Annotated in this window: 44 protein-coding genes and 3 tRNA genes (2 of these 47 only partly in view); 23 read left to right on the plus strand and 24 right to left on the minus strand. The window is 42.3% G+C overall.

The window, feature by feature from the left end:
• The 5 genes from HRI96_RS08180 to HRI96_RS08200 all read right to left on the minus strand — a co-directional run.
• Positions 1 to 83, minus strand: the 5' end (the start) of a protein-coding gene (locus tag HRI96_RS08180) for an MBL fold metallo-hydrolase (RefSeq protein ID WP_210116892.1). 760 nt of this gene lie to the left of the window's left edge; only the first 83 of its 843 coding nucleotides appear in the window; its start codon is at positions 81 to 83; its stop codon lies beyond the left edge, outside the window.
• 34 nt (positions 84 to 117) lie between these two features.
• Positions 118 to 1,068 (minus strand): ABC transporter permease, encoded by a 951-nt coding sequence (locus tag HRI96_RS08185; protein ID WP_210116893.1) that lies wholly within the window; start codon positions 1,066 to 1,068, stop codon positions 118 to 120.
• 2 nt (positions 1,069 to 1,070) lie between these two features.
• Positions 1,071 to 2,021, minus strand: coding sequence for an ABC transporter permease (locus HRI96_RS08190; RefSeq protein WP_210116894.1), 951 nt, complete (start codon positions 2,019 to 2,021; stop codon positions 1,071 to 1,073).
• Positions 2,018 to 3,535, minus strand: a complete 1,518-nt coding sequence (locus HRI96_RS08195) for a sugar ABC transporter ATP-binding protein (protein ID WP_210116895.1) — start codon at positions 3,533 to 3,535, stop codon at positions 2,018 to 2,020. The genes HRI96_RS08190 and HRI96_RS08195 overlap by 4 nt, the downstream gene beginning before the upstream one ends.
• Positions 3,536 to 3,621: 86 nt before the next feature.
• Positions 3,622 to 4,650 carry a substrate-binding domain-containing protein gene (locus HRI96_RS08200; RefSeq protein WP_210116896.1) on the minus strand — a complete coding sequence of 343 codons (1,029 nt, stop codon included), beginning with the start codon at positions 4,648 to 4,650 and terminating at the stop codon, positions 3,622 to 3,624.
• Positions 4,651 to 4,940: 290 nt separating this feature from the next.
• On the opposite strand from HRI96_RS08200, the gene HRI96_RS08205 reads away from it, so the two are divergent.
• The 6 genes from HRI96_RS08205 (at position 4,941) to HRI96_RS08230 (ending at position 9,917) form a co-directional block, all read left to right on the plus strand.
• Positions 4,941 to 5,168: a hypothetical protein gene (locus HRI96_RS08205; protein WP_210116897.1), complete on the plus strand. Its 228-nt coding sequence runs from the start codon at positions 4,941 to 4,943 to the stop codon at positions 5,166 to 5,168.
• Entirely contained in the window at positions 5,158 to 5,544 is a 387-nt protein-coding gene (locus HRI96_RS08210; protein ID WP_210116898.1) for a PIN domain-containing protein, read from the plus strand. Before HRI96_RS08205 ends, HRI96_RS08210 begins: the two co-directional genes overlap by 11 nt.
• 263 nt (positions 5,545 to 5,807) lie before the next feature.
• Positions 5,808 to 6,815, plus strand: a complete 1,008-nt coding sequence (locus HRI96_RS08215) for a TRAP transporter substrate-binding protein (RefSeq protein WP_210116899.1) — start codon at positions 5,808 to 5,810, stop codon at positions 6,813 to 6,815.
• 14 nt (positions 6,816 to 6,829) lie between these two features.
• A complete protein-coding gene (locus tag HRI96_RS08220; protein ID WP_210116900.1) occupies positions 6,830 to 7,405 on the plus strand; it encodes a TRAP transporter small permease in 576 nt (191 codons plus the stop codon).
• On the plus strand, positions 7,402 to 8,694 hold the full coding sequence (locus tag HRI96_RS08225; protein ID WP_210116901.1) for a TRAP transporter large permease: 1,293 nt from the start codon (positions 7,402 to 7,404) through the stop codon (positions 8,692 to 8,694). The genes HRI96_RS08220 and HRI96_RS08225 overlap by 4 nt, the downstream gene beginning before the upstream one ends.
• A gap of 29 nt (positions 8,695 to 8,723) precedes the next feature.
• Positions 8,724 to 9,917: a mandelate racemase/muconate lactonizing enzyme family protein gene (locus HRI96_RS08230; RefSeq protein WP_210116902.1), complete on the plus strand. Its 1,194-nt coding sequence runs from the start codon at positions 8,724 to 8,726 to the stop codon at positions 9,915 to 9,917.
• Positions 9,918 to 9,936: 19 nt separating this feature from the next.
• On the opposite strand, the gene aroA is transcribed toward HRI96_RS08230, so the two are convergent.
• The gene (aroA, locus tag HRI96_RS08235) at positions 9,937 to 11,232 is read right to left on the minus strand and encodes a 3-phosphoshikimate 1-carboxyvinyltransferase (protein WP_210116903.1); all 1,296 of its coding nucleotides are present in this window, start codon (positions 11,230 to 11,232) and stop codon (positions 9,937 to 9,939) included.
• 84 nt (positions 11,233 to 11,316) lie between these two features.
• Positions 11,317 to 11,934, minus strand: a complete 618-nt coding sequence (locus HRI96_RS08240; RefSeq protein WP_210116904.1) for a flavodoxin family protein — start codon at positions 11,932 to 11,934, stop codon at positions 11,317 to 11,319.
• Between the two features lie 403 nt (positions 11,935 to 12,337).
• Here HRI96_RS08240 and HRI96_RS08245 point away from each other — a divergent pair, with 403 nt between their 5' ends.
• The 5 genes from HRI96_RS08245 (at position 12,338) to HRI96_RS08265 (ending at position 18,352) form a co-directional block, all read left to right on the plus strand.
• Positions 12,338 to 13,984 carry a potassium/proton antiporter gene (locus HRI96_RS08245; protein ID WP_210116905.1) on the plus strand — a complete coding sequence of 549 codons (1,647 nt, stop codon included), beginning with the start codon at positions 12,338 to 12,340 and terminating at the stop codon, positions 13,982 to 13,984.
• 432 nt (positions 13,985 to 14,416) lie between these two features.
• Complete coding sequence (locus HRI96_RS08250; protein WP_210116906.1) at positions 14,417 to 14,932, plus strand: TIGR03546 family protein; 516 nt, start codon at positions 14,417 to 14,419, stop codon at positions 14,930 to 14,932.
• A 1-nt stretch (position 14,933) separates the two neighbouring features.
• Positions 14,934 to 17,120: a TIGR03545 family protein gene (locus tag HRI96_RS08255; protein ID WP_210116907.1), complete on the plus strand. Its 2,187-nt coding sequence runs from the start codon at positions 14,934 to 14,936 to the stop codon at positions 17,118 to 17,120.
• Between the two features lie 72 nt (positions 17,121 to 17,192).
• On the plus strand, positions 17,193 to 18,098 hold the full coding sequence (locus tag HRI96_RS08260; protein WP_210116908.1) for a PfkB family carbohydrate kinase: 906 nt from the start codon (positions 17,193 to 17,195) through the stop codon (positions 18,096 to 18,098).
• 167 nt (positions 18,099 to 18,265) lie between these two features.
• Positions 18,266 to 18,352, plus strand: a tRNA-Leu gene (locus tag HRI96_RS08265).
• A gap of 85 nt (positions 18,353 to 18,437) precedes the next feature.
• Here the strand turns inward: HRI96_RS08265 and HRI96_RS08270 are convergent.
• From HRI96_RS08270 to HRI96_RS08320, 11 genes are all read right to left on the minus strand, one after another.
• A complete protein-coding gene (locus tag HRI96_RS08270; protein WP_210116909.1) occupies positions 18,438 to 19,475 on the minus strand; it encodes a sugar kinase in 1,038 nt (345 codons plus the stop codon).
• 78 nt (positions 19,476 to 19,553) lie between these two features.
• Entirely contained in the window at positions 19,554 to 20,654 is a 1,101-nt protein-coding gene (gene leuB / locus HRI96_RS08275; RefSeq protein WP_210116910.1) for a 3-isopropylmalate dehydrogenase, read from the minus strand.
• Positions 20,655 to 20,750: 96 nt separating this feature from the next.
• A complete protein-coding gene (gene cimA / locus HRI96_RS08280; protein ID WP_430741159.1) occupies positions 20,751 to 22,409 on the minus strand; it encodes a citramalate synthase in 1,659 nt (552 codons plus the stop codon).
• 169 nt (positions 22,410 to 22,578) lie between these two features.
• A complete protein-coding gene (locus tag HRI96_RS08285) occupies positions 22,579 to 23,397 on the minus strand; it encodes an LPO_1073/Vpar_1526 family protein (RefSeq protein WP_210116912.1) in 819 nt (272 codons plus the stop codon).
• Positions 23,394 to 23,633 carry a hypothetical protein gene (locus HRI96_RS08290; protein WP_210116913.1) on the minus strand — a complete coding sequence of 80 codons (240 nt, stop codon included), beginning with the start codon at positions 23,631 to 23,633 and terminating at the stop codon, positions 23,394 to 23,396. The genes HRI96_RS08285 and HRI96_RS08290 overlap by 4 nt, the downstream gene beginning before the upstream one ends.
• A gap of 89 nt (positions 23,634 to 23,722) precedes the next feature.
• The gene (locus tag HRI96_RS08295; protein ID WP_210116914.1) at positions 23,723 to 26,944 is read right to left on the minus strand and encodes a restriction endonuclease; all 3,222 of its coding nucleotides are present in this window, start codon (positions 26,942 to 26,944) and stop codon (positions 23,723 to 23,725) included.
• Between the two features lie 9 nt (positions 26,945 to 26,953).
• Entirely contained in the window at positions 26,954 to 28,834 is a 1,881-nt protein-coding gene (locus tag HRI96_RS08300) for a site-specific DNA-methyltransferase (RefSeq protein WP_210116915.1), read from the minus strand.
• The gene (locus tag HRI96_RS08305) at positions 28,835 to 31,051 is read right to left on the minus strand and encodes an AAA family ATPase (protein ID WP_210116916.1); all 2,217 of its coding nucleotides are present in this window, start codon (positions 31,049 to 31,051) and stop codon (positions 28,835 to 28,837) included.
• The gene (locus HRI96_RS08310; RefSeq protein ID WP_210116917.1) at positions 31,051 to 31,659 is read right to left on the minus strand and encodes a DUF4391 domain-containing protein; all 609 of its coding nucleotides are present in this window, start codon (positions 31,657 to 31,659) and stop codon (positions 31,051 to 31,053) included. The genes HRI96_RS08305 and HRI96_RS08310 overlap by 1 nt, the downstream gene beginning before the upstream one ends.
• Positions 31,660 to 31,667: 8 nt before the next feature.
• Complete coding sequence (locus HRI96_RS08315) at positions 31,668 to 34,913, minus strand: helicase-related protein (RefSeq protein WP_210116918.1); 3,246 nt, start codon at positions 34,911 to 34,913, stop codon at positions 31,668 to 31,670.
• Positions 34,914 to 35,089: 176 nt separating this feature from the next.
• Positions 35,090 to 36,403, minus strand: a complete 1,314-nt coding sequence (locus HRI96_RS08320) for an ATP-binding protein (protein WP_210116919.1) — start codon at positions 36,401 to 36,403, stop codon at positions 35,090 to 35,092.
• Between the two features lie 227 nt (positions 36,404 to 36,630).
• Between HRI96_RS08320 and HRI96_RS08325 the strand changes: the two genes are divergently transcribed.
• A tRNA-Asp gene (locus tag HRI96_RS08325) sits at positions 36,631 to 36,704 on the plus strand.
• A gap of 34 nt (positions 36,705 to 36,738) precedes the next feature.
• Positions 36,739 to 36,811: transfer RNA gene (locus HRI96_RS08330), tRNA-Pro, on the plus strand.
• 212 nt (positions 36,812 to 37,023) lie between these two features.
• Here the strand turns inward: HRI96_RS08330 and HRI96_RS08335 are convergent.
• The gene (locus tag HRI96_RS08335) at positions 37,024 to 37,374 is read right to left on the minus strand and encodes a helix-turn-helix domain-containing protein (RefSeq protein WP_210116920.1); all 351 of its coding nucleotides are present in this window, start codon (positions 37,372 to 37,374) and stop codon (positions 37,024 to 37,026) included.
• Between the two features lie 493 nt (positions 37,375 to 37,867).
• Here HRI96_RS08335 and HRI96_RS08340 point away from each other — a divergent pair, with 493 nt between their 5' ends.
• The 4 genes from HRI96_RS08340 (at position 37,868) to HRI96_RS08355 (ending at position 42,934) form a co-directional block, all read left to right on the plus strand.
• Entirely contained in the window at positions 37,868 to 38,554 is a 687-nt protein-coding gene (locus tag HRI96_RS08340) for a DUF2249 domain-containing protein (RefSeq protein ID WP_210116921.1), read from the plus strand.
• A gap of 213 nt (positions 38,555 to 38,767) precedes the next feature.
• A complete protein-coding gene (locus HRI96_RS08345) occupies positions 38,768 to 39,253 on the plus strand; it encodes an HD domain-containing protein (protein ID WP_256729194.1) in 486 nt (161 codons plus the stop codon).
• Positions 39,254 to 39,470: 217 nt separating this feature from the next.
• The gene (locus HRI96_RS08350) at positions 39,471 to 40,790 is read left to right on the plus strand and encodes an extracellular solute-binding protein (RefSeq protein WP_210116923.1); all 1,320 of its coding nucleotides are present in this window, start codon (positions 39,471 to 39,473) and stop codon (positions 40,788 to 40,790) included.
• Between the two features lie 8 nt (positions 40,791 to 40,798).
• Positions 40,799 to 42,934, plus strand: a complete 2,136-nt coding sequence (locus tag HRI96_RS08355) for a methyl-accepting chemotaxis protein (RefSeq protein WP_210116924.1) — start codon at positions 40,799 to 40,801, stop codon at positions 42,932 to 42,934.
• Between the two features lie 159 nt (positions 42,935 to 43,093).
• Here the strand turns inward: HRI96_RS08355 and HRI96_RS08360 are convergent, their stop codons facing one another.
• From HRI96_RS08360 to ftsH, 4 genes are all read right to left on the minus strand, one after another.
• Positions 43,094 to 44,773 (minus strand): FAD-dependent oxidoreductase, encoded by a 1,680-nt coding sequence (locus tag HRI96_RS08360; protein WP_210116925.1) that lies wholly within the window; start codon positions 44,771 to 44,773, stop codon positions 43,094 to 43,096.
• The gene (gene ahpC, locus HRI96_RS08365; protein WP_210116926.1) at positions 44,773 to 45,336 is read right to left on the minus strand and encodes an alkyl hydroperoxide reductase subunit C; all 564 of its coding nucleotides are present in this window, start codon (positions 45,334 to 45,336) and stop codon (positions 44,773 to 44,775) included. The genes HRI96_RS08360 and ahpC overlap by 1 nt, the downstream gene beginning before the upstream one ends.
• A 449-nt stretch (positions 45,337 to 45,785) precedes the next feature.
• A complete protein-coding gene (leuA, locus tag HRI96_RS08370; RefSeq protein WP_210116927.1) occupies positions 45,786 to 47,456 on the minus strand; it encodes a 2-isopropylmalate synthase in 1,671 nt (556 codons plus the stop codon).
• A 300-nt stretch (positions 47,457 to 47,756) separates the two neighbouring features.
• Positions 47,757 to 49,919 (minus strand): ATP-dependent zinc metalloprotease FtsH, encoded by a 2,163-nt coding sequence (ftsH, locus tag HRI96_RS08375; RefSeq protein ID WP_210118669.1) that lies wholly within the window; start codon positions 49,917 to 49,919, stop codon positions 47,757 to 47,759.
• A 274-nt stretch (positions 49,920 to 50,193) separates the two neighbouring features.
• On the opposite strand from ftsH, the gene fliS reads away from it, so the two are divergent.
• Both fliS and flgN read left to right on the plus strand, forming a co-directional pair.
• Positions 50,194 to 50,634 (plus strand): flagellar export chaperone FliS, encoded by a 441-nt coding sequence (gene fliS / locus HRI96_RS08380; RefSeq protein WP_210116928.1) that lies wholly within the window; start codon positions 50,194 to 50,196, stop codon positions 50,632 to 50,634.
• Positions 50,635 to 50,637: 3 nt separating this feature from the next.
• Positions 50,638 to 51,117 (plus strand): flagellar export chaperone FlgN, encoded by a 480-nt coding sequence (gene flgN, locus HRI96_RS08385; protein ID WP_210116929.1) that lies wholly within the window; start codon positions 50,638 to 50,640, stop codon positions 51,115 to 51,117.
• Positions 51,118 to 51,226: 109 nt separating this feature from the next.
• Here the strand turns inward: flgN and HRI96_RS08390 are convergent, their stop codons facing one another.
• Positions 51,227 to 52,024, minus strand: coding sequence for an HAD-IIA family hydrolase (locus HRI96_RS08390; protein ID WP_210116930.1), 798 nt, complete (start codon positions 52,022 to 52,024; stop codon positions 51,227 to 51,229).
• Between the two features lie 320 nt (positions 52,025 to 52,344).
• On the opposite strand from HRI96_RS08390, the gene polA reads away from it, so the two are divergent.
• The 4 genes from polA to HRI96_RS08410 form a co-directional block, all read left to right on the plus strand.
• On the plus strand, positions 52,345 to 55,221 hold the full coding sequence (polA, locus tag HRI96_RS08395; protein ID WP_210116931.1) for a DNA polymerase I: 2,877 nt from the start codon (positions 52,345 to 52,347) through the stop codon (positions 55,219 to 55,221).
• A complete protein-coding gene (gene coaE, locus HRI96_RS08400) occupies positions 55,218 to 55,940 on the plus strand; it encodes a dephospho-CoA kinase (RefSeq protein WP_210116932.1) in 723 nt (240 codons plus the stop codon). The genes polA and coaE overlap by 4 nt, the downstream gene beginning before the upstream one ends.
• A 189-nt stretch (positions 55,941 to 56,129) precedes the next feature.
• Positions 56,130 to 57,002: an SPOR domain-containing protein gene (locus HRI96_RS08405; RefSeq protein ID WP_210116933.1), complete on the plus strand. Its 873-nt coding sequence runs from the start codon at positions 56,130 to 56,132 to the stop codon at positions 57,000 to 57,002.
• Positions 57,003 to 57,172: 170 nt separating this feature from the next.
• On the plus strand, positions 57,173 to 57,671 hold the start of the coding sequence (locus HRI96_RS08410; RefSeq protein ID WP_210116934.1) for a hypothetical protein. Its footprint extends 1,007 nt past the window's final position; the window shows 499 of its 1,506 coding nt (coding positions 1-499); the start codon lies at positions 57,173 to 57,175; its stop codon lies beyond the right edge, outside the window.

The raw sequence follows: 57,671 nt of genomic DNA on the forward strand, positions 1-57,671 counted from the left end.
TTATGTCTGCCGTAAACCATGGCAGACACTGCGCTGTCCGCCATAGCGTACTCCAAAAACCAGATTTTATATGATTCTCTCATAAACAACTCCTTGCGAGACGCCCGGCGTTTACAGCTAGCGCTGTCTCTTTTCTCGTCCGTACAATAGTATCATCAGCAGAATCAACAGTCCCTGCGCCAATTCGCGGCCGGCCTGAGGCATCTGTATGACTTGCAAAATATCCTTAATTATGATGAATAAAAAAGTACCCGCTATAACGCCGGCGAAGTTACCCTTACCGCCGGTTATGGCTATACCTCCCATTACCGTAGCCGCAACGGTAAACATCATATAAGGAGCCCCGATCGTAAGATAGGTGCTGCCGATGTAACCCGTCAGCAGAATGCCCGAAATACCGCCGCAAAGCGACGAAATGACGTAAATAAGGAATTTCATCGGGAATATTCTCACGCCTGAAAGCCAAGCGGCTCTCTCGTTGGTTCCCATAGCATATATCCGTCTGCCCCATTTTGCGCTTAGCATAAAAGTTACGGCAACGCACATAAACACGGCGTATATTAAAAGGACGTTCGGAATGCCCGGAATAAATTGCCCCTTTGCCAAAAACGTGACCAAAGGCGGAACCCCGAAAGGCGGCGTCCCGTCCGTAGCCAAAAGCAAGCTGCCGTCAATAATGGTCATCGTGGCCAGCGTCATAATCATAGGCGGAATACGCAGGAATGTGACACCCGCGCCGTTAAACACGCCCACAACGATCGCTAAAAGCAGCGCCGCTCCGATGGCAAATCCGGCGCTGTGGCCGCCCTGTGTCATAGCGCTGGTAACAACCGAAGCCATAGTGACTACATTGGCTATGGACAAATCAAAACCGCCTGAAATTACAACGATGGCCTGACCTACGGCCATAAAGCCCAGATACACCGCCGCCTGTGCAAAAGTTATATTATGCGACCAGGTATTAAAGCCGCTGATCGACAAACTGGAGCCTATCCACAGCGCGACCGTCAACACGGACACAAGGAAAACGGGCTCTGACACGACTTTTTTTAGCGTAGCTTTAGACATAATCATTCCTCATCCCCCTTGCGATAATACTCGATAGCCTTAACGCCGATTACAGCTATAAGTATAAATCCCTGTACTACCTTTTGAAAATAAGGCGACGCACCGGCAAAAAACAGAATATTTAGAAGACTTGTATTTATGAAAGCGCCGATAAGAGCCCCTCTCATCATGCCCACACCGCCGGTAAAGGCGACGCCTCCCAGTACCGCAGCTGCGATGGAATTCATCTGAAAAGGAGGGCCTATGGTAGGATCTCCGCATCCGATCTGTCCAACCAAAAGCAGAGCGCTTACGGCTACAAACATACCGGACAAAGCGTAGGCGGCTAAACGCGAACGATTTACATTTATACCGTTGGCATAGGCGACCTTAGGATTGTCGCCCACAGCGTAAATGGCGACTCCGAGCCGGGAATTCTTTATAAATTTCCATACAACTACGGCAACGATCAATACCAGCGCAGCTCCGGGGATCATTGCCCTGCCTGAAAAAAAGCGGGTAAAAACCTTAGGAATGTAACCGCCCGGTCGCGGCAAAATGAATAAGGTAACTCCTTTCCATACATAAGAAAATGCCAACGTAACTATGATGGCCGGAATGCGGGCAAAAGTAACTACGCTTCCCATGATAAGCCCGACCGCCGCTCCTGAAAGCAGCGTTACGACCACTCCGAAAGCGATGCCAAGGGGGCCGTCCCCCATTGTAGTTGCTAAAATCGTCGTCATCATCGAAACGGTCATGCCGATCGACAGATCTATACCGCCGGTAAGAAGAATACAAGCCTGTGCCATCGCGCAAGCCATAAGCGGTGCGAATTGCAGAAAAAAGGCGCAAGTCGATCGCCAGTTGCGAAGCACAGACGGATCGAGTATCAAGTTCACTACCACAAACACGGCTCCCACCGCGTACATGGGCAACATTTTCCGGGTTTGTTCGGAGAATTTGTATTTCATGCTTTTTCCTCCCGGCTGAATACCGACGCTGCAACGAGGCTTTCTTCACTCAGATCTTGCCCGTCAATTTCGGAATTAAGTTTGTTTTCGTAAAAAACCACTACGCGGTCGCTTAAACCCACAAGTTCAAGCGTATCTGACGAGAGAATCAGTATAGTCACTCCGTTCCGTGACAGATCGTGAAGCAATTCATAAATCTGCTTTTTGGTACCCACGTCGATACCTCTGGTAGGATCGTTGAGCAAAAGAAATTCAGGAGAACGCAGAAGCCATTTACCCACGACAACCTTCTGCTGATTGCCGCCGGAAAGTTCTTCTACCAATTGATCCATTCCCCTCATTCTTACCTGCATATCCTTTTGAATTTTCCCGTTTTCTTCCATTTCCTTAGCTCTGCGAATCAATCCGAGCGAGTTGGAAATTTCATCGAGACGGGCAAAAGACATATTGAAACCTATGGAATGCCAGAGAAAAAGTCCCTCGGTTTTGCGCTCGGCGGGAAGATAAGCTATGCCCAGACGCATGGCCGACTGCGGTCCTGAAAGGAGTACAGGTTGTCCCTTGATCGTGATGCGGCCTTCGCTGACACGCTCTATTCCAAAAAGGCATTCAAGCACGTGCTGCTGACCTTGACCTGCCAAGCCGCCTATGCCTAAAATTTCGCCCTTTCGAACGCTAAAACTCACGTCGCGTAAGTGACGCGTGGATACATGCTCCAATCGAATCACTTCTTCGGCGCCTTTAAGGCGCTCGGGGCGTTTGGCAGGATACAAGTCGCTTGCTTCCCGGCCGGTCATCAACGATACCAAACGGTTCTCATCGAAAGCGGCGATTTTTTCGGTAACAATTTGCTGGCCGTCTTTAAGTACGGTCATTATGTCGCAAATTTGATACAATTCATTGAGACGGTGAGAGATAAAAATTACCGCCAGTCCCGTACTCTTAAGAGCCCTCAGTTTGCCGAACATCAATTCCACCTGCTCGTTGTTAAGGGCGCTCGTAACTTCGTCCAAAATGAGAAGGCGGGGCTTTTTTCTTAAAGCCTTGGCAAACTCCAGAAGCTGTTGCTCGGGCAGACTCAAACCCGACACATAGGCGTCAGGATCAATAAAACCAAGATCCATATCGGCTAAAAGGACACGGGCTGCCTCCCGCATCTTTTTTTTATCGCGCAAAAAACCGCCGTAGAGAAGTTCGTCGCCGAGAAAGATATTTTCGGTAACTGTAAGATGATGATGTAAACTCAATTCCTGACGCACGGCTTGAATGTCAAGAAGTTGCGCTTCTCGCGGGGAGAGTTTTTTATAAGATTGACCGGCGATGATCAAATTGCCGCCGTCCGGCTCGTATACACCTGAAACCAGATTTATAAGCGTAGATTTACCGGCGCCGTTTTCACCGATCAGAGCATGAAACTCTCCCGGTTTAATCTCCAGAGAAAAAGGCTGAAGAACGACGTTGCCGGAAAAGGACTTACTCACCTTATCAATAACAAGAAATGACTGTGTCTCCATGTGAACCCCATAGAAAGGAAACTGGCTGAAGCTTTTGGACAGAATCCATAGAAAAAGCCGCCCCTTGCGGTGCGGCTTTTCCGCTGTTACTTTAACAGTTCGTTGATCTGCTCGTCGGTTATCGTAAATAAATAACCGTCATCGGCAAGACCGGACAGATCGAGTTTTTCGATCATTGCGTCGTCAATGACCGTAGAAGAAATGGGAAGAATTACTTCCTTTTTAATCTTCTGTCCCTTGAGAGCCCGCACGGCCTGCTCTACGCCGAGCGCACCGAGCCAGTTGGGTTGACCTACGCACATCGACGAAAAACCCTGCTTGCGAAGTTTTTGCCAGTTTTTAAGATAGGCGCCGTAGTTCTCGGATCCGATCGGAACAAGTTTACGCCCCATAGCCTGAAGAGTCTTGAGAGCTGCAGAGCCCTGAGAGCCGCCGAGTGTTATTATACCGTCGATATTGGGGTTTGCATCCAGAACCGGGCGAATCGCATCTATCGCCGGACCTTCATTGTAGTCGGAATAGGTTTCGGCTACGATCTTGATTCCGGGATATTTGGCCAATACGTTAAGCGCGCCTTTTCGTCTGTCTTCCGAAACGGAAACTCCCTGAGGCCCGTTACAAACGATGACGTTTCCCTTGCCGCCTATCTGATTTACAACCCACTGGGCTACGGTCGCTCCGAAGTCCAGCCCGTCGGTGCCGATTTTACTGGTTACGTCCTTGCTTGTAACCAAAGAGTCGATATTTATTATACGAACGCCCTGTTCTTCAGCTTCTTCAATGACATCGTTTAAAGCCTCGGCGTCGTTAGCGATCAGAATAATAGCGTCATAGCCCTGTTTGACAAGATTACGAATGTCGTTGATCTGCTGATTTGTGTCGCCCGCAGCATCAACTACGCGATACTCGCCGGCAACGGTACCGTCGGTTTTATGCTTGGCAAACTGTTTCTCCGCCCACTGCAGAGTAAGCTTTTGCCACGTGGGAGTAAGAAAACAAGTAGATTCAGCGATTTTAAAACCGCTGGTCTTCTTTACCTTTTCTTCGCCGCCCTTAGCAAAGGCCGTGCCAATTGCCAGTGTAAGCGCCAATACCGCAAACAGAGTTTTCTTCATAACAACTTCCTCCAAAAAAAGCAAAATTCAGGCTGCAAAAGCGTGACCTGTAAAAATACGAATAATATATTATATACGTACAATCGCCGCCTGTAAAGTTAAAAATTGAAAGCTGAATACTGCGCTGGCCTGGGGATAAAAAAGCGGCAAAAGTGCGAACGAAAGTGTAAAAGAGAGAAAGAGCCGCTGCCGGAAAAGCAGAAAACAACTTTTTTAACGGTAAGTAAACCACGAAACGTTGTCAAGCGGTTTTCATTCGTGGTAAAATAACGATAGAGGAGGAATTTACTATGTCCGACACAACCTTTAATACGTTGCTTACCGAAGTTGATAATTTTTCTTACGAACAATGTGCAACGCTTTATGCACGGTTATCCGAAATTTTTACCGAAAAAAAACTTATACAACAAGCCCCCTCTCCTATAGATCTTTTTTTAGGCGTCATAGATGAAAACGACAGCAATAAAATGCTGACAGCGGTGCAAGAATGCCGAAAGACGGAACCGAATGAATGGTAATATCCTTGATACGAATATAATAATCCATATCCTCAAAGGTGATTCAATCGTTGCTGGCGAAGCTAAAAAAGCGGGGCTAATATACATTCCCGTAATTGTATTGGGTGAATTGATGTTCGGCGCTGAAAAATCAAATTTGAAGCAGAGCAATAAAGAAAAGTATTTGCGTTTTTGCCTTTCATACCCATTGTTGGACGTTACAAGAGATGTTGCACAGAAATACGGGAAATTGAAAAACATATTACAAACAAACGGAGATATTTTACCGGAAAACGACATATGGATCTCCGCTATAGCAATAACAAATGAAATGACAATCATAACAAAAGACAAACATTTTGAAAGAATTCCGGATTTAAGAATAATAAAGCTATAATTATCTACATAATACCCTCTCCTTGTGCACTGTATTTGCGATCTTTTCTAGTTAAGTAAAACATACGCATTGACAGCTAAAATCGAAAAGCCGAAAAAAGCGGCAAAAGTGCGAACGAAAGTGTAAAAGATAGAAGCTGCCGCTGCCGGCGAGATTCTTCGGAACGGTAAGACAGAAAGCCGAAAAAAAAAGATTGACAACCCGGAAAAATGGTATATCATGAAATTAGGTCTAAAAATTAGATCTAATTTAGGAGGATCGAAATGTTAAAGAAAATTGCCGTATTTGCTCTTGCTCTCACCGCAGCAGGATCTTTTGCCTTTGCCGGCGGAGCTCAAGAAACGGGAGCCGGTCAGGCCGATAAGAAATTCGACATTGACCTTGCCACATCTTATGCGGCAGAAGGGCCGGCGGGCAAGGCTCTGGTAAAATTCGTCGCCGACGTAAAAGAAAAATCCGGCGGTTCCGTCAATATCAATCTGTTTACGGACGGAACACTGGGTAATCCTAAAGACAACTATACGTCCGTAGCCAGCGGCGACTTGGATATGGCCGTAACGGGCCTTGAAGGTCTTGACTTATACGCGCCGGAATACACATTCCTTGACTGCCCGTTTTTAATAAAAGACTGGAACCATTCCATGGCCTTATTAAACAGCGGAATAGGCGACAAACTTAAAGCGAGATACGAAGAAAACGGAATCACAACTCTTGCCTGGCACAAAAGAGATATCCGCGTACTGGCTTCCAACAGGCAAGTTAAAACTCCGTCCGACGTTACCGGTATGAAGCTGAGACTTCCCGGTATGAAAGTGTACGTTGACGCATGGGGAAATTTAAAAGTTACCACTACGACAGTAGCTATGAGCGAACTGTACACCGCGTTGCAGACAAACGTAGCCGAAGCATGCGAAGGCGGTTATGAGCAGATGAAAACGCTTAAACTTTATGAAGTTCAAAAATACATTGCGGATACGGATCACGTATTTGAATTTGTAGGTCTTTTTATAAACCGCGACCTGTTTAAGTCTATGAGCGACGCTCAGAAAAAAGTTCTGAAGGATTGCGCCGCCGAATCCATGAAGTATGCGGACAGTCTCGCCGAAAAAAACCGTGAAAATTACAAAAACGAATGTATAAAAGGCGGCATGAAATCTGTGCAAGTGGACAAAGACGCGTTCCGCAACGCTATGACGGCCTATTACAAAGATAAATTTGCAAAAGTTTGGACCGTCACTACCTATGACGAAGTGATGAGCTACGCAAAGTAATTAAAGGGAAAGTTATGAATTTAATGAATAAGATTTATTCCCTTTATCTAAGGATTTTGGAATGGATCTGCATAGCTTTGCTGGTAATCATACTTGCATGCATGCTCTTCCAGATAATTTGCAGAATCTTTGTCATAAGCCAAAGCTTTACGGAAGAACTGGCGCGTATTTGTTTTTGCGTAATGGCGTTTATGGGTTCTCCCCTTGCCCTCGCCGAAGGGATTCACATTGCAGTAGACATGGTAGTGCGCCGTTTTTCGAACACGGGAAAAAGAATTTTCGGAGTTCTTGACGCTGTTCTCATTGACGTTTTTTCCGTATTCGGGATCATCGGTCTACAAACAATGATGAAGGCGAACACAAAAACGACCGCCGTATCTATTTCATGGATAATGATGAACTGGATCTACGGTCTTGTCTATCTGTCGCTCTTTTTTTTATTCTTCGTCTCTACCGTGCAGCTGATACTGATTTTAAAAGGAAAGTCTGAAATAACTTTGATAAACATGAAAGAAATGGAGCTTGAAAGAAATTCGGAACAGAGCTCGCTCGCACAAGCTATAGAATCCGAACTGGGAGAAAAAAAATGAATCTTGTTATCACCCTAATTCTTGTGAGCATGCTGCTCTTATTTCTTTGCAAGGTTCCAATATACATAAGCATGACCTTAGCCGGCTGCGTTCTTATGGCGGTTACGAAAGGAATGAAATGGGGAATTCTCGCCCAGTACTTGTACACGGGAGTGGATTCTTTTACATTGCTTGCGATTCCTCTGTTTTTGCTTGCCGCAAAGATAATGAACACGGGCGGAATCACAAAAAAACTTTTTGCCTTCTGCATGAAAATGGTAGGCTGGCTTCCCGGCGGATTGGGACACGTAAACGTACTGACAAGCCTTGTATTTGCCGGCATGTCCGGCACGGCCGTTTCGGACGCTTCCGGACTCGGGACAATCGAAATTCAGGCCATGAACGATAACGGCTTTGACAATGAATTCAGCTGCTGCGTTACCGCCGCTTCTTCAACACTGGGTCCCATAATTCCTCCAAGCATTCCTATGGTTATCTACGCTACGGTTTCGGGAGCATCTGTCGGAGCCTTGTTTATGGCAGGAATTTTCCCCGGAATAATAATGGCACTCATAATGATGGGAGTTGTCGCAGTATATTCGATAAAGCGAAAATATCCCCGTACAAAATTCCCCTCCGTAAAAGAATTCTTCGTTGCATTTAAAGAAGGGCTTCCTCCGATGATGGCGCCGGTGATTCTGCTCGTAGGTATTTACGGCGGAGTTTTTACCCCCACGGAAAGCGCGGCCGTAGTCGTAGCGTACAGCATCGCTCTTGACCTTTTGCTTTACCATGAACTCACATGGAAGCATTTTTTAAATATCCTCAGGGATACCGTCCGAGACTCGGTTACTATCGCAATGATAATCGCAGGGGCAACCTTTTTCGGCTATGTAGCTACAAGGGCGAAAATTCCGCAAATGATATTAACGGCAATGACGGGAACGATAAACAACAAATACGTTTTGCTCTTAGTCATAAACATTTTCCTTCTTATTATGGGATGCTTTTTGGAAACCGCTTCGGCCATAACCATAGTAGTGCCGCTGCTCTTGCCGCTTTTAAATCAATACGGAATAAGCCTAACTCAATTCGGCGTTATCATAGTTCTTAATCTTATGATAGGACTTTTAACGCCGCCTTTCGGACTCGTGCTGTTTGTGGTAAGCAAGATAGGACGAATATCAATAGGGCAGTTCAGCAAGGCTCTGCTTCCGTGGCTGACAGCCTTGCTTGCGGCGTTGCTGCTCGTTACGTTTATTCCTCAGATAAGCCTTTGGTTCCCTTCTTTCCTTGGGATGAGCGTTTAAATAGGACATAGGAATCAGAGGAGACTTTTATGAAAATTTCAGCCGTTGAAGCGATACCGCTCGCGCACGAATGCAAAATTCCGATCGCGGACGCCGTAGGAGTAAACAGGCTTCGTAAGGCTCTGCTCATTAAAATAAATACCGACAACGGCCTTTGGGGAATAGGCGAAGCGTTTTTGTACGGCTGCTCGCTGCAAGGGGCAAAAAAAATACTGGAAGATCAGTTTGTTTCTCTCCTTATAGGGAAAAATCCCTGCAGTGCAAAAGAAAACTACGAACTTCTTTGCTGGAATTCCATGGCCTTCGGCCGCTCTGGAATTGTAAAAGCCTTGATCAGCGGTATCGACGTTGCCCTATGGGACATTACGGCAAAGGCTGAAGGTTTGCCTGTAGGAAAACTGCTCTGCAAGGAAACCTCATGCTTACATTTGGATAAAATTCCTTCATACGCAAGCGGAGGCTTCTACGCCGAAGGTAAAGACAAAGCTGCTCTCGAAAAAGAAGCCGAAGCATATTTAAAAAAGGGATATTCCGCCGTAAAAATAAAAATAGGACGAAATCCTTCAAGGAGCGACAGTCCTCTTAAATATCTTCCGTCTTCCTGCTGGGGCGAGAGCGTCGAAAAAGATATAGAGCGGATTGCGGCCGTCCGGTCCGTATTGGGAAATGAGAGAATCTTAATGGTGGATTCAAACGCTTCTTTTTCCGCCCAAGGCGCAATGCAGATTCTTCCTTCATTAATAGAACAAGGCGTAGCGTGGTTTGAAGAGCCCATCCGCTTTGAAGACGAAGACGGCCTTAAGGAATTGCGTGCCGCCATGAAAGGAAGAATGCAAATCGCGGGATTTGAAACCGCACAGGGAGATGCGGTTTTTAAAAACCTCATAGACGGCGGCGGCGTAGACATCGTCCAAGCCGACATCGGCTGGGCTGGAGGTTTTACGGGCTGTCTTAAGATCGCGGAACTTGCAAAAAAAGCCGGAAAAAAGTTCTCACTGCATTCATTCGGTTCGGCTGTACATTTTGCTTCAAGTCTGCACCTGGCGTCCTGTTTATCCAACACGGATATGATAGAATCGGAAGAAAATACAAACGCGCTGCGTTCGGCCATAGTTAAATCTCCGTTTCAGACAGACTCAAAAATGGCGTTTTACGTTCCTGAAAAAGAAGGGCTCGGCATAGAAATGGACTGGGACGCCGTACATTCAATGCGCGTCTTGTAGTCCGGGAAAGCCGCTGCTCTTATTCCGTAAGCTCGATGCCGGCGCCTGCCTTGTTCATCGATTCAAAAAAGCCGGGAAACGAAACACAAGCGCACTCCGCGTCTTTTACTTTCATTTTGCCGCAGGAAAAAAGTCCTGCGACCATGAGCGACATGGCGATGCGATGGTCGCCGTAACTTTCAACTTCCGCGCCTGTAAGCGCTCTGCCGCCGTAAACCGTCATAGTGTCCGCAGTTGTTTCTATCTTGGCGCCCAGCTTTGTCAGCTCTTTTTCCATGACCGCTACCCTATCCGTCTCTTTTATGCGCACGTGCGAAAGCCCAGTAAAAGTCACAGGATTTTCCGCATAACACGCCGCAACGGAAAACGCCGGAAACGAATCGGGAATATCATTTAAATTTATCGTAAGCCCGCCTTTGAGCGGCTTTCCGCCTTTTATTATAAGGCGCCCTCCGTCCGTATCTTTATTTATGTCGGCTCCCATAGCTATAAGATGATCGGCAATTATCTTATCGCCTTGCGCGTCGTAAAAATCCACGCCGGAAACAGTCAATTGCGAAGGCGTGCATACCGCAGCGACAAGAGGAAACGCCACTCCCGACCAATCGCCTGGAATGACCGAATCGCATGCGATATAAGACTGATTTCCTTCGACGGAAAGTCGCTTATAATCTTTGGAATTTAAAGAAAGCTCCACCCCGTACCGGCGCATCCAATCTATAGTCATCTGTAAATACGGTTTTTCAAGAGGATTTTTAATTTCAATATCTACCCTGCCCTCTCCCAGTGCGGAAGCCATAAGAATTGCCGAAACCGCTTGAGAATTGAACCCTGAAAAATGCGCCGTTCCGCCTTTTATTTTGCCTTTCACGATTACAGGCGGAGCTTCCTGCCCCGGACGCGTTAAAAACGCATTTGCGCCTATTTCGTTTAAAGCGGACACTAGGTGCGATACCGGCCGGCGGCGTATCTGATCGTCTCCTGTTATCACCGTATACCCCTCGCAAAGCGCCGCCATTCCCATTGCAAAAAGCATCGTAGTGCCGGAATTCCCTGAGTCGATCACGTCGTCGGGAACTTTAAGATTACCGCCTGTGCCGTAAACCGTCCATGCGCCGTCATCTTCTTCAACCTTAGCCCCGAAAGCCCGCGCAGCAGAAAGCGCGCTTTTGCCGTCGCTTCCCGTCAAAGGATTTGTGATTCGGGAGTGGCCCTCCGCCATTGCAGCCAAAAGGACAGCCCGTATGGTGTGACTCTTCGATCCGGGAACGGTGATTTCTCCGCAAAGCGAACTTTTACGGCTGATAGCAAACATAACTTTCTCCTAAAAACGCCTTGCACTCGGCGCGAATGCCCGTATGCGCGCACAAAGACAAAATGTATTTCCCCCTATATCGTCTTAACGTATAAAATTCGTCCTTTTCCATTTTTCTTTTACAGGTAAACCGAATTTTTCTTTTCCCAGCGCAATGCTTTTTATAAGGAAGGACATATTTCTGGCAAGAACGCGCACCGTCTGCAATCCTTCTTCGTCCTGAGAAGCTTCTCCGGGCATCCTTCCGAAAACATTGTTCCAGTACTGGCTTGAAGCTACCGGCATTCCCGATATGGTAAAATATTTGTTAAGCTCGTCAAAAGCCGAAGACGTTCCCGCCCTTCGCGCTACCACTACGCTCGCTCCTACCTTCATTGTTTTGTCAAAGCGGGTGCTGTAAAACAGCCGGTCAAGAAACGCCGCCAGCGTAGCGTTTGGAGCCGCATAGTAGACGGGACTCGCCACAACAAGGCCGTCGGCCTTTTCAAAATATAAAGCGGTTTCGTTTACATCATCTTCAAAAACGCATTTGCCCGTCTTGCTGCAAGAATAGCAGGCCACACATCCGCGTATGTCCTTATTTCCTATCTGCAGAGTTTTTGTTTCAATGCCTTGCTCTAAAAAGATTTTTTCCATCTCACGTACGGCGACCGAAGTGTTCCCGTCACGGTGCGGACTTCCGTTTAACAACAATACATTCATAAATGCGCTCCTTAAGGTTCAAGTTTAGATTGAACGCGCTTATTTCAGACGCTCAATTTAACCGTTCCTGTATTTTACCTGTTCCCCGTTCAGTCTGTTTTGTCCCGCTCAGTATACGGCAAAGCAAAAAAAAAATCATTGTTTTTTGCGAAAACACCGATCTTTACGCGAAAGGCGCGGCGTCGAAGATAATATTTTGCAACGTTGAATACAATATTTTGACAACCTTTTGCAACACAGAGTTACTCACGTAAGAATCCAACCAAAATGCGCAACATTGAAAAAAAAAATTATCTTCTGTATACTCTTTCAAATTGTGGAAGCCGCAAGTGCAAAATTTTTAAATGCAAGGACGGCGACACAACGCCTAAGCGCCTAAAAAAACGTTGATCCAGGAGCCGTTATGCCGCTTTTTCTTCTGATAACCGCCGCAGTAATTTTTTTGTGCGTTCTGCTTAATAAAATTTCTTCAAAACTCGGCGTCCCCATGCTTTTAGCGTTTATTATTTTGGGAATGGTGTTCGGTTCCGACGGAATTTTTAAAATCCCGTTCAGCGATTTCGCCGTTTCCGAAAAATTATGCACCGTAGCTCTTATTTTTATCATGTTTTACGGAGGATTCGGAACAAAATGGAGCGCAGCAAAGCCTGTCGCCGTTCAGTCGTTTTTACTGGCTACAGTGGGCGTAGTTTTAACCGCCGTTTTTACAGCTTTTTTTTGCTACTTCGTACTCCGTTTTTCTTTTAACGAGAGTTTTCTCTTGGGAGCGGTTATAAGCTCGACGGACGCGGCTTCCGTGTTTTACATTCTTCGCTCAAAAAAACTGAACTTAAGGTACAATACCGCTTCATTGCTCGAAGCGGAAAGCGGAAGCAACGACCCGCTTTCATACATGCTGACGATAATAGCTTTATCGTTTTTAGGAGCTTCCGGCGGAGGCAAGGGGATGAGCGTTCCTTCCCTTGCGTATTTAATCGTATCCCAGCTTGTATACGGTGCCGCATTCGGACTTATAGCCGGAAAATTGGCAGCCGTCACATTAAGAAAATTTAAATTTGCCGACGCCGGTTTTGACGCGGCGTTTGTCATAGCTCTGGCAGTCTTGTCGTATTCGCTTCCCTCGCTCATAGGAGGTAACGGCTATCTTTCAGCCTATATAGCGGGCTTATTTTTGGGTAACAGCAACATCCCGAACAAAAAATCTCTGGTTCATTTTTTTGACGGAATAACCGGGCTCATGCAGATGCTTGTTTTCTTTTTGTTAGGTCTTCTTGCTTTCCCGTCCAGGATTGCCGGAGTAGTGACTGTCGCGATGGCGGTCGCTCTTTTTTTAACCTTTGTTTCGCGCCCGCTCGCAGTCTTTTTTCTTTTGACGCCTTCAAGATATCCGCTTCGCCAGCAGCTTCTTATCTCATTGGCAGGGCTTCGCGGAGCGGCATCAATCGTATTTGCCGTGATGGCGTTAAATTCAATAAATGCAAATTCCCCCGGCATACTGCAGCATGATCTTTTTCACATCGTGTTTTTTATAGTTTTATTTTCAATTACGGTACAGGGGAGCCTTTTGCCGCTCGCATCGAAAAAACTCAAGATGATCGATAACAACACAAACGTTCTTTACACGTTCAACGACTATCCCGATGAAATCCCCGTGCGCTTTATTCAAGTAACTCAGCCGGAAGATCATCCGTGGAACGGAAAAGAGATAAGATCGCTTATTTTGCCTCCCGAAACTCTTTTGGTTCTAATATTAAGAGAAAAGGAACGTCTCATTCCGCGCGGCGCAACGGTCATAAAAAGCGGCGACACATTGGTTTTAGCGGCAAAGGTGTTCAACAAAAACGTCCATAATACCGAAAACGACGAAGGCCTCATGGAAATTCCCGTAGGAAAGGATCACGAATGGGTTGAAAAGACATTAGCCGAAATCGCTTCGGAGAAAGCTTTTATAGTGCTGATAAAACGAGGCGGCAGGCTTATAATTCCTAAAGGAAGCACCAAAATTGCCGTTGGGGATATCCTCGTCGCGGAACAAGGCCTGGATAGATAAACAGGGATAAAATTTTTCCGCAGAGCCGTATCAGAACGGCGCTGTGAGTGCTCTGCAGCGAACGCCGGCGGCGGATCCTCTCTAGCTGCGGCCCTGCGCGGTTCGCCAACCGAGGTTTCCTAACACACGGTTTCCGAGAAGTATTTAATCTTTTAAAATAATAGATTATAATCAGTCGGACAATTAAAAAGGGCATCCAGAAAACTCGCCTTTAGCGATTTTTCGCCGCCGCACTCGCTATTGGATTGGCAAAGCTGAAATATCGCTTTTACATATTTTGCCGCCGTCCATAGCTGTACTTAAACTTCGAGTTTGCCCTTAGGCAAACGCCGCTTATTGAACTGTGCGCAAAAAGCGCACTAATTCAACAGTCTCCAAAATTGATATTTTGTTCGACTGTTGAATTTTAAGGAACATCAGGGGAGGATCACAGTGATTCGCTATATAATAAAACTTTTTAAAGCCTTAAATGCAAATACAAATCCTAATGAGATAGCTCATGCGTTCGGAATAGGATTTATGCTAGGACTTATGCCCAAAACCAACCTTTTGTGGTATCTGCTTTTTATCTTTTTTTTACTGCTGCGCATAAACAAAGGCGCATATTTTCTTATACTGCTGCTGTTTTCATTTGCAGCTCCGGTCTTTGATCCTTTGCTGAATTCTCTAGGCTATGCGGTTTTAAAATTTGCGCCGCTCGAGGGCCTGTTCGCAACGCTGCTCGACATTCCCTTCGTAGGCTTTACGCGTTTTAACAATACGATCGTAATGGGCTCTTTGGTTTTGGGAATAATCGCATACGTCCCGATGTTTATACTCGGGCGGCTCTTTATCGTATTCTGGCGCAAGGTAATCACCCCGAAGATAAAACAAAATCCTATTATGAAAGCATTTTACAAAATTCCCCTTGTAGGAAAGATCAAATCGCTTGTTACGGAGATCAACTGATATGGCTGAAAAAAAAGATCCCAAAAAGAATATAACTGAAAAAGATGGCAAAAAAAAGGCGGCTGGTAAGGCTCCTGTGCAAAAAAAAACGGCAAAGGCCTTGAGCGCAAAAAAACTTCCGGCGCTGTTAAAAAAGGCGTATACGCAAAAAAAGATCGAAAAAAAACTGTTCGATAAGGTCTACATTGACGACGACAAAAAATTTCTTGCTTCCTTTTTTAAAGATCAAAAAGGAAGCGTCCGAATTCCGCCTGAAACGCTCATTCCCGCCGCCGATTTTAAGCGATTAAAGCTTATTGCAAAAGAAGTCAAAAAACAAAAGAGCGGTATAAATCCCGTTCCGTTTGCAGCGATAGTGATCATGTGCGCCGCAATATGCCTTACCGTAACGATATTCAAAAACATAATAGTCAAACGCGCAATTACGGCCGGTATGCAGCAAGTCTTCGGCGCGAAAACCGACATACAGAACGTCGACGTAAGGATTTTTCAGTCTTCGCTCACCGTAACGGGACTTGCCCAAGCGAATAAGAACGAGCCGATGAAGAACATATTCGAAGTCGGCAGCATAAAGGTTGATTTTAATCTTACGCAGCTTCTTCGCGGAAAATTCGACGCGGAAGACATTTCCGCTATGGATATCTTATTCGGAACGGATCGAAAAACGTCAGGTGAGCTTCCTTTAAAAACCGCAACAGCCAAAGAAAAAAAAGTTTCAAAACAGTCGGGAGAAAAATCCGCCGCTAAGATGGAAGCCGTAAAAGAGAGCATAAAATCGATCTTTGCCGACTATAATCCTAAGGCCATTATTGCAGGGCTTGAAAACAACCTTAAGTCCCCTGCCCTCGCCGAAAGCATAAAAACCGAAACCGAAGCTCTGACAGTAAAATGGAAGGACAAACCCGAGCAGATACGCTCCGACGTTGAAAAACTAAAAGCGGATGTACAAACCATAACCGGCACGGACTGGAGCAAAATCTCAAACGCTGCGGAATTGGCCGCAGCCCTTAAAAACACACAATCTGCAATTGAAAACGCCAAAAGGCTCAAACAGACGACGCAAGAAGCTGCGGCAGACATAAAGGCGGATTCGAACACCGTAAGGCGGCTTGCGTCTTCCCTTCAAGACGCAATAAAAAACGACAGAGCTCTCATACAAAAGGAAGTCGATAAAATAACTTCTTTTTCTTTGGACAAAGCCAAGTCGCTGATGTCGGACTCCATGACGGCCATAGCTTACGATATTTTCGGCAAGTATTATACCTATGTCCAAAAAGGAATCGACGTTGCGCTCCGTTTAAAAAGTCAGTCAAAGGCGAGCGCTGCAGGAAAAGCGAAAAAGGCGGTAAAAACTAAAAAAAGAATGCCGGGAACGGACATATATTATAAAAAAGACACCGTTCCGAAGTTTTTGATAGAAAAGGCGGCCGCCTCCGGAAAAAACTTTAAAGCGCAAGTAAAGGAAATTTCAAGCGATCCCGACTTACGGGGAACGCCCGCAGTATTTGACGGAACGCTTTCTCTTGCCAAACAGACGCACAAACTTTCAGGCGCGGTAGACGGTCGCACACAGACAAAAGAGCCGCTCATTAAGGCCGATTATTCGGGATCCGGTTATCCTGTGGCCGTAAACACGGACGTGATCTCTTTTTCAGGAACATCACAGATAAACATAAAAACTACGGCTGACGACGACGGAAGCGTCTTTGCCGAAGGAGTAATAGATCTTGCAAATCTTTCGCTCGGCTCGCAGCCTTTCGAACCTGAATCCGCCTACAATATCTATAAAAAAGCGCTCGCTTCAATAAAGACATTAAAAATAAATTTGAAAGCCGAATACTTCGCAGACGGGGACGTAAACATAAATTTGGCGACCGACGCGGACAAAAAACTTTTAAACGCTATGCAAGAGCTTTTTTCATCGGAACTTTCTTCGATAAAGTCTCAGGTACAAAAAGAAATGACAAATTTACTTGCGGAAAAGACCGGCGGAGCGACGGGCGCTCTTAACAAATATTTTGAAATTGAAAGCCTTATGAACGGCCAGGAAAGCGCAATGAACGCGATAAATCAGCAGCTTTCAAAAAAGCAGGATGAAATATCCGCTCAGATCAAAAAACAAGCCGGCGACGCCACAAAAGAAAAGGCTAAAGAAGCGGCGGGAAACGTTCTTAAAAAGTTATTTTAAAAAAAAGCGGCCGGCCGGAAATTTCAGCTTTCGGTCGGTTTCCTCGATTTATATGCGATAAGGTTTTATAATATGAAAGTAACTGCGGTCTGCTTGAGTTCTACGATACAAAAGACGATCACATTCGAAAACTTGGAGCTGAAAAAAGTCAATCGTTCACAGCGGTATGTCGTCCATGCGTCAGGCAAAGCCGTAAATTCCGCGCGCGTATTAGACCAGCTTGAAAGCGGCTTTTGCGAAGCGATATGCCCCGTAGGCAAAGAAAACGCGCAAAGTTTTTTGACGCTTGCCTCCTGCGAAAACTTTCCTATAAAAAGCGTCCTTATTCCCGGCTTTACGCGCGAGTGCTGGACTCTTTTAAATAAAAAAAATTCAAGCACTACGGAATTAGTCGTAAGCGAACCTGCGCTTTTTACGGATATCTCAAACAGTATAAACGAGCTTATGACTTTGATCGATAAAAGCCTTGAAAAAACGGAGGCCTTACTCATTGCGGGAAGCCGCCCTGCAATTTGGCCTGAAAATTTAAGCGCTGAAATCTGTAAACTTACGGCGGATAGGGGAAGGCTTGTCATGGCGGATTTTTGGGGCAAAGATCTTGAAAAAACGCTTGAAGTTTGCACTCCGCACATAATAAAAATAAACGAAGACGAATTCTACGGAACATTTAAGCTGCCGCCGGCCGGCAAAGATGAAAGCGAACTTGCAAGAGCCGTGTGCGGTGAAAGTAAAAGACTTAAAAACATAATCGTCGTTACCCGCGGAACAAAATCTACCGTTGCCGGAGAAAACGGCAATCTTTATATGCAAAAAACGATTAAGACGAAAGCCGTAAATACAATAGGCTGCGGAGACGCTTTTTCCGCAGGTTTTTTATACACGTATATTAAAACAAAGGATATTAAAAAGTCGCTTGAAACCGGTGCGGAATGCGGGGCAAAAAACGCGGCGCTTGAAATGCCGGGTTCAATAAAATAGAGGCGATAAAATTGCGCGCATTTTTTTGCATATCACAAAATCAGCTGTATAAGGACCGCAGCGGGAGTATCTTAGGCAAATCGGTACACCAGGGCGCAGCCGCCTTAAACAAGCCGTAAACGCCCGCTTGAACATAAATGCTTTTTTGTATATTATCTGAAAGCGTTGCCAGGATGGTGGAAATGGTAGACACAAGGGACTTAAAATCCCTCGACATTAAACCTGTCGTGCCGGTTCGATTCCGGTTCCTGGCAAAACCGTTAATTTGCGGCATTTCGGCTTTGCCCGAAACTCGAAGTTAAAAGCGCCGCGCTTATTCAGCAGCGTCTTTTAACAAACTCACCTTTGAACGCGCCCGCTCGAATTTCCTGCAGACAAAGACTTAACTTCTTCTACGCTTGCAAGATTAAAATCGTTTTCAATGGTATGCTTAAGGCACGAAGACGCAACCGCAAAATCTATTCCTTCCTGCACGGGCATTCCCGTTATAAGCGAATATATTATTCCCGCGCTGAAGGCATCTCCGCCGCCTACACGGTCGATCATAGTTATCGAATATCTGGGAGAAAAAGTCCCTTCTTTTTTTTCGCCGTCGTAGATCATTCCGCCCCAATCGTTTATATCGGCGGAAATACTTTTACGAAGCGTCAGGGCGACTTTACCGAAACCGAATTTTTCAACAAGCTGGCGTGAAACGCTCGCCGGCCCTTCCCTGTTTAAAATCGCGGTTTCAATATCGCAAGTTTCGGGCAAAATACCGAAAATTTCACAGACGTCGGACATATTGGAAATAAAAACGTCCACGTACGGCAATAATAAGAGCATGGTCTTTTGCGCCTGTTCGGCCGGCCACAGTTTTCGACGGAAATTAAGATCACAGGAAACCGTCAGTCCCAATTTTTTAGCCGTCTTGCACGCTTCAAGGCATATTTCGGGTAAAGATCCGCCGACGGCGGGAGTTATCCCCGTAAAATGAAACCATCCGGCATTCGACAGAATTTCATTCCAATCGTAATCCTCAGGCTTCGACAGCGAAAAGGCGGAATCCTTGCGGTCATAGATTACCTTGGACGGACGCTGACTTGCGCCCTTTTCAATAAAATAAATTCCAAGCCTATCTCCACCGCGGGCGCACTTTGACATATGAACGCCGTAATGCCTAAGCCAGTTGACCGCGCATTGGCCTATATCGTGAGAAGGCACTTTTGTAACTAAAAAAACTTCCTGATCGAAATTTGCTAAAGAAACTGCGACATTTGCTTCAGCCCCGCTGTAAGAGGCCTTCCAGTTGGAAGCCTGCAAAAGCCTCTCATATCCTGTAGGATTAAAACGCAGTAACACTTCACCGAAGGTGACGATTCTTTTTTTATTGTTCATATCTGAATGTTAATTTGTTATAATTTTACTGTCAAGCAAATAATCACGCATATTACGGGAGGCGGCTTTGAATACAGTTTACACCGCAGCCCTCAGGACGGAAATCACAAGCTGTCCCATTTTCTTTGTTCCGACAATTTTTCCTTTAGCTTTAAGTTCTTCGATCTTTGCGCCGGCAATATCGGCCGTACGCCAACCGTCTTCAAGAACCTTATCTACGGCAGCTTCAACGGCCGATGCTTCTTTTTCAAGCTTAAAATCGTAGCGCAACAGCATAGCGGCAGATAAAATCGTCGCAAGAGGATTTGCAAGGTCTTTACCTGCGATATCGGGAGCGCTTCCATGGATCGGTTCATACAATCCCGGACCGGAACCGTCGCCAAGAGAAGCCGACGCAAGCATACCTATCGATCCTGTTATCTGGCTCGCTTCATCGCTTAAAATGTCGCCGAACATATTGCTTGTAGCGATTACGTCAAACTGCCTCGGATTACGCACCAACTGCATGGCCGCATTATCTATGTACAAGTATGAAAGTTCCACATCGGGATAATCGCCTTTTACGGCTTCCGTAACGCGTCTCCAAAGCTGGCTGGAATTTAAAATATTAGCCTTGTCCACTACGCAAAGGCGTTTTTTTCGTTTTTGAGCCGATTCAAAACCTATGCGGACTATGCGCTCTATTTCAGGCCATGTGTATTTTTCAGTATCCCAAGCGGTTTTTCCGTCGGAAGAAGTTCCCCTGTCGCCGAAATAAATTCCGCCGGTAAGTTCCCTCACGATAAGAATATCAAGCCCGTCGCCCGCAACCTCATCCTTTAAAGGACAGGCGTCTTTTAACTGTCTGAACATAACAGCAGGGCGGAGGTTCGCATAGACCTTCAATCCGCCGCGAAGGCCGAGCAGAGCTTTTTCAGGGCGAAGTTCCGAAGGAAGATTGTCCCATTTCGGGCCGCCTACGGCTCCGAGCAACGCCGCGTCCGAAGACTTTACGGCTTCAAGCTGCTCGTCGGTAAGAGGCTTGCCTAATTTGTCTATGGAGCAACCGCCTGCAACAATATTTTTATAAGAAAAGGAATGTCCGAATTTTTTTGCGACTTCGTTTAAAACATTAACGGCTTCGGCCACAACGTCGGGGCCTATTCCGTCTCCGGGGATCAATGCTATCGTCTTGTTCATTTAAAACCTCATTTTATATATTTATTAAAAATCCTTAATTCTCACTACAGGGCATCCGGAGAAACTCGCCTTTAGCGATTTTTTCGGCTTTCGCTCCTAAAGCAGTTTTTTATAACGCTGTTCCACATCTTTTATCAATTTATATTCAAAAGAATCGACAAGGGCTATCCATGACGCTTCCATAATATCGCAGGAAACGCCTACGGTAGTCCAAGTTTCCACACTGTCGGAGCTTTCGATCAATACGCGTACGCGGGAAGCGGTTGCGGATTTTCCGTCTAAGACGCGTACCTTATAATCGATTAATCTTATCGTTTCAACCGCAGGATAAAAACGGCACAAAGCCTTACGCAAAGCTATGTCAAGGGCGTTTACAGGACCGTCGCCGTCGCCGGCGGTAACTTCAATCTGCCCTTCAACTTCAAGCTTAATTTGAGCGCAAGCGCAAACTCCGTCTTCCGGTCTGGGATTTACGCCGTTAGTCTGATAGTAATGCAATTTAAAAAACGGCTGATATTTTCCTATGGTCTTACGAACAAGAAGTTCAAAACTTCCGTCGGCGCCTTCAAACTGATAACCTTCGAGTTCAAGATCCTTAACCTTTTTAATTATGTCCGCAACGACAGGGGAAGACTTTGTGATCGTAGGATCGAATTTTTTTATCTTTTCGATTATCATGCTGCGTCCGGCGACTTCGCTCATTAAAAACACTCTGGAATTCCCTACAGTTTCAGGAGCGATGTGCTCATAAGCCGTAGGATTTTTTAACACCGCATCGATGTGCATGCCGGCCTTATGCGAAAAAGCGCTTGAGCCTACGTAGGGAACGCCGGGATTTATCATTATATTTGAAATTTCAGCGATCCGCTTTGCGATCGGCGTAAGGAGCGCGATGTTTTCAGGAGGAATGCACTCATAACCCATCTTAAGCTGAAGATTGGCTATGATGACGGCAAGATTTGCGTTACCCGTACGCTCCCCGAAACCTAAAAAAGTTCCCTGAACGTGCCTTACTCCGTTCTCCACAGCTATAAGGGAATTCGCCACTGCAAGACCGGAATCGTCGTGCGTGTGTATGCCGATCTTTACCTTAGCGCCGAATTTTTCACATACGACCTTTGAAATTTCACTGCAGCGGGAAAGCATACAGCCGCCTTTCGTTTCGCAAAGAGTTAGTACGGAAGCGCCTCCGTCAACGGCAGCCTGCAAAGTCAGCATTGCATAATCTTTGTCGTCCTCGTAGCCGGTAAAAAAATGCTCGGCGTCATAGATAACATTTCTGCCGTGTTCTTTTAAAAAGGCGATCGTTTCATAAATCATCTTGATATTTTCTTCGGGTGTAGCACGTAAAATTTCAGTAACTTGAAATTTCCATGACTTACCGAATATGACTACGTCTTCCGTTTCTGCGGCGAGAAGGCTCTGAACGTTCAAATCTTCAGCGCTTGAAACGTCCCTGCGCCTTGTAGAACCGAAGGCGCAAAGGCGGGCGTTTTTTAATTTAAGCTTTTTTGCCGCCTGAAAAAATTCCATATCTTTGGGATTTGAACCGGGGTTTCCGGCTTCTATAAACGCTATGCCGATTTCATCAAGCGCTTTAACTATGTGAATTTTATCTTGAACTGAAAAACTGATCCCTTCGCCCTGAGCGCCGTCGCGCAGCGTAGAATCCAAAATTTCAATTTTTCTATCGGAAAGGTTCAAATCTTTATCCTCAACAATTAGTTTTATGACCTGCGCTATTATGGCAGTCAATAAATATCAATGTCAATAATGATCATCCAGCCATTTAATAATATGAATTAATTTTCTCATATTATTATAGTCATTTTTGTCTTACAGGATTGTTTTTAGTTGCATAAAGAGAGCAATATATATTAAAAATACAAATAACCTACTAAGCTACTAGGTATATTAATTCTGTCTACCTGAGAATTCCTATATCGAGCTGCCCTATATTTTCCTTTACAAGTAAAAAACCTATAACATTTGCTACAGGCATAGGTTGATAATGAATCAATGAATTTGAATCGTAATAATCAACAATAGATTTAAATGTATTAAAATTCCCATTTTCAATATTGCTAAAAAGTTCCATATTGTTTGGGTATTTTTGTTTTATTAAATTCATGGCAGTTCCGCCTGCAAATTGGTTGAAAGAAAAAATCCCTAATGATACTAAATGCATAATTTGATTATTTTTTATGTTTGAAGTAGGAAGATAATTTTTAAGACAGCTTGCTGCAAAAATTTCATGTAATTGGGGTATATTTTGCCTAAAAGATAAGGTATGTATAAAGAAGCTTATTACTATTACAGATAGTTGATTTTTATTTAACTGTGGAATTAGTTCTAAAGCTAAATTTAGTTGAAAAGTCAATCCATTATCATCAACGAGTAGAGCCTGTTTTAATGCTTCAGATAATATATTTAAATTAGAAGTATCACCAAATCTTGCAGCATTATTTATCGAAGAATTAAGGATGTATTGAGAATTTGGATGTTTTAAGGATTCTTGGATTTTTAAGCGTTCATCTTCTTCTATTTTTGAGAAGAAATTTTTACAGAATTCTTCTACATTTTTTCTTGCACGTTCTTCAGCAGCTTCAACTAATTTTGGAAAATTAAGTTCGTATAATGTATTAAATATTTCTCTTATTTGAATAAAGTTATTGATTGTGACATTTCCATTTATTTGGTTTATAGAACTATTATTTGTAGCTTTTGCGCTCATTTCATTCATAAAGTACTAATTTCCTTTTTAAAGTTTCCATTTACTTGGTATACGTTTGAATTATTATTTGCTTTTGATTCAAATGAAGAGATTGAACTATTTGTTGAATCTGAAATATTATTTTTACCAGATTGTTCAATTTTTTTAATTTTAGAATGATTTTTAATTTGTAAAATCAATGATATTATTGAAATAATTGATGATATAATAATACCGGTAATTTGAATTTTATCACTTATAGACATAAGTATGTCCTCCCGTTTCCTAATATAAAATATAATAAAAAAAGCTTAAACAACAAAAAAGGCAGGGCCTGAATGAAGCCTGCCTTTTTTTATCCTTTCAACCCAATAATATTCTTAAGACTCTCATAACTGTCTACATGGTCGTATTTTATGCCTCGTGTAGAAACTACATTGAACAGCTTTTTTGCACATTCAATTTTGTTATGTTCAATTTTTCGCAGCTGCATATCTTCAAGACTTCCTTTTGTTTCTGCAACAAAGAAGACGTGTTGAACTTTATCCTTGTTAAAAGCGATTGCCCAGTCAGGAGCATAATTACCAACTGGTGTTGGAATCTGGAATGAACGAGGAAGTTTTGCATAAACTACAACTTCTGTTGCGGCTTCAAGATCTGTTGCAAATTTCCATTCGATGCTTTCTTTTCCGCTACCATCTGTAAAGACAAGATTCTGGATTGCTTTTTTAGAAAAGAGCGGCTCTTTGTCTGGCAGTTTTCCAGCAGTAAAGATGCTTGAATCATAGGTGTCTTCAAGTTCGTGATATTTAATATGTTCAACAATCTTTGTAGATTTTTGAACGTTGATTATATTGATAACATCACGGATAAACTTTTCAGGATTGAATCCGAACTGTTCTGTCTCTTTTCCTGTAAGCTCGCTTAAAATTTTTCCAACGGTTTTTCGTGTCAGTTTGCAACCTTTTGCAATATCTCCTACCAAATCATATTTTACGGTGCTTGCAGCTGCACGGCTTAATGATTTTGTTTCTGTTTTTGAACCACCAAAAGATGTTCCAGAACGAACTTCTGTTTCATCAATCTTATCTTTCTGCTTACCTATCTCCAACGTATAACGCATTGGAACAACTTTAAGATTAGATTTGATTGCATTTACAGAGTTCTTAATCAGTTCATTGCTGTTGAAGTAGCAGGTATATGTGTACTTATGATTGATTTTCTTCCAAAGTTCCTGGAAAATATCTTCCTCAAAGTTCTCATTCAGCGGATTCCCTTTATCCCATTTCGGGCACTGTGCATTATCGACCATGCCTGAAAGAACTGATGGATTATAAACTGATTGAATCAATTTCTGCACCTGTTCAAAAATCTCAGTTGTAGCATTAGCATTCTGGAACAATTCTGGAGGCAAAGATTCATTTAATTTAGAAGGAAGATTCTGAATTGTCTGGTTTTCAACAGCAGTTTTATAAGTATCTGTAGGCTTATCTTCATCATCTATGTAATTATTTCGAACTAGATAGTTATGAATGACATTTGCTTGTTTAGAATCAAGTTCAAAAGTCTGACCGCAAACTGTAATAGTTTTACCAACAAAGTATTCAATATTTGCAATTTTTGGTCTTGAATCAGACAATTCAGCAGAAATATCTTTTTGAAGTCTCTCTACAAAATCACTGTAGCTTTCACTTGCAATAACTGTAAGTGTGTTAATTTCAAGTACAGCCTCTCCAAGAGTTTCCTTGTCTTGACGATTTCCCTTTTCATTTACGCAAAGACGCATACCTCGCCCTACTTCCTGACGGCGACTGATTGTATTATCAGAATGTTTTAGAGTACAAATTTGAAATACATTAGGATTGTCCCAACCTTCGCGCAATGCAGAGTGAGAAAAGATAAAACGAATAGGCATGTCAAAATCCAACAGAACTTCTTTTTTCTTCAGAATCAAATCATAAGTTGTAAGGTCTTCATCTGTTTCACCACTCGTATTGACAAAGCGACCTTTCTTGTCGCGACTAAAATAACCTTCATGGCATAAAGAAATATTGTCGGCAGTTTTTGCAAGATAGTTCTTGTAATATCCTGGAAATAAATTCAAAAACTCGTTCATCACATTGAGGTATTCCTCTTCAAACATCTTGCCGTATTCACCAAGAATTTCGTTTCCATCATCATCTGCATCTCGATACTTTGCAACTTCATCAATGAAAAACAACGAAAGAACTTTGATTCTCAATCCCTGTTCAAAAAATTCCTTTTCTTTTTCAAAGTGGCTTCGGATAGTTTCGCGAATCTGTACTCGGCGAATGTCTTTTTCTGCAACATTTCCAGTCATTTCTCCCATAGAAAGCATCGTAGAATCCTTGTTATTGCTCACTGGAATATTGAATTTAACAGCATTGATTTCAGGAAGAATCTCCGCAACATAGATGCCTTTATATTCTGTAAGACCTTTTGATGATTCTTCCAGTTTGTCGCCTGTATTCAACTTTACAGTCTGCCTTTTGATTCCATTTTTCTGCTTTACTTCGATTTCAAGTTTTACCTGCGGAGCCGCATATGGAGAAAGAACAATAGAATCTGCATAGATGTAGGTATTTGTTCCAGCAATATTTTCAAGCTTAAAGCCCTTAACTTCAATCTTTTTTACAAGTTTTTGATTATAAGCATCCAAAGCATCTAGTCGATAAACAAGATTATGCTGAATTTTATGAGTAGCAGAATAATTGATTACAAACAGTGGCTTAAATTGAGCGAGTGCATTCTGTGTTGCCGATTTTTCATGACCCATTTTCTGCGGTTCATCCAAAATTAGAATCGGTCTGTTTGCGGCAATAACATCAATCGGACGGCGACTTGCAAATTCATCACGCTTAGTGTAAATAATGCGGGCGGCTTCGTTTCCCTTGCGACCTTCAACATTCTTTTCTTTATTAAGAGAAGTATTAAAAGCCTGAGTGTTGATAATCATTACATTTATATCTGCGCTACTGGAAAATTGGTCAATCATATTCAGGCGTTTTGAATTATAGATAAAAAACCTGATTTTCTTTCTATAATGTTGCATAAAATGCTCTTGAGTGTATTCAAGGCTTTTAAAGATTCCTTCACGGATTGCAACAGACGGAACAACAATGATGAACTTGCTCCATCCATACGCCTGATTCAAAGCATACATTGTCTTTGTATAGACATAGGTTTTACCAGTTCCAGTTTCCATTTCAATATCAAAACTCGGAACGCCTGCCGTACGCTCAATTTTGCCGGAACGGATAATCAAGTTGTCATCCTGAACTTTATGAACATTATCCAAAAGCTCTTTTTCGCGCAAAACTAAATCTGCGTTTCTGTATCCGTCATCACAAAGCTCCAGTTCTTCATCAGATTCTGAATCCCGCTGTTTGAGCATTTCTTCTGTAAATAAACCATCCATAGAGTTTACAGTTTTTGGCATTACGCCTTTATCGCGATCATACAGAACTTTATTTGCAAACTGCTGCCCTTCAAAACATTTTACAATAGCGTCTACAGCTTGGGTCTGGTATTTTTGTATCTTAAAAGTAAATTTCATTGGTTTCTCCTACAACACCTTCCTAACCGTATCGGGGCTGTAGGTCGTAAAAATCTGCTCAAAATTGGTAATAAGGCTGTCGCCATCTTTGCTCTCGGACGGATCGCGCATTACAAAGTAGTACGGCTTTTCTTTTGCAATCTCTGTTATTGTCACCTCGTCCACGCTCTCGTCAAAGCATGACATAAGATAATTTTTCTCCACACAGAAAACATTCTTGCCGTTAATCTTTTTTGTTTCGATTTTACTAGAAAGCATAATTCCCAAATCAAGCATTACTTGAAAAAGTAAATCTTCTGCTGTGCGGTCAGGTTTGATGTTGTTCTTGAAGAGGTCGTTTGTGTCGATATGACCTGGAGTATAGTACACGTCTTCCATGTTGGTTGAGTCGACTTTAAGCACACGGAAACCGTGGTCAAGATTTTCTGTTGTAAAAGGACTGTCTTCTTTGATTTTCTTACCTGCACGGCGAATACGTTCTTTACTTATTTGACTTACTGAATCAAAGCCTTCAAGTTTAGCAATAGATTTTTCTTGAGTTGGTTCATTAATTTGAATCATTATAAACTTTCTTTTCCCACTATCTTCCATATTTTTTTGCATTACAGCATCTGCCGTAGTTCCAGAACCTGCAAAAAAATCCAAAATATAATCATCATGTGTTTTACTTTCTGCTAATTCTATAATTTTTTTTATCAATTTTGTCGGTTTTGGAGTATCAAAGGGAGTTTTTATATCTTTAAATAAATCTCTGATTTCAGATTTAGCACCAATTGTATGTCCTGCATCATCATATGACCATATAGTCGTTGGTACTATTCCATTCTGAACTTCTGATAAAAAAGTCTTTTTATATGGGCGCGATTTTCCATCAACTCCAAAAGTAATTCGATTGTCAGCAAGCATTTCTTCATACTTTTCTTTTGAAACAACCCAACAACGCGAAGGTGGTGGAGTAAATTCTAATCCTGCTGGTGACTTTATTACATAATCATTTGCAGCAGAATATGTCTTAACCGATAAATTTGTGGCTATCCATGGTCCTCTAGGGTCATTATCTGGATTTTTATACTTTGCATTTAACTCATCAGGTCTTTCAAATAAGTTTGGGCTCCAATTATGCTTATTTTTGCAATATAATAAAATATGATCATGTACATCAGATAGGTATTTGGCATCATTGGCAGTACCATATTTTTTATGCCAGATAATATGATTTACAAAATTTTGTTCGCCATACAATTCATCACATACATTTCTTAGATTTTTTACTTCACTATCATCAATGCTTATAAAAATTACCCCGTCATCGCTCAGCAAATCTCTTGCCAGTTTTAATCTTGGGTACATCATATTCAGCCAGTCTGTGTGGAATCTTCCATTGCTTTCGGTGTTGGCTACGAGTCGGTTGCCTTCTTCGTCGGTCTGTCCGCTGTTTGCAATGTAGTCCGACGCATTCTGAGCAAAATCATCCTCATACACAAAGTCGTTTCCCGTGTTGTAGGGCGGGTCTATGTAGATCATCTTAATCTTGCCAAGATAGGTCTCCTGCAAGAGCTTCAACACTTCCAGATTATCGCCCTCGATATAGAGGTTTTCGGTGTTGTCAAAGTCCACGCTCTCCTCACGGCACGGGCGCAGCGTTTTGGGAATGGGAGCGTTTGCAAGCAGGACAGACTTCTTTTTATCCGGCCATGTAAACTGGTAGCGCTCCTCACGACCTTCCACAAAGCTGCTGGAAAGTTCCTGTTTAAGCATATCAAAGTCAATTTTTTTTGTAATACTGCCGTCTTCCGCCTTTGCTTCTGTTACACAGTTCGGAAACAACGCAGCAATCTTGCTTACGTTTTCATCAATTTTATTGAGCGAGTGCATCTTTAAGTGGTTCATTTATTGTTCTCCTTCAATTTTCATCATCATATTGTAATGTGCAATATTTCCAGAATCTTCAAATATTTTCTTAAATACAATTAAATATTTCTCTAATAATGAATCATCAGAATCAACATAGAATAAATCATCGAAAGAACTGTGTGAACCTGAATTTACCCAAGATAAAAGTGATCTATAAATTGCGATATCATCTTTATCTTTTAAAATTTTGCTTGTATGAAGATTTTTAATATCAATTCCACCAAGAAATTGAAAATAATATTCAATTATTCGTCTCATTGTATTTTGAATAGAAACAATATTGATACTTGTTTTATCCTTTTCTGCAATTCTGACTTCATTCCATAAATTATCATAAGTCGAGTTTATTGGCTTTTCATTGATGCAATTCTTTATTTTTGTTTCGTTATTATATTTTTTTATAAGGATATATCTTACTTCTGGATTCTTTAAGAATCCATTATTGTATGTTACTTCATTAAAAAAATAAGCATTATGAGTAAAAATAAATAATTGTTTAATATTGGAAGTATTATTAGAAATATTCTCAAAAAGTCTTCTTATCAGGGTACTGACAACAAATAAAATATCATTATCAAGACTTGAAACTGGGTCATCAATAACTACAATTCTATTGTTTGCTAAGCCTGTTGTAGCTTGGCTTCCTTTCAAAAGATTATAAAAATACAAAAAAGTCACAAAAGATTTTTCACCTTCACTTAAGGTTTTTTCTACTGGAGTTCCGTCAAGTCTTATGATTTTATATGTAAATTCATCTCCGCCAAGTTCAAGCTTAAAACCTGTAAAGTTAAAATCAGCAAGTAATTTGTTGATACTATCAAGAGTTGGTTTTACACTCGTTTGTTTTTTCTCTAATTCAGCTAAAGTAGTTTCATGTTCAGCCAATTCTGTGTTTTTTTCACTTTTATCTGATTCTAAATTTGCTTTCTCAGTTTCAAGTTTTCCAATATTATCAGAATACTCCTTTATATCATCTTTTAATTCATTACAGATATATTTCCAAACAAGGGGTTCTAATTTTTGTTTTTCGGTTTTTATATTCTGAATAAATTTATTATGCTCATTAATTTTATTATTTGCATCTAGAATTATGGCATCAATTTTTTTGCAATAGTCTAAAATACTTTTTAACGCAAATTTTTGGCTCAAATTTTCCAATTTCTTGTTAATTTCATTAAAATTGGAATCAGTAATTTTTTGTAAAGAAGTAAACGTAATTTTTAATTCATCTTTGTTTAATTGTTCATATGAAGAAGATAATAATTTATTAACATTATCAAGATAAATACTAATAGCATTAGAATAATCTCGTTTCAATTTTATAACTGTATTTTTATCATTTTCATATGTTACATCAAAATAGTCGTTCAATCTTTCTTCAAGATTTGCCGGCAAAGTTTGCTGACAGAATGGACATTTACTATTTGATAAAGAAACATATTTCATACCAGTTTTTACCCAATCTGAATTTTTTAGACTTTTTATTAAATCGGCAATATCTAAATCATCTTTACCAACAATTGATTTATTAAGAATTTCATTACTCTCAAGATTCTCAATTTCACTGTAAGGAATAATTGTTACAGGAAGTAATTGCTCTGAAGAATCTACATAACATTGTCTTGCAATTTCTTCAAGTTCTTCTTTTGTTTTTAATTCTGATTTATTGTTTTTATATTCACTGAGAACTCTATCGAAAAAAGTATCTATCTTTCCTCTTGCTCCAGCTATGGCATTTACTAAAGGTGTTTTTTCCTTATCAAATGCTTGTTTTATTTTCCAGAATTTTTCTTTAGATATAGTATTCTGATTTTTTATATTTTCCTCATTTACAAATAAAGAGTCTGTTAATTCATTAATTTTGTTTGTAATATCCTCAATATTATTTTTTTCATCTTTAATTTTCTTTTGAGTATCTGCTTCTTCTTTTCCAAGAGTAAAAATACCTTTTATTTCTTCTGATTGTTCAAAATTATCATTAATAAAATCGGTGTTATAAACAACAGTCTCTAGAGTATGGTTAGATTTCCAATAAATCTTACAATTAGGATAAGCAGACTCATTAGTTATTATGCGAGAAATAGTTGTTTTACCACTACCATTATTTCCATAAATGAAATTTACTTTAGAAAGATTATCAAGAGTTTCATCAATATATGTCGCTGTATCTTTTATTTCTATCTTTTCAATCATTATAATTTCTCCAATTCTTCTTCAAGTTTTCTTTTTTGAGCTACAAGTTCAAACTTCTTTTTTGGTTGAACTTCCCCGCGCGCAAGTTTTTCTAATTTTTCTATTTCCTTCAGGAGCGTTTCTTTCTTTTCCTTAAAGACAATATTTTCTTCTATGCTTAAGTTGCTGTCCCACTCCCCGCCTTCTATTTTTTTGATGATGTTTTCCCAAACTTCATCAAAGTTTAATCCTCTAAGCTGAATGGAGGCTTTTGTTTCAGGCATCCAATCTGTTGTAAAAACCTTCTGGAAAAAGACTGCCAGCTGAACTTCTTCTTCAAACTGCAAGGCAAATACAAGGTTCTGAGGAATCAGTTTTGCGATGCGTTCTATGTTTTTCAGTTCATAATCTTTTGTCTTTAAAATTACGTTTAAAACATAAAAGCTCTTTACAGTTTCGCCTTCCGCAATTGCAGGGATTGTTCGGCTACTTACTTCGTTTACAATACTAATGCGACTTATGTCTGCATCAAACTTTGCAACTTGAACATTTGTAAGCTGAAACTTTCTGTAAATCTGTGTTTTCGGCAGAGTCTTATGAAGTTCTGTTACTTCTGGTAGATTTAACATTCTCTCCCCTATTCATCTTTTACAACAAGAAAACAAATCAATTCAAAATCATCAAGGCCTTTTATCTGCCCATGTTTAAAATCAACCGCTTGCCCACTAAGGAATAAATCCATATCACTTTCATCTTTTACTTTTATTATAGAAGAAATGGAATCTCCTAGAAGCCTGTTATAAGTTTTCATACTACGGCCGTCTTTTGTTTCTGCGTTGAATTGCTTGTAAACTTCTGGTATCGGCTCAACTTGACCTTTACACATGAGGCGCATTTTATCGAGCATATTCTTTGGATTTAGGTGATTGCAGACTACTTCGCCGTTTTCTCCAATGTAAACTATGTAAAACGGATGCAAGCGATTCTGATTATCAATATTTACACTGTTGTTGCGGTTTTTAAGAACATAAATAACACCTGGAGGACAATCTTCTTTTGATTTTGTTACGGCATGTAGTCCAAACGCTGTATTATCCAAATCTCCGTGTTCTTTTACATATTCAAGAAGATCCAGACGGAATTCATTAAGCCCTAAATCTATAATGTTGATACCACTGCTCATTTCCTCTATATCTACGACTTCATCTTTTAGTTTCTGTAGCTGCTCTTTTCTGTATTCCAAATCCCTCTGTTCTTCTTCAAGAATGTTGTCATCGGCAGTAGCTGCCATATCAACAATCTTCATTCGAGTTTCTACGCGTCCTTTAAGGTTGATATATTCATCAAGCGTCAAATCAGGCCAAAAGTTCACTAGCTGAATCTGGTCGTTTTTGCTTCCGATACGGTCAATTCGTCCAAAGCGCTGGATAATTCGGACCGGATTCCAGTGAATGTCGTAATTTATAAGATAGTCGCAATCCTGTAGGTTCTGTCCTTCACTTATACAGTCTGTTGCAATAAGAATGTCTATGCTACGAGAATCATCTGGGTAGATAACGGCTTTGTCCTTTGAAATTGGGGAAAAATATGTAAGAACGGCGTTCAAACCACAATGAAATTTTTCGAGCGTACTTTTGCCGTCTGTTGTTCCGCTAATCATTGCAGTGTTCAAGCCGTATTTTTCTTTTATAAACTGATTTAAATTGTCATAAAGATAATCAGCGGTATCTGCAAAGGCGGAGAACACAATAACCTTTTTATTACCGCTGTTTATAGGGTTTTCAATTTTATTGCAGATCACCTCAATGAGTTTTTGCAACTTGGAATCTCTTTCTGGCGTAATGTCATAAATCAGGCTTTCAAGCCCTGAAAGGATATTGAAATCCAGATTCAAATCTGCAAGCCAGGAAATATAGTCCATATCGTTCAAAGCAATTTTTACTTTCTTTCCAATGGCAAAAATGTCGCTTGCATTTTGATCATCAAAATCGCAATCTTCGTCCATTGAAATATCTGTAAAGTTGATATTCGAATTATTCTTAGTTTCATCAAAGTCTTCTACAACTTTAATTGTCTGACTAATATAATATTTCACTCTCTGCACTGTAAGCCGAAATGAATAAACAGAACTTTCAAGGCGTTTCAAGAGATTTATTGCCATAAGTCGGCGGATTCCGCTTTCACGCCCCATTTGGTCAAAGCCACCAGAGCCTGTTTCTTCATCAACATTTAAATCGTATTTATAACGTTTGCTCGGATGAATAAAATGAGATGGAACATAAACAGAAAGTTTTAACTTATTCAGTTCCTCAAAAATCAGATTGAATGTAGTTTCATTATAATCTTTTGTAAGAGGTGTTTGAATTGAAATTGGATGCAGCCTTTTTGGAAATGTTCCAATGTCTTTTGTGTCGTAATATTTTTGAATATGCTTGCGGCTTCGGGCAATAGTAACACTGTCTAGAACTTCAAAAAAGTCAAAGCTAAGCATTGAAAAAAGAGTTTCTGTTGTTCGTTCTTTTGATTCAAATTTGCTCCATTTATTAAAAGCCGCTTGCGCCTGACGGAAAATATCTTCTACAGATCTCTTTATTTTCAGATTTTGATCCAGTTTTTCTGCAACGCCCTCATAGGCAAGTGCAAGCTGGTTTCGTAAGTCAACAAAGCGATTATTTACAGGAGTAGCACTAAGCATTAAAACCTTTGTCTTTACTCCCTGCTTAATGACTTTCTCCATGAGCTGCATATAGCGGTTTTCTTTTGTATTCGCATGTGTGCCAATTCCATTACGAAAGTTATGCGATTCATCAATTACAACAAGATCATAGTTTCCCCAATTGATATATGCCAGGTCATTACCGTTAGACTGTCCGTGAGTTCTGTTCAAATCAGTATGAAAGAGAACATCATAACGTAGCCTGTCGTTTGCAATTAGATTGTTTTTATAATTTCCTTTGTAAATATTCCAGTTGTTAGCAAGTTTTTTGGGGCAAAGCACCAGGACACGGTTATTGCGGCTTTCAAAATATTTGATTACTGAAAGAGCTGTAAAAGTTTTTCCAAGACCAACGCTATCGGCAAGAATGCAGCCGTTATATTTTTCCAATTTGTTTATAATTGCAAGACAGGCATCTTGCTGGAAGTTGTAAAGCTTTTTCCAAATTGCACTCTGCTTAAATCCTGTTGCTTCCTTTGGAAGAACATCTTCGCTGATATCATCAAGAAATTCCTTGAAAATATTGTAGAGAGTTATGAAATAAATAAACTCAGGAGAGTTTTCAGTATATGCTGATGTAATGCTTTCTATAATTTGATCAGTTACATCCTGCATAATGTCTTTGTTCTGCCAAAACTGCTCAAACATCTGCAAAAATCTAACGCTTATCGGAGAGTGAGTTTTCATAATACCAAAGGCCGCATTGTTTCCCTTTTCTACTCCAAGTTCTACAGCCGTAAACTCTTTTACAGGATTGTAATTTATTTCATCAATATTTATAAACGACGGCATCGATTGCTGTGTTGAGTTTGATTTGAAGGTTGCCTTTTTCTTAATCCATTCAGCACATTCTTTTGCAATAGCTTTCTGATTCAGTTCATTACGAAGCTTTACTTCAAACTCTGTTCCATAAAGACTACGCTCACGATTCAAACGAGGAATATAAAATTCTCGATTTTCTTTTTTTGCTTTATCTGTAACGAAGGTGGGAGAAGTAAAAATAAAGCGAAGTTCATCAATATTCTTGAGCTGGTTCTGAAGTTCCTGATATGCGTAAATGGAAAAGCATGCCGCTGCAATGGAAACTTTACTTCCGGGTTTAATTTCTTCTTTTATGCTCTGACTTAGAGTTTTGTTCACGTTATCGATAAATTCAACTGATTGCATTTACATCTTAGTTCCTATTAGTATTTTATGATTAGAAAGTGTCATAGAATGACACTATACTATTAATTTTAACAATCTTTGATTCTAATATATCCACTAGCGTATACATTGTCTGCGGGGAATGCATATTTTGCCCTTGTAGTATTTTCGCCTAAAGCTCAAAGCCTGCAAGCGAGTTATCTTTCGACACTATCCTTCTCCAATAAGAATGGTATAACACCAATAATTGTGATTCCATATTCATCCTGATATCGTTTCTGATTTCCACCAACAACTACAATTTTCTTAAAGAAATCACCGCTATTCAAAAGTGACTTTGTTTCCTGTTTTTTCTTTTCAGGATCATCAATACTGAATGCTGACTGAATGTAAATTTTGTTAAAACCCTGATTTACAATAAAATCAATTTCAAGATTACTTCTTTTTTGTACTCCATCTTCCACAGAAGAAACCTTCACTACCCCAACATCAACTGAATAACCTCTGGAAACAAGTTCATTAAAAATTATGTTTTCCATAATATGGCTTCTTTCCTGATGTCTGAAATTCAATCTTGCATTTCTCAATCCAATATCAACGGCATAATACTTCAAAGGAAAATCAAGATAATACTTCCCTTTTACATCAAATCGATTTGCTTTTTTGATTATGAAAGAGTCTTCAAGATATTCCAGATAATTCTTAACTGTATGATCAGATAACTTAAGCTGCTGCACAGAAGTTAATGTATTATTAAGTTTATGTGGATTAGTAAGAGATCCTACTGAAGAAAGAATTACATCTATCAGACTGCTCAATGGAGTTTCATCCTTCAATTTATATCTTTCTTTAATGTCTGCAATGTAAATCTTAGTAAAAAGATTTTTCAGATACTCAGCCTTTTCTGTTTCATTTTTTTCAAGAACGGCAAGTGGCATTCCACCATAAGTCATATATTCTTCCCAGGCATCAGCTTTTTCAAGTCCTGCATATTCATAATATTCACTGAAAGTCAGCGGATAGAGTTGTATCTCACATCCACGGTCACGAAAGTTTGTTGCAACATCTTTTGACAGCAGCCTTGAGTTACTTCCAGTAACATAGATATCTAGGTTCTTTCTGGCCATCAAGTCGTTCAAAATGTCATAAAATGTTGTATAAAGAAGATCTCTGTCCTCTTCTGGAACTGATGATCCATCTACTCCGTCTTTCTTTATACGATAGCAAAGCTGAATTTCATCAATAAAAATATAGAATTTATCAGTCTCATTGATTTTCTGAAGAACATATTCATAAAGTTTGTTTGGATTTCTAAAATCCTCAAACCCCTTTTCATCAAGTGGAATCTGAATGATATGCGAATCATCTATTCCTTGAGAATTCAAATAATTTTTATATAGTTCAAAAAGAAGATAAGATTTTCCACAGCGTCTTATACCTGTAATAATTTTAATCAGGCCATTTTCTTTCTTAGAAATAAGTCGATTCAAATATACATCACGTTCAATCAATTAAAAGCTCCTACTGCAATTTATTTTCTCTTAAGCACTTACTTTGCAATACTATTATATCATATATTTTTAAATTGCACATTCAGTGCAAACTTTAATCTACAAAACATAAACTTTGCACTAAAATTAAAATATCTCATATTTTGACCCCTAAAACAGGAGGTATTTCAAATTTTTCAGGATATGTTGACATAAATTAAAGTTTTTTATATATTTACGTACATCATGCGGGTGTAGCGAAGCTGGTTATCGCGCTGGCCTGTCACGCCGGAGATCACGGGTTCGAGCCCCGTCACTCGCGCATATACCCATTCGCCATGAATGGGTATTTTTTTCGGGCAATAGCGCAGTTGGTAGCGCGCTAGGTTCGGGACTTAGAGGTCCGCGGTTCAAATCCGCGTTGCCCGACTTTCCGCATACTTCGCCGCAAATTCCCAGCGAAAATTCAAGCGGCAGTGAAATTGTTGTTCGCAAAAGATATTGCAGTCGGATTCAATCCTTTCATTCCGGCGCGAATCGCCGGCATACCTCTCTTCTTCTGCGCGAATAAAAAGTCAATGCGGCAAAAACAGTTACTTTCATTGGGCAAAAGGATTTTACAGCGACGGCAGTTTTTGCAGTTAAAAAATATCTATTTGGCTGTAATCGATATTAAGGGCCTGAGCTATTTTTATTTTGGTCGCTTTCCGGATTTTTTTTGCTTTTTCCATTTGACAATAGGCGGCTTGACTTATGCCGATTTTTTCCGCAACATAAGTTTGTGTAAGGCCTAAATATTCACGCCATGCCTGCACAGGACTTATACCTTGATGAGCAATGTTTTTTATTATTTCGTGCGGGATTGTTTTTTCTTCAGTGATTGCCTGTTCCGAGCCGCTTATCAGAGTTTGAAAAACATTGAAGGGGACAATTGCATATTCAGGCATCCCCTCCTGATTTTTAATAAACTGTATATTAGTAAGTGTTGTCATCCCGTTTTTTAACCTCCTCGATTGAAATTATTTCGATGACTTTATAAAAATTAAACAATACACGAAAGCGGCCGATCCGCAAACGATATTGATATTTATGATTTTCCAAACTTTTTACATTTTGAACGTGAGGAAAATTATATAAAGACATCAATACCGTCGGCAACTTGGATCTGTTGAGCTTTCGGCAGTTTAAAAAATTGTTTTGTTGCCTTATTTCTCCATTCGATTTTTATCATGTATATAAGTATTATATGATATTATAAGTTTAGCCTCAAGCATTTTCATCATTTTTTTATTGATTAACAGTTTTTCTACCCCGCCGTTTCATAATATCGGCATGATATTGCATGGCCGTTGCCAACTTGGCTTTTTTGTGATATGCTATATTGAAGTTAAGAGCGCCTACCGTTTCGATTTTGCGATAACTCAAGGGCAAATCGGAAATCTTAGCCCGCCTCATAACAAATATCAGCTAATAAGGAAGTAATTTATGGCATATACGGATTGGAGCAATAAGATCTCCGGATTCAAAAAAATTGATGTTCGCGGCGTAGCAGGAAACTTTTTTCCCGGATTAAAAAAGCAGGCTGAAGACTTAAACGTTGGACAGGGACTTGAAATTGTGCAGAGTTTCGACCCAATTCCTCTTTACGAGGTTATGAAAGGGCTCGGGTTTGAAAATCACACCGAAAAAGCGGGAGAAAACGAATACCACGCTTATTTTTATCGCGTTGAAGCGAAAAACGAAACGGGCCATATTCCTATGCGGCCTGCCGCTTTGACTAATTTTCCCCTCATTGATGAAGATCTGGGGCAAATAGCCGTAAATTTTTGGGAGCTTACGTGGGATGACAGCAAAAGGTATCTTCCGTACGAAACACGGCTGTTATTATCATTGACAAACGCGGTAGGCGCAGGAAGGATGAGACAAGCGACCAGGGAACTTGTAAAAGCGTACGCTCACGGACTGGACTCCGCCGCTTTTGACGATGTGTTTGAACTTCTTGCGTGGAATCAGGGAATAGGATTTTTCAGCTCCGAAATAGGGCCGTCAACCCTATTTGCCGCATACAAGGCCATAAAACAGATGGAAAAACAGGGAAAGAACAGAGCGGAAATCTGTTCGATGCTTCGAGAAAAATTCGGAGAAGCAAATCCCGACGTAAAAGTTTTATAAGAGACTGCGCTAAAAGCGTGCATAAATAGCGCACAAATGTGCCATTTTCGAAAATTGAAATTTTCTCTTTTGTGCAATTTTAAGAAATCGCTAAAAACCGTAAGTTTTTTGGTCCGGCAATGGGACTAAAATTTCCCCTAAATTGCTTTTCGGAATAGTTCATGGCAGATTTCATAATATGCTGGTATATCTTTGATGAGAGGAGGGAACATAATGCAAATAGCTGAAATCATGAAAAAAATGATCGCCTATTCCGGCAAAAACCGGCATGACATAAATCACTTTATAAAAGTTTGGACATATGCAAGAACAATAGGCAAGTTGGAAGGTTTGGATGAAAGAACACAGCGTATACTTGAAACCGCCGCGATCATGCACGACATAGCCTGCCCTCTTTGCCGAGAAAAATACGGCAACACCGACGGAAAGGCGCAGGAAGCCGAAGGCATGATCCTTGCGGAGGATTTTCTTAAAGACTGCGGTTTGCCGGATGACGAAAACAAAAGGATAATATACCTCATAGGTCATCACCATACTCTCACAAATATCGACGGTTACGACTATCAGATACTCATTGAAGCCGACTACCTTGTAAACGCCGATGAAAAAAGTTATTCTTCCGAGAATATTCATAAATTCAGAGAACGGATTTTTAAGACAAAGTCAGGAATTGATCTGTTAAAGTCGATGTACACCTGAATTTTACCCGTCGCACAAGCCAAAAATCCGCACGCGTCCGAAAATCGAAAATATGCAAAAAGCGATAATTTCCAAAATGTCAAGTCTGTCAAAAATATTGACATAAGCCCCGCTTTTGTTATATAATAAACAATAGTACATTATTGATTTGAGTACAAATTTCTACATAACATAATATTTTATAAAGTCGTTAAATACTGATTTTACAGAGGTTCCTATGAAAAAAGGTTTTCCAAGACTTTTACTTACAAAAGTATTGTTCGTTTTGTTATTGCCGGTATTGGCGGGCTGCATAAATAAAAAGTCCGGTTCCGCTTCGGTTCAAATCGATTTTTGGACGTTTCCCAACTTCTCTTCGGAAACGGGAACAGCGGGGGACTTTGAAAAAAGCCTTGTAGCGGCTTTTGAGGCGCAAAATCCGTCCGTTAAAATAAACTTCACTCTGCTAAGCTTTGCAGACGGAGCGGCTAAAATTGAAGAAGCCATCGCCGCAGGAAAGGCTCCGGACATAGTATACGATGCGCCGGGGCGTATAATCGAATGGGCAAACAACGGCCTTCTGGAACCGCTCGACGACGTTCTTGCAACCGAAAAACCGTATATCACGACAGGTTTGCTTGCCGTATCCGCCGGTAAAGACAGACGCACCTACATGTACCCGATGCACGAAGGCCCCTTCGCTATGGCATTCAATAAAGAAATGCTTGAAGACTTAGGCCTCATAGACCTTTTACCGTATAAACGAAGGGACAGACAATGGACCGTCGCCGAATACGAAAAACTCTTAACCGCTCTGAAGAAAAAATTGCCTAAAGGCAAAACACCGGGAGTTTTCTTCTATAAAACACAGGGCGGAGATCAGGGAACAAGGGCGTTTTTGGTAAACTTATACGGAGACGTAACTCTTTTAAATGCCGACTATTCACGGTATACCTTTAATACTCCGCAGGCGGTAAAAAATCTTACATGGACCGTAAATGCAATGAAAAAAGGACTTTTACTCGACGGTAAAGACCTTACTTCAAACGACGCCATAGCGATGTTTGTGGAAGCGAATGCCGCCCATACGATCCTTTATTCGCCGCAACTGAACAAGATGTACGACGGTAAACGCAAATATAAAGGAAAAGATTTTACTCCGATCTATATGCCTTTCCCGAACGATTCGGGCGCTCCGTCTCTCGAATTTCTGGCGGGAGGAGCCTGTGTTTTTAAAAACAAAGATCCGAATAAGGTAAAAGCGGCAAAAAGTTTCTTAAAATTTGCAGCCACCGACGAAGTTTGGGCTGAAAAACTGGTTTCAGCGACGGGAAGTTTCCCCGCTTCGTCCAAAATAGAAATAAAGACCGACGATGATGAAATATTGTACAATTCCGTTCTGAAAAAATTTTTCGGTCAGTACTATAATACCGTCACCGGTTTTCCGGAAATGCGAAAATTTTGGAACACGGCTCTTAAAGACGCCGCAGCAGGTCAGAACATTCAAAATGTTTTGAATGTTTTTGTAAGAAATGCGGATAATTCTCTTAAAAAATAGGATATTTTATGAAACAAATTTCTCAAGACGTAACGCAAAGTAAGATTTTTTCCATTAAAAATAAAATAATAGCGGCTTTTGCGATCTTTTCAATTTCAATATTGGCAATAACATGCGTGGTATCCATTTCGCTTGCATCGTTTTCGCTGATGAACAACACTAAATATTTTTTAAATGAATTGACTTTCAGTTCATCAAAAATTTTGGACGAACGTTCAAAGGCTATTTTCGGAAAGCTGGAAGCTTTTGCAAATATACCCGACATTCAGGACGAAACGATTTCCTACAGAAAGAAGATTGAATTATTTAAAAACGAAATTCAGATGCAACGCCAACGGGGATGGTTGACTTTCGGCATAGGCGGCAAAAACGGACTTATATTCCACACTAACGGTAAAACCGAAAACGCCGCGTCGACGGCATGGTTTTCCCAAGCGATAAAAGGAAAGTATGTGATCACAGAGCCCGCATTGTCCGCCACAGAGAGATCTTACGTCTCCACGGTTGCTATTCCGATGCGGGATCTGCAGGGAAAAATTACCGGCGTCATAAGCGCAACCCTCTTGGGAGATTCTCTTTCAAATCTCATAAGCGACATAATAGTCGGAGAAACGGGAACCGCTTATCTTATAAGTCCTGAAGGTACGATTCTGGGAAACCGGCAGCCTGAAATATTATATAAAAACATATTTACGGACGTATATGAAAACGCAAGCATAGAATTTCAATCATTTTTGAAAAAGTCATTAAGCTCAAAAAAGTCCGGAGTCAGTATTTCAAAGATCGGCAATATAAGGTACGTATCCGCGACGTCTCCCATGCGCTATTCAAACTGGACGCTATTGGTAACGGCGCCCGTTTCGGAGTTTGTGGCGGAAAACATAACGACTCTTGTTAAAACGTTCATATTTGTTACCGTAATACTGCTTTTAATTGCCTTTATTATAGGCTATGTAGTTGCAAGAAACATTGCAAAACCGCTCAACCTTGCAATTGGAGCGCTCCGCAACATTTCACAAGGAGAAGGAGATCTCACTATAAGCTTGCCCGTAACGGGAAGCGACGAAACGAGTCTTTTGTCTTCGTATTTTAACCAAACTATTTTTAAACTGCGAGATTCGATCAAAAAGGTAGGAGAAAACTCCAGCGGAATGAAAGCCGTCGGTTCCGATCTTGAAAGCAACATGATGTCAGTAACTGAATTCGTAAAGACAATAACAAACAGCATAGAAGATCTCCGCGGTCACTTCAACGCTCAGGAAAAAAGTATTACGGAAACTGCGTCTGCAATCGAACAGATAATCAAAATCGTAAGACAGCTGGACGCAAGCGTAAGCCAGCAGCTTTCGATCGTAATGGAATCCGCAAGTTCTTTTGACAACATGGCGCAGAGTATAACAAGCGTAGGATCCAATGTAAAACAGACGCAGGTTGCCATACAAAACCTGTCCGAGGCTACAAATAACGGAAGAGAAACCCTTATCAGGGCAAACGATATTTCCCAAAGAATTTCCGAAGCGTCCGGAGGATTGATCGAAGCGAGCGCCGTAATTGAGAATATCGCAAACCAGACAAACCTTTTGTCAATGAACGCCGCGATCGAAGCCGCTCACGCCGGAGAAGCGGGAAAGGGATTTGCCGTCGTCGCCTCCGAAATCAGAAAGCTCGCGGAAGTTTCAAGTTCTCAAGGCAAAACCATAACCGAAACTCTGAAAAAACTTACGGGCGAAATAGAAATGCTCGCCGGCTCGGCGGCAAATGCGGTTGAAAAATTCAATTTTATTTCAGGATATTCCGAAGAAGTCAATAATTCTATAGAAATTGTCGTTAAAGCTATGGAAACACAGGAAGAGAACGGCAAAAACATATGGAAGATGATAAAAGACGTCAACAGCATAACCGATGAAGTAAAACACGATTCCGATGAGATGCTTTCAAACAGCGAACAGATCAGCCAAGAGACTACACACCTTGACGGCCTTACAAAAATTCTAAGGGAAACGATGGATTCCATTCAAGAACAGCTGGACTTGATAAATTCCGTAACGCAGGAATCTCTTGAAATTGCGACAAAGAATAAAGACAGCATCGATAACCTTGTGGTCGAGGTGGGTAAGTTTAAAACTTCGGTTGAAGAAAATTAAGGCCTGTGAAAAAAAATTAATGGGTCAAAACGTCGGGAAAAAGACGACAGGCAGCCGTCTTCAGGCGGCTTTTTGTCGTGCCGCTGTCCGTAAAATTCACTGACAGCGGCCGAAGATCACCAAAAGCCGGCGATTTTTCGGCGGCGGCTCCTTCTTTTCTTATTCTTTTTCGATAAGATCAAGCAGCTCTTCTATCGTCTTTTTGCCGAACAGAGCTTCTTTGCCGTTTATCACATAGCACGGCACGCCCATGATGTTATACTTATCCTTTATTTCAGGAAAATGAGCGAGATCGTAAACGTCCGTAGTTATCCTTGTGTTTTGAGAGGCAATTTTCTGCGCAGCAGTGACCAGATCCGGACACATTGTGCAGGTAAGGCTCACAAAAATATCCATATGAACGTCCTTATCGATCGCTTTGATGCGTTTTTTTACGGAATCGTCCAAACTCTGCCCCTTCCCCGACATATTGTAAAGACCTAAGATAAACGAATTGAACTCGTGTCCGCCGGGCACACCGTGAAACGCCATACCCGTTTTTGTTCCGTCGGTCTTTAAAACTTTTACGCAAGGCAATTTGATTTCTTCGTTATCCGAAGCCGTCTGCACCGTAAGTTTATCGGTAAGAGATGCAAGTTCGCTCATGTACTGCTTTAATTCCCGCGAAACATCTCGATCGTCCAGATACATCTTTAGAACAAGCGGATTTTCCATCCTCTCAAAGACCATGCTAAGCTGAGCGATCATTTCGTCGGTGAATAACTTTTGATTTCCGGAGGATTCGGACGATCCGCTTGCACCAGTTTTACCGGCCGATTCGGCAGCCGGTCTTCCGTGCGCAGCCTCAGATTCGGCGGTCTTTCGTTTAGGCCGATCCGGAACGATACCTGTTTTTTTCTGCATTTCCGTGCAGTATTTTTCCAATTCGGTGGCGGCAAGCGCGCCGTCGCCGGTTGCTGTAACTACCTGCCGCAGATCTTTAATACAAACGTCTCCGGCCGCATATATTCCGTCTTTGGAAGTTTTCTGCTTTGCATCGGTCACTATGTAGCCGCGATCGTTCAGTTCAACGACTTTCGAAACAAAGGCCGTGCTGGGTTCATAACCGGCGAATACGAATACGCCGAACGTGTCATTTTCGTATTTTTTTTCCGTCAGTTCGTTCGTCTTATTGTTGCGGTAAACGATCTTACGCAATACCGTATCGCCCGAAACTTCTTCTATTTCGGAATTTGTAAGAACTGTGATTTTTTTGTTCTCACGCACTTCATCCGCAACCGATTTGGCGCATTTAAAATCGTTTCCGCGGATGAGAATGGTTACGTGCGCGGCGTATTTAGTAAGAAAGATGCTTTCTTCAGCTGCGGCAAATCCGCCGCCCACTACAAAAACATCTTTTCCCGTAAAAAATTCACCGTCACAGGTAGCGCAGTATGCAACCCCGTGACCGCGAAATTCATCTTCACCCTTGAATCCTATTTTTCTCGGGTGAGCTCCGGTTGCAATCAGCACGCCGAAACATTTGAGTTTTCCTTTATTCGTGCTGACCGAATAACAATCGCCGCCGTCTTCTATACCGGTAACTTCCGCAAGCATAAATTCCGCTCCGAAATTTTCGGCCTGTTTTTGCATTGCCCCTGTAAGTTCTTCTCCGCTTACGCTCTTTATTCCCGGATAATTTACAACTTCAGCAGTAAGCGTTATCTGTCCGCCGAATTTTTCTTTTTCGACGATCAATACGCGGAAGCACGCCCGTGCAAGATATATTCCAGCCGTAAGACCTGCAGGCCCGCCTCCAATGACGACGGCATCGTAAAACTGCTTGAGATCGCCGCTCATCAAAGCGCACCTACAAGATCAATGCTGGGTTTTAAAGTTTCTTTTCCGGGCTGCCATTTGGCAGGGCACACTTGATCGCCGTGCTCGGCTACAAACTGACAGGCTAAGAGCTTACGCAGAAGTTCCTCGGCGTTGCGGCCGACATTTCCCGAATTGACTTCATATGCGACTATCTTGCATTCCGGATTGACTATGAAGGTTCCCCTTTCGGAAATTCCCGCATCTTCAATTAAAACTTCAAAATCCTTGGACAAGGCGTGCGTAGGATCGGCAAGCATGGGATAAGTAAGCTTTGCGATTTTTTCCGAATGATCGTGCCATGCCTTATGCACAAAGTGCGTGTCGCACGATACCGAATAAATTTCACAACCGGCGTTTTTGAATTTGGCATAAGTGTTTTCCAAATCTTCAAGCTCCGTCGGACACACAAAAGTAAAATCCGCCGGATAAAAGAAAAACACGCTCCATTTGCCTTTGATATCGGCTTTCGATACTGTTTTAAAAGAATTGTTTTGAAAAGCTTGAACTTTAAAATCTGCAACTTCCTTATTGATAAGTGACATAAAAACCTCCTGATTACGATAAACTTATCCGTTCCGTATATATCGGCTATTATATTATCCGTAAGCAACTTCAGTATAGCACATGGCCAATTATTTGTAAATAGTATAATATAATAATTATTACAATTTTATACTAAATTTAACCGCTGCAGGATATTTTCATACCGGAATTAACAGCCGAAAACGATTTCATATTAAAGACAATCGGTAAAACCGACCTTAAAATCGCAAAGACTTGCTAAAAATGCAAAAAAATATTTTTTGCAGGCCTACCCTGTAACCGTAGAGAAGCGGCAATGTTTTATAATTGAACAGCAAAAACAACCGCTGATTTTTTGCAGATACAGCACTGCATCCTCCTCTCCTTTTGCCTCGCCGATAAGTTTTATCGGCGGGGTTTTTCATTTCAGCATGAATGCTGCGCTCGCTGTGCATGCCGCTGCGGCCTGTCACTGGTTCAGAGCGCTTACTACGGCTTCAATACCCGCACGTCCTACGTTGCTGCTCTTGCCTACGCCCCACGTCTGCCGTCCGTCTTCAAACGTGATCTGAACATAAGAAAAAGCGCTTGTGTCGCTTCCGCTTCCTACACTGTGCTCGTAAAAAGAAGTTATATTAAAGCGGGGAACGGGAGTATCTTTTAAAGCCGCAACAAAGGCGTCGAGAGGGCCGTTTCCTTTTCCGCCTATGGTGTATTCTTTTTCTTTCCATAAAATCACACCGCGGCACGCAACGGTTTTGTCGGCGTTTTTGCCGGCCGGAGAATCTATATGCGTTTCGGCTAAATCGGTGATTGAAAGAGGTTCGGTTTTATTCAGCCACTGTTTGGAAAAACAATCGTAGACTTCGGCTATCTTAAGTTCCCTCTGAGCCTTGTCCGCAGCTTCTTTAATAATTTCGCCGAGTACGGGATGCATGGGTTTGGGAACGGAAAGACCGTAGTTGTTTTCAAGTATGAAGGCCGCTCCTCCTTTTCCGCTCTGACTGTTTATCCTTATGATTCCCTCATACTGCCTTCCTATGTCGTGAGGATCTATGGGAAGATAAGGAACGTCCCACACGGCGTTTTCAGGCATTGTTGCGCGCGCCGCCATTCCCTTCCTTATTGCATCCTGATGAGAACCGCTGAAGGCCGTAAAGACCAATTCCCCGGCATAGGGAGTTCTGGGATGTATGGGCATGCCGGTCAATTCTTCGTATTTCGCGGCAAGCGAAGGAATATCCGACAGATCAAGTTCCGGGTCGACTCCCTGGGAATACATGTTAAGACCCACTATCACAATATCAAGATTCCCGGTGCGCTCGCCGTTTCCGAATATGGTGCCTTCAACTCTGTCTGCGCCGGCGAGAAGCCCCATTTCACAGGTGGCTACTCCTTCCCCGCGATCGTTGTGAGGATGCAGGCTTATAATTACACTGTCGCGATCCGTAATGTGCGTACAAAAATATTCAATCTGATCGGCAAATATGTTCGGCATTGCGCATTCCACGGTAGTGGGAAGATTTAAGATTATTTTCTTATCGGGAGTTGCGCCCCATGCGTTTTTTACGGCTTCGCAGATTTCAACGGCAAAGTCTATTTCAGTATTGGAAAAGCTTTCAGGCGAATATTCAAGGCGAACGTCGCAATCGCCTGCAAGAGGGAGCAGTTTTTTTACACACGCAATTCCGTCGAGAGCCACCTTAACGATTTCTTCCTTTGTCATGTTAAACGTGTATTTTCTTTGGGCGGGAGAAGTGGAATTGTAAATGTGGAAAATAACGCGGGGAAGTCCCTGCAGGCATTCAAAAGTTTTTTTGATCAGATGTTCGCGCGCCTGGCACAATACCTGAACGGTAACATCGTCCGGAATGCGCTTTTCTTCAATAAGCCTGCGCAAAAAATTGTATTCAGTATCGGACGCGCTGGGGAACCCTACTTCTATTTCCTTAAATCCGAGCTTTACCAAAAGATCGAAAAAAGCAAGTTTTTGTTCGATTCCCATAGGATTTACGAGCGCCTGATTTCCGTCGCGAAGATCGACGGAACACCAGACGGGCGCCTTTGTTATAGACTTGTCCGGCCAGCTGCGGTTTTTAATGTCAATGGCAGGAAACGGCTTGTACTTTTCAGGTTTCATATTTTAACTCCTCTTGCATTGCCGTAAAAACACGATTTTACCGGTAATGCATAAAAAAAAGACCCGCCGCATAAGCGACAGGTCTGTAAAATCCATAGGTCATATTTTACACGGCACCATCATCTGCGGCATTTTGAGAGAAAACCTGCTAGCAATAGTGCTGTGTATTTTTGTTTCATAATGTGATAATGCAATGTTTTTTAATAATAGTCAAGCGGGCAAACCGAAACTGCATGAAAAAAGCGCAGGAGGCACACAATGCGGCGCTCGCAGACGTGCGAATTTCCCGCGCCCTTTCAGTTATCCGCCTTTTTTTGTCCGGCGCTTGACGGATTTTTTAGGTTCGACGGAATTAAGCCCTGCTTCCTTCAAAGACGCGCCCTTCTCTTCCCTTTCAGGAATTTCACCGTCAGGAACCTGACCGCCGCCTGAATCGCCTTTTTGAGGAGCCTTTGTTTTTGACGCTTTAGACGACGCCGTAATATCGTCGCAGTGTTTTGAAGCCTTTACAAGTTCGTTAAATTCTTTGCCTTCCACGGTTTCTTTTTCAAGCAAGAGTTCCGCCACATATTTAAGCAATTCCCCTTGCTTTTTAAGCAATTCCAAGACGTGCTTGTAACGTTCTTCGATCACTCGGGCGATCTCTTCGTCGATGTACTGCTGGGTAGTTTCCGCATATTCGCGTACAAGAGCCGGTTCAACTCCGCCGTAGCCTTTGCCTGATTTGCCGAGCGCAACGTTTTTAAAGCGCTTACTCATTCCGTACGAAGTTATCATATTGCGCACTATATCCGTCGCACGCTGTATGTCGTTAGCCGCGCCGGTAGTGATTTCATTAAATATGAGCTGTTCCGCAGCGCGTCCGCCGAGCAATACGTCAACTTCGCCCAAAAGCCGCTGTTCGCTCTTAAGGAATTCGTCGTCTTCGGGAAGCTGAAGCGTGTATCCCAATGCGCCTATGCCGCGCGGAATTATCGTTATCTTATGAACGGGATCGCTTCCCGGCGTAAAAGCTGCAACTAATGCGTGGCCTGTTTCATGATAGGCAACCACGCGGCGCTCTTTTTCTTTTACTACGCGGGATTTTTTTTGCAGACCGACCATTGTCTTTTCTATAGCTTCGTCAAAATCGGCCATCGAAACTCGTTTGCGGCCGGCGCGCACGGCGAGCAAGGCCGCTTCATTTACGATATTAGCCAAATCCGCGCCCGCAAATCCGGCGGTAGCGTGCGCAAGCGCGCTGAAATCCACGGCGTCTTCAAGCTTTACGTTTTTTGCATGTATGCGAAGTATGGCTTCGCGCCCCTTTACGTCGGGACGGTCGACGACGACCTGCCGATCAAACCGCCCGGGACGAAGAAGTGCAGGATCAAGGACGTCGGGACGGTTTGTGGCCGCAAGGATTATAAGGCCTTTTTCATTGTCAAAGCCGTCCATTTCGACAAGGAGCTGGTTTAAAGTCTGTTCGCGCTCGTCGTTACCGCCTAGATTATTCATGCGGCTCTTTCCGATAGCGTCCAATTCGTCTATAAATATAATGCACGGAGCCTTTTCGCGCGCCTGCTTGAACAAATCGCGCACGCGGCTTGCGCCGACTCCAACAAACATTTCAACAAAGTCCGAACCGCTTATCCTGAAAAACGGTACTCCCGCTTCTCCTGCTACGGCGCGGGCGAGCAAGGTTTTTCCCGTACCGGGAGGGCCTACTAAAAGAACTCCCTTGGGAATTTTTCCGCCTATGTCGGTATATTTTTTAGGTTCCTTTAAAAAGTCAACAACTTCGACAAGCTCTTCTTTTGCCTCGTCTACGCCGGCAACGTCCGAAAAGCGCGTCTTTACCTTGCCTTCTTCAACGGCTCTTGCGCGCGACTGCCCCGCGCTGAAAATGCTTCCCATGCCGCCGCCCATTCCTCCGCCCATCTTGCGGAAAACGAAAAAGTACATGAGAAATATAAGACCGAAGGGTAAGATTAAATTCATCAAAAGCTGCATGAAATAGTTGTTCTGTTTGGTTGCGAAGCGGTATTCTACGCCCTTTCTGTCGAGCAATTCGATAAAGCTGGACATGAGCACGCCTGCCGTTCTATACTGAGCGCGGTTGGAAAAAGCCGTCGCACGGGACAAATTCCATAAGCTGTCGCGGGCGGAAGAAGTGTCGGAATAGGAACTGGCGGGTCCGTAACCTGTAAAATACGTTTCGCCTATTTCTACGGAAACGATTTTTCCGTCTTCAATAAGCTGACGGAACTCGGAAAAGTCGATAAGATTTTCAGGCTTCGTATTCATCATCATGTGCAGAATTGCGACTATGCCGAATACTACAAGAAGCAAAAGCCCGAACGGAACTCGCGGCCGCCTTTTATCTTTTTTATTCTTATCGTCATCTTTGGGATCCGTAGATAATTTAAAGAAATTAAAAGGATCTTCATTATGATTTTTTTCAGGGTCGTTTTGTTCGCTCATAAATATTTTCATAATAAGAATATACGCAATTTTGAATAAATAGTCGACAAAAAATCATCTTTTAATTAAGTTTTTTTTTTGCCGGCCGATAATGGGAAGTGAAATATAAAAATATTTTGCGGCGCTCCGAAAACCGGAAATTTTCCGCGGCTCGCATCTTTACGCCGCATTTTATTAAAAGAACCGGCCGGGAACTTCAGCTTTCAGGCGATTCTTTGATTGCATTCGGCTGAAAATCGATTTTTTCCGGTGCAGTTTTATATCGGGAGGAAAAATGGGCTATCCGCAGGCTTACAGCGCATACCGCGAAACAAGTGTTAAGACAGCAAGCCAAGGAAAATTGGTGGTTCTGTTATACGAGGAAGCTGTTAGGCAGCTTTCACAAGCTTTAGGGCATTTCAATTCCGGCGGGAAAATAAACGCTTCCAAGATCGAAAAATTCAGCGCAAACATAAGTAAGACGCGTGAAATAATCACCGAACTGCAGGTTTCCCTCGATATGTCAAAGGGTGGACAGATAGCGCAAAGTCTCATGTCGCTTTATGTATATTTCAACAATGAGCTTCTTGACGCAAATATAAGCCATGATAAGAAAAAGATAGAATTCGTTGCAAATATGATGAAAGAATTGCTTGAATCCTGGCGCACAGCTGCAAACAGCACGGCAAACGCACCGGCAGCCGTCATACCTGCAGCGCTTAATATCGAAGGATAAAATATGACGGAACTGACGGATCGGGAATTAAACGAGCGGATCGCAATCCTTAAGCGCTTTAAGACACTGCTCGAACAGCAGCGCAATAAATTCCGGGAATATCTTAAGATACTTGAAAACCAACAAAATTCAATCGCAGAGGAAGATCCGGAAAGCCTTTTTACCCATACAGTGCTTGAACAGCAGGTAGTTCAAAATATAGTCACACTGCAAAAGGTAATAGACCCAATGAACGGCCTGTACCGTCAATTCAACGGTATTGCCGAAAATGAAGACGACCGGGTTCTTTCCGGCCTTAAAAACGATCTCGCAGATCTGCAAGAAAAGGTTCTGGAGCAGAATAAAAAGAACCGGGATCTTCTTCGCACTCATTTAAGCCAGATACGAAGGCAGCTTGAATCGTTTAAAAATCCTTATGCCCGCACACAGAGCATATACGCCCAAAAAGCGCCGGTCGCAAGCCTTGTAGAAATCCAAGCGTAAATCCATAGCCCTTTCGCCCGCCTGTAATAGCGACGGCAGGCAAAATCAAACCATGTCAGCGCACTCCAAGCGGCGCTTGGGTGTTAAAGTTTCCGCACGGATAAGACTTTCAGTCGAGAAGCGAAGCTATCTCTTTAAGGTCTTTGAATATCGCGTCGGGCTTGACGTCCGACTTGGCGACGTCTTCCATAGTGGCTTCTCCCGTAAGAACAAGCAGCCCCGGCACTCCGTTTTTCACTCCCGTAGCCACATCCGTATACAGCCTGTCGCCTACAAAGGCAAGATCGTGACGGCGCCCGTGCGTGTGAGCAAGGATCATTTCTATGGTTTCTTCGCAGGGTTTGCCGAAATATCGAGGCTGTTTTCCGCCCGTAGAAAGCGTAATTGCCGCATTAAAAGCGCCGACGTCGGGAATAAATCCGTGCTCCGTAGGACAATTTATATCACAGTGAGTCGCAAAAAAATCGGCGCCGTTTCTTATATAAGTACAGGCTCTTTCAAGCTTTTCATAAGTCAGAGTCGTGTCAAAACCGATGACTACTATATCCGGCATATCCGAAATTAAACGGAGTCCTGCTTCTTTAAAACTTTGCACTAAGGGTTCCGTTCCTACGAGGTAAATAGTTTTTTGCGGAAAATATGTTTTTAAATAGCGGATAGTAACGTCTCCTGAAGTCATTATCTGATCGCGAGTAATGTGGCAGTTCATTCCCGCCAATTTTTTAATGTAAACTTCAGGCGATTTCGACGAATTATTTGTGAAAAACAGAAATTCCCGCCCTGTCGCTTTTAATTTTTCAATAAATTCAAGAGAACCGTCAATAATTTCATTTCCTAAATAAAAAGTTCCGTCCATGTCAAGAATAAAATATCTGCATTTTTTTAAAAGCTCTTTGCGGCCGTCCATAAAGGTTCTCCTATATATTTTTATTATATGAAATTTCTAAAAACCGCGAGTCCGCACGGCTTGTTTTATGTTTCGCGGCGAAACGGCTTATCATGCCTTTTGAAGCGGATCGCAAATCGGTTTTTAGAAACCGCTTATAGTTTAACCCATGTTTGCAACGGGGGCAACCGCATCGTAAAATGTTAAAGTATAAAATCTGTTTGACATTATAAAAAAACGGCAGTATTTCCGACAGCGTTCCGCCGCGCATTTTCGCATACATTTTCGTACGTGTTTTAGCACGCATTGAAAACTTTTAAAACTTGCCATACACTTTCCCTATGAATGACTTTGAAGATAAAACCGTTTATATTCTCGATTCTTACGGACTGATCTACCGTTGCTATTTTGCCTTTATCAATCACCCTCTGACAAACGCTGAAGGAAAAAACGTTTCCGCCGTTTTCGGTTTTTTTAGAAATCTGAACATTATCCTTTCACATTACAATCCCAAATACATTATCGCGGCAATGGACTCGCGCACGCCTACGTTCCGCCATCAAATGTACAAGGACTACAAGATAACACGCGCAAAAACGCCGGAAGATCTGCATTCGCAAATCCCGGTCATAGAAGAAATTCTTACGGCGTTGGGCATACCGCTGTTGCGCTGCGACGGTTTTGAAGCGGACGACCTGATAGCGACGATCGCAAAAAAATGTGCCGAAAAGGGGCGAAAATGCCGCATATTGTCGGGCGATAAGGATTTAATGCAGCTTGTAAACGATACCGCACAAATTCTAAAACCGGACGCAAACGGCGCATGGAAGGTCGTCGGAAAAGAAGGAGTAAAAGCGGAATGGGGAGTTATGCCCGAGCAGCTGTTGGACTTGCTTTCATTGTACGGGGACACGGCGGACAATATTCCCGGCGTAAAAGGGATAGGCGTTAAAAGGGCGGGAATGCTCTTGGAACAATACGGATCTTTGGAAGGAATATACGAACACGCCGATGAGATCAAAGGTTCCATGGGCGAAAAAATCCGCTCGGGAAAAGAAAACGCTTTTTTTTCGCAAAAGCTCATCCGCCTGTGCTATGACGTTCCTCTTTCCGAAAAAGACTCGATAAAACCCGTAAATCTTGATTTTGCCTCAGCCGCTAAGCTCCTTCTAAGATACGGGCTTCCGTCTGTGGCAGAGCAGTACGAGGCGAACAGTGATGTAAATAATGCCGCAGAAAATCCGACGGGAAGCGCCGTTCGGGATGCGGCATACGGCACGATAAAAAATGCGGCGCAGGCTGGAAAAGATCCGACAGAAGATGGGCAGGCGGGAAATGCGGGCAAAGCTTATAAAACGCAGGCGCAACAAGAGACGGACGACGTTTCTCCTGCGATGATTCCCGTACAAAACAAAGGAGATTACAGGGCAGTCACAAACATAAAAGAACTTTCCGAATTTATCGACTCCGTTTTTGATATGAAAAAAAACGTCGTAGCCTTCGACTGTGAAACCGACAGTCTTGAAACACATTCTGCGCACATGTTAGGATTCAGTCTTTGCGCGGAAAAAGGCAGAGCGATTTACGCTCCTCTTGCCGCACAGGAAGCGCTTTTTGATCGGGAATTTATTTCAAAAAACGATGCGTTTTCGCAGCTCGAAAGGCTTTTTAACGATGAAAATATTACGCTTGTCATGCATAACGGAAAATTCGATTATGAAATTCTTAAAACTAAAATTTCATGCAGAATAGCCGATACGATGATCGCCGCATGGCTTTTAGAGCCGGACCGCAACGGGCGGAATTCCTATTCGCTCGAATTCCTTGCAGAAACAAAACTGGGACTCAAAGGAATCGAATACGACGACATTGTCGCGAAAGGACAGACCTTTGCGGACGTTCCGCTTGAAAAAGCCGTTCCGTACGGAGCGGAAGACGCAGATTTTACCTTTCAGCTATGGCAGTATTTCGAAGGCCGCCTTGAAAAGAACAATCTTACAAAACTTTTTTGGCAAACGGAAATGCGCCTTATTCCGATTCTTGCAAAGATGGAACTGAAAGGCATACATTTGGATAAAAACGCGCTTAACGTTTATAATGAAGAGCTTATAAAACAAATTCACAGCGCCGAGCAGGATATTTACAAAACGGTAGGACACGAATTCAATATCGCTTCCACCAAACAGCTTCAGGAAGTGCTTTTTACGGAACTGGGATTAAAACCCGGAAAAAAGACTAAAACGGGATTTTCTACGGATACGGCCGTTCTTGAAGAACTTGCCGCATGGCATCCTGTTCCCCAGAAAATTCTTGACTACAGAACGCTTACGAAACTGCAATCCACTTACGTTGAAGCGCTGCCGAAGCTGGCCGACGCAAATTCCCGCGTCCACACAAGTTTTATACAGACGGGAACGGCCACGGGACGGCTTTCGAGCCGCGACCCCAATCTGCAAAATATTCCTGTACGGGACGAAGCCGGACGCAAAATAAGGACCGCATTTACGGCCGTTGACAAAACCGTGCTGATATCGGCGGACTATTCGCAGATAGAGCTGGTAGTTCTCGCCCATCTTTCAGGCGATAAAAACATGCGCAAGGCATTTATGGAAGGAACCGATATACACAGATTTACGGCGGCGCTGATTTTTAACGTCACTCCTGAAGACGTAAGCCCCGAACAAAGACGTTTGGCCAAAACCATAAATTTCGGCGTCATATACGGGATGAGTGCTTTCAGGCTTTCAAACGAGCTTAAAATACCGCGCACTCAGGCACAGGGATTCATAGACAACTATTTTTCCACATTTTCAGCCATACAGGATTTTAAAACCCGCGTGATCGAAAGCGCCGAAAAAAACGGATACGTAGAAACCATATTCGGGAGAAAAAGAGCGATCCCCGCGATAAACAGCCGCAATAAGATGGAAAAGTCCGGTGCGGAACGCATGGCTGTAAACACGCCCATACAGGGAAGCGCCGCGGACATTGTAAAGCAGGCCATGATCGATGTGGACGCGGCATTGGAACAAAAGGATAACGGAGCCAACCTGCTTTTACAGGTTCACGACGAACTGATACTCGAATGCCCCGATGAAAGACGCACGATCGAAGAGACTGTCAGCCTTGTAAAAGACAAAATGGAAAACGCCGTAAAACTTTCGGTTCCGCTTAAGGTTTCGGTGGAATACGGAAAAAATTGGGGAGAATTCCATTGAAATTAAAAACGCCTGAAAAAGCTCCCGATAAAAACAAAGACCCGCCGTTAAAAACTTCTACGCCGGCTTCAATGCCCCAACCGGCGGCAGACCGCATGATCCTGTGCCTTACAGGGCCTATGGCGGCAGGGAAAAACGCAGCTTCAAAGATTTTTGAAAAATACGGCTTTGAATGCGTAGATTTTGACACGCTGGTGCACAAGGCGATAGAAGAGCGTTCCGAACGGATATTCGAAGAATTTTCAAACGACGCGAAAAATTACGGCATAAACCTTAAAAACGGCGACGGTTCTTTAAACCGGAGAGCCTTAGGTTCTCTTATATTTAAAGATAAAAAATTTTTAACGCGGCAAGAGGCCATAGTGTATCCGGCCGTAACGCACTCTGCAAAAGATTTTATAAAAAAAAATCCGCAAAAAAATATCGTGTTTAACGCTACCGTTTTATTTAAAATACCCGAACTTATGGCAGAATGTACGCATACGGTATTTATAAAAGCAAATGTTTTAATACGCTTTTTACGCGTAAAAAAACGCGACACAATGCCATATAACCAAATATTAGCCCGCTTTTATTCTCAAAAAGATCTTTTTAAAAATTATAAAAACTCAAGAATTCCCGTCATAACAATAAGAAATTCAGGTTCGGTACTTTCGCTTGAAAAACGGATAAAAAAAGCATTCAAAAAAACATTTATCGAGCATTTCGGTAATTTATAAATAAATACATAAAACAAGCGCGGACTTTATAAAATCCTAAAAATTTCGCCCAATAAAAACCGTAAACTCAACTTGCAGAGCCTCATAACATTTTTGCTAAAGCTGTTTTTTTAAATACCGATATTGAAAGTATACAAGAGGTAGACGGTTTTACTTTTTAACACGCCGAATACGTCAAGGACTTTCGTTATGGAACAAAAAAAAATATTATGGATAATCGCCGCAACAGGAGTTTTTTTACTTGTAGTGATAGGAGCGGCAATAATACTTTATTCGCCGAGCAATTATCCCGCGCCGGCAGTCGCATCTCTTCATGTTCCCGTACAGAGCGCGCCTGCACCCGGCATTCAGCCGCAGACGCAGGGACAAACGCCGACGGATTCTCCTTCAACGGAATTCGCGCCCCGCAATACTTATCCCGAAGCGCCTAACGGGCAGCTCCAAGGGCAGGATCGGCTTCAGCAGATAGGAGAATTGACGGTAATATCCGGAACAACGAACGTTTACGGCGTAAACGCACCCGACAGAACTACGACAATCGATCTGAATACGCTAAAAAACATGGATGAAAAAAGCGGATACACGATGCAAACAGCGCCTGAAACGACGGCTGAACCCGTCGCCGATCCAAATAAAACGGTTTCAAAGGCCGCGGACAATGCAGACAATGTGAAAACACAAAAACCGGCGGCAGGCACAAAAACCTCTGTAAAACCCGCTACGGCAAAGACCGGAAGCGCTTCTTCAACTGCGGCGGGAAAGGCCAAGCCCGTAACCAAGCCGGCGGCAAAAGCGACGTCACCTGCTCCGAAGTATTGGGTACAGGCGGCCGCGTTCAGCGCAAAAAAATCGGCGGACAATGCCAGAGAAATCCTTTCGGAAAATAAAATTCCGGCGGAAATATTTACATACACGGATTCAAAAAAACAAGTGGTATACCGTGTCCGCATAGGGCCTTATACTACAAAAAGCGAAGCCGAATACTGGAAAAACAAGATCGTTCAAATCGAACAGTTCAAAGATTCAAAGGCATACATAACCGACAGTTCCGCGGCAAAGTAGACCGAACGGTCTAAACTTCCGATCCGCCGAATGACGGCGGACGGCGGCTTTCATAGCGGCACGCAAAATATCAGTTTCAAAAATCGGCCGGTTTTAACAACGCCGGGAACTACAGGCACTGAATGCGCCGCGCATTGCACAAAATCATAAATCAAATCAATTACTAAGGCATGGTATTTGGGAAGCACTCAAAACATGCCTTAGCTCTATTATCTTTTTCATTCATATTTTTAAACCTTTCATTCTCAAAAGAAGTTTCGTCTTTTTTCCGATACGCAGACATTTATTCCGGCGCTTCATTTTTATTTTCCGCACAGGAACTTTCAGGCGGACAAATCGAAAGCGAAAAGACGAAGGCGGTGTCGGGCACTCACGCAGCGTTTCGCGGAATCGACGTAAAAGCGTATTCCCGCGTTCCTTTCAAAGGATCGTTTGCCGAAGATGTCCGAAGCGGATTTTCCGTCGATATAGGAGAATTTTTAGGGGAAGAAGCTCCCGTCGAATTCTTTTACGGCGATTTAAAATTTTCAAAAAGCGCCGCCTTGTTAAAAAATCCTTCGCTCTATTTAGCGGCGAGCGCAGTAAAGCCTGAGACAGGCCGGCAAACGGGGCTCGGAATAGCACTTCCTTCATCGTCGCTTTCAAATTCAAACGATGGAACAGGATCTT

This window comes from Treponema parvum, from assembly GCF_017893945.1.
GTDB classification, from domain to species: Bacteria; Spirochaetota; Spirochaetia; order Treponematales; family Treponemataceae; genus Treponema_D; species Treponema_D parvum_A.

Excerpts from the sequence above, each read along its gene's own strand:
- HRI96_RS08185 (WP_210116893.1), bottom strand. The coding sequence starts at position 1,068 with ATGTCTAAAGCTACGCTAAAAAAAGTCGTGTCAGAGCCCGTTTTCCTT.
- HRI96_RS08190 (WP_210116894.1), bottom strand. The coding sequence starts at position 2,021 with ATGAAATACAAATTCTCCGAACAAACCCGGAAAATGTTGCCCATGTAC.
- HRI96_RS08195 (WP_210116895.1), bottom strand. The coding sequence starts at position 3,535 with ATGGAGACACAGTCATTTCTTGTTATTGATAAGGTGAGTAAGTCCTTT.
- HRI96_RS08200 (WP_210116896.1), bottom strand. The coding sequence starts at position 4,650 with ATGAAGAAAACTCTGTTTGCGGTATTGGCGCTTACACTGGCAATTGGC.
- HRI96_RS08205 (WP_210116897.1), top strand. The coding sequence starts at position 4,941 with ATGTCCGACACAACCTTTAATACGTTGCTTACCGAAGTTGATAATTTT.
- HRI96_RS08210 (WP_210116898.1), top strand. The coding sequence starts at position 5,158 with ATGAATGGTAATATCCTTGATACGAATATAATAATCCATATCCTCAAA.
- HRI96_RS08215 (WP_210116899.1), top strand. The coding sequence starts at position 5,808 with ATGTTAAAGAAAATTGCCGTATTTGCTCTTGCTCTCACCGCAGCAGGA.
- HRI96_RS08220 (WP_210116900.1), top strand. The coding sequence starts at position 6,830 with ATGAATTTAATGAATAAGATTTATTCCCTTTATCTAAGGATTTTGGAA.
- HRI96_RS08225 (WP_210116901.1), top strand. The coding sequence starts at position 7,402 with ATGAATCTTGTTATCACCCTAATTCTTGTGAGCATGCTGCTCTTATTT.
- HRI96_RS08230 (WP_210116902.1), top strand. The coding sequence starts at position 8,724 with ATGAAAATTTCAGCCGTTGAAGCGATACCGCTCGCGCACGAATGCAAA.
- aroA (WP_210116903.1), bottom strand. The coding sequence starts at position 11,232 with ATGTTTGCTATCAGCCGTAAAAGTTCGCTTTGCGGAGAAATCACCGTT.
- HRI96_RS08240 (WP_210116904.1), bottom strand. The coding sequence starts at position 11,934 with ATGAATGTATTGTTGTTAAACGGAAGTCCGCACCGTGACGGGAACACT.
- HRI96_RS08245 (WP_210116905.1), top strand. The coding sequence starts at position 12,338 with ATGCCGCTTTTTCTTCTGATAACCGCCGCAGTAATTTTTTTGTGCGTT.
- HRI96_RS08255 (WP_210116907.1), top strand. The coding sequence starts at position 14,934 with ATGGCTGAAAAAAAAGATCCCAAAAAGAATATAACTGAAAAAGATGGC.
- HRI96_RS08260 (WP_210116908.1), top strand. The coding sequence starts at position 17,193 with ATGAAAGTAACTGCGGTCTGCTTGAGTTCTACGATACAAAAGACGATC.
- HRI96_RS08270 (WP_210116909.1), bottom strand. The coding sequence starts at position 19,475 with ATGAACAATAAAAAAAGAATCGTCACCTTCGGTGAAGTGTTACTGCGT.
- leuB (WP_210116910.1), bottom strand. The coding sequence starts at position 20,654 with ATGAACAAGACGATAGCATTGATCCCCGGAGACGGAATAGGCCCCGAC.
- HRI96_RS08285 (WP_210116912.1), bottom strand. The coding sequence starts at position 23,397 with ATGAATGAAATGAGCGCAAAAGCTACAAATAATAGTTCTATAAACCAA.
- HRI96_RS08290 (WP_210116913.1), bottom strand. The coding sequence starts at position 23,633 with ATGTCTATAAGTGATAAAATTCAAATTACCGGTATTATTATATCATCA.
- HRI96_RS08295 (WP_210116914.1), bottom strand. The coding sequence starts at position 26,944 with ATGAAATTTACTTTTAAGATACAAAAATACCAGACCCAAGCTGTAGAC.
- HRI96_RS08300 (WP_210116915.1), bottom strand. The coding sequence starts at position 28,834 with ATGAACCACTTAAAGATGCACTCGCTCAATAAAATTGATGAAAACGTA.
- HRI96_RS08305 (WP_210116916.1), bottom strand. The coding sequence starts at position 31,051 with ATGATTGAAAAGATAGAAATAAAAGATACAGCGACATATATTGATGAA.
- HRI96_RS08310 (WP_210116917.1), bottom strand. The coding sequence starts at position 31,659 with ATGTTAAATCTACCAGAAGTAACAGAACTTCATAAGACTCTGCCGAAA.
- HRI96_RS08315 (WP_210116918.1), bottom strand. The coding sequence starts at position 34,913 with ATGCAATCAGTTGAATTTATCGATAACGTGAACAAAACTCTAAGTCAG.
- HRI96_RS08335 (WP_210116920.1), bottom strand. The coding sequence starts at position 37,374 with ATGACAACACTTACTAATATACAGTTTATTAAAAATCAGGAGGGGATG.
- HRI96_RS08340 (WP_210116921.1), top strand. The coding sequence starts at position 37,868 with ATGGCATATACGGATTGGAGCAATAAGATCTCCGGATTCAAAAAAATT.
- HRI96_RS08345 (WP_256729194.1), top strand. The coding sequence starts at position 38,768 with ATGCAAATAGCTGAAATCATGAAAAAAATGATCGCCTATTCCGGCAAA.
- HRI96_RS08350 (WP_210116923.1), top strand. The coding sequence starts at position 39,471 with ATGAAAAAAGGTTTTCCAAGACTTTTACTTACAAAAGTATTGTTCGTT.
- HRI96_RS08355 (WP_210116924.1), top strand. The coding sequence starts at position 40,799 with ATGAAACAAATTTCTCAAGACGTAACGCAAAGTAAGATTTTTTCCATT.
- HRI96_RS08360 (WP_210116925.1), bottom strand. The coding sequence starts at position 44,773 with ATGAGCGGCGATCTCAAGCAGTTTTACGATGCCGTCGTCATTGGAGGC.
- ahpC (WP_210116926.1), bottom strand. The coding sequence starts at position 45,336 with ATGTCACTTATCAATAAGGAAGTTGCAGATTTTAAAGTTCAAGCTTTT.
- leuA (WP_210116927.1), bottom strand. The coding sequence starts at position 47,456 with ATGAAACCTGAAAAGTACAAGCCGTTTCCTGCCATTGACATTAAAAAC.
- ftsH (WP_210118669.1), bottom strand. The coding sequence starts at position 49,919 with ATGAGCGAACAAAACGACCCTGAAAAAAATCATAATGAAGATCCTTTT.
- fliS (WP_210116928.1), top strand. The coding sequence starts at position 50,194 with ATGGGCTATCCGCAGGCTTACAGCGCATACCGCGAAACAAGTGTTAAG.
- flgN (WP_210116929.1), top strand. The coding sequence starts at position 50,638 with ATGACGGAACTGACGGATCGGGAATTAAACGAGCGGATCGCAATCCTT.
- HRI96_RS08390 (WP_210116930.1), bottom strand. The coding sequence starts at position 52,024 with ATGGACGGCCGCAAAGAGCTTTTAAAAAAATGCAGATATTTTATTCTT.
- polA (WP_210116931.1), top strand. The coding sequence starts at position 52,345 with ATGAATGACTTTGAAGATAAAACCGTTTATATTCTCGATTCTTACGGA.
- HRI96_RS08405 (WP_210116933.1), top strand. The coding sequence starts at position 56,130 with ATGGAACAAAAAAAAATATTATGGATAATCGCCGCAACAGGAGTTTTT.